The following is a 57,671-nucleotide window of genomic DNA, read 5'->3' as shown; positions in this document are numbered from 1 at the left end:
TTAGCAGGGACAAGTGGCGACGGATTAATAGCACAGTCTCCTAAAGAAAAAATTACTAAAAAATTTAATGAATCTGGAGGAGAAGGAAAACCATGTTACGGTGAAGCTGCAGTATGCTGGGCAGAAGACGACGATGAAGCAAAACATACAGCTTACAAATACTGGCCAATAAAAGCAAATACAGTCCAGTTAAATGGAGATTTAGCAACACCATCCCATTTTGAACAGCTTGGAGGAATAATTAATGAAGATCTTCTCGCTGAACAGATGGTCTGCAGCAGCGATCCTCAAGACCACATAGATGAGATTAAAAGCTATGTTGATGCAGGTTTTGATCATGTCTGTATTCAGCATGTAGGTACAGACCAGCCAGGTTTTATAGAATTCTGCGAGAGGGAAATTTTACCAGAATTTAGAGACTAATCTATATTCATGATATATCCTGCAGTAACCTAATCCAATATACAACACGCTAATTCAACATTAAACAACTTTAATTATTAGCTATTAATTACATAGTATATTCAAAGTTGCAGAGGAGATTTTCATGGGCGCGATAACGGTTTGTATTCCAGATGAGTTAGAAATAGCATTTAGAAGAATTACAAGAATTAAATACGGCGATAAGCAGGGGCGCCTTTCAAGGGGAGCTACGGAAGCTCTCTACGAATGGTGCAGAAAGGAAGGTTTTGAGTATATTGAATCTGAAGATAAGGCATGTGAATAATTGAATTTAAAATATAGTCTGACTAATCTATTCCCTTACAAATACAATATTTACACAAAGACAATTTATCCTTCATAAAAATAGGCTTTCCAGTACAGTAATAAACACCCTCTTTTTCATATACTCTTTCACCATTTGAAAATACAATTCCTGGAGGATGTAACGGCTTTTTTGCGATAAAAGTCAAATATATAGATATTGCCTTGATAAATTCTTTAAAGTCTTCATCATCCGGCGCATACAAACTAAAATAATAATCAATCCTATTTTGAAGGTCTTTTAATTTTTCTTCATCAACTTCTTCATCTAATCCGTTAAGTGATGAGTTTAATATCTTATTGAAATTTTCTAAATTATATCTGGACATAGTTTGATTTAGAGAATCTTTTTTGCCGCTATCCTGCATTTTTGGTTTGTATTTTTCCATACAAGCTTTAAGCTTTATAAGTAACTGTGAAGTTTTCATTAGTATCACATTTATATTTTAGTTTCGTATCATTTCCAGTTATTTAATATAGACACTTTTTTATTAGTTAGATTTTATAATATTAATACAATCTACTCAAAAGGGTGTCCTTATGCCGTATCTAATCTGCGATAAATGCAATATTTACTATGAAATTGAGGATAAAAACGAGATGAAGAATTTTCATACATGTGAATGCGGTAATGAACTCCAGTATTTTAATACAATTGAAAAATACATGAAAAGATCAAGGAATATAACTAATTCAAATACAACAAGTAATTTTTACACAAATAGCAAAAAAGACATTTTAACATTTGAGGCAGAAATATTTAGAGATCATGAAGAAGTAAAAAAAGAAGAACGTTCCAAAAGGGAACTTAATTACAGAATTAAACATGCTATCGCAGAAAGAAATGAAAAACTGTCAAATAGTTACAAAATTAAAGATTATAAACCACAAATTGTTAATGAATTAAAAGATATAAATGAAAAAAAGAAGTTACTAAACGAAATAGAATTATTAGAAGATTCTAAAGGAGAAAACGTAACTATAAAAAGAAATTTAGAAAAACAAATATATTTTGATGGTTTAACTATCCTAATCTTGGGCTTTATCGGAACTATCTTTATATGGTACGCGTTCTATCTATTTTTAATGGCAGTTTCAACCATGATTTTTGCTTCAGTGCTTTTAATAGTTTCTACAAAAAAATATTACAGTAGAACCCGTTTAAGAGGAATGTACATGTTAAATGGGATAAATCTAGCTATTTTTTGTATTATATCCCTAATTTTCATAATTTTATCCATTATTAATGGCAGCCACTCTTTATTTAGTTCATCAACAAATGAAATCACTTTTATGGTAATTATCTATGGTAGTTCCAGTTATTTCATGTTCTGTAGGGCGGCGTTGCCAGATTATCCTGAAAAATTAGAAGATATGCCCCTTGACAGTACGATGCACCACATAGATAAAAATAACCCCATTTATGGTAAACGAAAAGTAGAATAAAATATTAATATTAATAAATCAGAATCATATTCAATAATCCCTTATTTAAAGGTGTCATTATGCCGTATCTAATCTGCGATAAATGCAATCTCTACTACGAAATTGAAGACAAAAACGAGATGATAGATTTCCATACCTGTGAGTGTGGTAATGAACTTCAATATTTCAATACAATCGAAGAATACATGTACAGAGAGCAGAATTCATATATTACAGACGACAATACAGAAGAATCTGATGGAAATGGAATATTTTACTCAGTCAATAAAAAAAATCTTGTAACTCTCCAGATGGAAATGTTAAAAGAAAATAAAGAGCGTAAAGAAAGGGAACATTTAAAAAGAGATCTTAATTACAAAATAAACCATGCTATGGAAGCTGCCAGAGAGAAAGGTTCAAATAATTCAAAAAATGAGTATGAACCCATGATTGTTAAGGAGTATGGAAATAATCCATTTAAAAAACAAAAAGAAAAATTAATGCGTACAATGGAATTATTAAAAAAATGGAAAGGCGAATAGCGCCATTAGATTATACACTATTTTTAATTACGACTACATCAATCCCTGTTCTTTTTTGGTAAACATGTAAGCAGACACAAAGATCATTAGCAGTGCAAATGCAGATATCACCAGTATACTAATCTCTAGTGGAAGTGCAGATTGATTTAAAATAACACTTCTAAGTGCATCGACTCCATATGTAAGCGGATCTAAGTATACTGCAAATTGGAGCCATGTAGGAAGTCCAGTTACAGGGAAAAGTGCTCCGCTTAAAAGAAATATTGGTAGCACAATGAAACTCATTATCAGGTTGAATCCTTCCATGCTGTCGGTTAATGTAGCAATTAATAATCCTAAACCTGCAAATCCCAGTGATATAAGGATTATCAGCACAACACTACTTATGAATGCAAAGACTGTCATTTGAACTCCAACTACAAATGACAGCAGCAGCAAAATAACTCCCTGGATCAAAGCAGCTGTGCCTATACCCATTGATTTACCCAGCACAATAGATGGGCGGGATATTGGGGCCACCATTATTTCTTTTAAAAACCCATACTGCCTGTCCATGATTACAGATAATCCTGAAAATATAGTGGTAAACAAAATTGTCTGCCCAATGATACCTGGATAAATAAAAGCCTGATATCCTCCCAGAATTCCTCCAAAACGTATCGCAGAGCCTAAACCAGTTCCAAATATCAAAAGCCATAAGAGAGGAGTTACTACTGAAGTCAAAATTCTTGAGCGGTATCTGACATATCTTTTGGTTTCCCTAAGCCAGATGGTATATATTCCCTCCAGTTCAGACATTATCTTCCCTCCCCAACTATTTTAGAACCAGTATATTTAATAAAAACATCTTCCAGATTAGGGTGTTCCACCTCTATCGAATTTATGTGGATGCCTTGGGAACTTGCAAACTCTACCACCTCAGGCACTAAATTTTCACCTCGCTCTACCATCATTTTCACTTCGCCGCCTGTAAAGAAAATATCTCTGGTAAATTTGAGCTCTTTAGCCTTTTCCACAAATTTTTCAGGATCATTTACTTTAAGAGTTATAGTATCTGCCTTTAACTCCCTTTTAAGGTTACTTGGAGAATCTGCAGTGATTATTTCACCTTTATTTATGATGGCTACCTCATCACACAGCTGATCTGCCTCTTCCATATAGTGAGTGGTTAAAAGCACTGTAATATCCTGAGTTTGAGTCATGTTGTAAATATACTCCCAGATATTTTCCCGGGTTTGAGGATCCAACCCCAAGGTAGGTTCATCTAAAAAAAGCACTTTAGGGTGATGGATAAGTCCTCGGCCAATTTCAAGTCTCCTTTTCATTCCTCCAGAGTATGTTTTTATGTATTCATCGACTTTTTTTCCCAGAGCTATGAGCTCTAAAATTTCGTCAATACGTTCTTCTCTAACATCTCTAGGCACCCCATAAAGAGAAGCGTGCATTTCAAGATGTTCTCTACCAGTCAAGATATCATCAAGAGCCCTTGATTGGAATACTATCCCTATAGATTCTCTAACTTCTTTAGCCTGTTTTACTATGTCATAACCATTTACAGTTGCAGTTCCTGATGTGGGACGCAGTATTGTACATAACATAGATATAAGTGTAGTTTTTCCAGCACCGTTAGGTCCTAACACACCATATACTGTATTTCTAGGAACTTCCAGATTAATGGAATCCACAGCAATGAAATCATCATATCGTTTAGTGATATCTGTAGTTTCTATAACATTTCCCATAATATACCCCAGCAGTTTGTCCTGTTTGACTGTAAAAATGCGCCAAAAGTATGATTACATTAAACAGATTATAAACATTATTATAATTTGTTTTTGAAAAGATATATATTTTTAAGTCGTATTTCAGTGAACTACTTAAATAAAAGGAAATAACTGCATTATTGAAGTGTAAAAATCAAAATATGGAAATATTATCATCAGATCAACTTATTCTTTTTTGAAAAATTACCGGCAGAAATTTAGAAACCGTATCTTAACTTAGTAAATATATTTAAAATAATAAAACTATGTAATAATATTTAATAATTTCATAATACATATATACTACAGATGAATAATGACTCTAAAATAATATTAACTATTTTCCTGGCTGCAGGACTGCTAATTTTTATTAAAGGTTTAAATGAAAATTTAGGGATTCTAGACATAATTACAATCTTTGTGACATTTATATTCTTTTTAACAGGTTTTGCATTTTTAACCGCTTCAGTACTAACTCTAATAAGCCGGATCTCAACTATTTTATTTAAAAAATAGAAAATGTTAAATAAATAAAATGTAAAAATGCGTTTATTTTTACATTAAACGCTTTAATTAACATTTAATTTAATTTTAACCACATAAATAACTAATTAATTCATTTTTCTCATTTTCCGAGTTAATATCTGTAAAAAAACTGCATAAATTATATATATTTTTTATTATAAAAATATAATACAATCACACTGCAAATGAGTGAATTCATTGAAAATGACGCAAATTAAACTGCATTATAGCCGAACTGGTTAAATTCGCTCTAAATTATTGGACGCCATATATTGAAAAATAGGTCAGATGATAATATGATATTTGAAATAATCAAAAGTGAAGGAATAGCACATAAATCCTATTTTATAGGATCAAAAGGAGAAGCTGCAGTTATAGATCCCAGGAGAGACTGTGATTCATATGTAGACTATTCAAAAAAACATGATATGGAAATAACTCACATATTTGAAACTCACTGTAATGAAGATTATGTAATTGGTTCACGTGAGCTTTCAAAAAGAGTAAATGCCGGAATATACCATGGTAAAAATCTAAATTTTGCCTATGGAAATCCTGTAAGTGAAGGGGAAAAGTTTAATATAGGTTCTGTTGAATTAGAAATTCTTGAAACACCAGGACACACAGATGAGAGCATATCAATAGTGCTCACAGATAAAGAAGTATCTGATGATGTATATATGATTTTTACTGGTGATGCCCTTTTTGCAGGTGAAGTGGGAAGAACTGACCTTTACGGTGATGACAAAGTGTATGAAATGGCAGGAAAACTTTATGACAGCATCCATCAAAAGATCCTTCCTTTAGGCAACCATGTTCTCGTTTATCCCGCGCATGGATCTGGTTCTGTATGCGGGGCAGATATCCGTGAAAGTGAATTTACAACAATAGGGTATGAAAAGAAAACCAATCATGCCATCCAGATGAATAAAGAAGAGTTTATTAAGTTTAAATTAAATGAAAAAATGGTTAAGGCGCCTTATTTTGATAAAATGGTTGAATATAATAAAAATGGAGCCCCTATCCTCTGCAGAATTCCATATCCCCATCCCTTAAGCCTAAATAAATTTAAAAAACACATGAAAGATACCCAGGTTGTGGATGTTAGAATGGCTGCAAGTTATGCAGGCGGGCATATTCAGGGTACATTAAATATTTGGAAATACGGCCTGACCTATTTTGCAGGATGGATGCTTAATTATGAAGATCCAATTACCATAATCGACGAGAATAATGAGTACATGGATCAAATTTTGAGATACCTCATAAGGCTCGGATACGATAACATATTTGGATACTTAGCTGGTGGATTTACCAGCTGGTATACAAAAGGAGAAGAAATAGAAACAGTTGACATCTGGTCTGTACATGAATTAAAAGAGCGCCAAAATGATGATTCAATATTTATTCTTGATGTGAGAGAATTTGGAGAATGGGAAGAAGGATACATTGAGGGTGCCTATCATATCTACGTCGGGGACCTGCAGTACTGCCTTAATGAAGTTCCCAAAGACAAATATGTTGTTGTATACTGCGATACTGGAAATAGAGCCAGCATAGCCGCTAGTATATTGAAAAATAATGGATATAAAAAAGTTGTTAATGTTCTGGGCAGTATACGTGCATGGAAAGCAGCAGGATATCCCCTGGTTAAATGAGGTTACAATATGAGTTCTATTTTAGATCTTGAAGAAAGAGCAAATAGATTAAAAAAAGAAGATGAAGACTCGTTTAGGCTGTTTAATAATATTTTTCACGTATCAAGCGCAGCAGGGAACTTGAAGATACCACCATCATTTAAGGAAAAAGTTCATACATATTTTGGAAATAAAGACGAATCTGGAAAGATTATAGAGTCCAAAAATGAAGTCATTGAGCGAATACAAACCCAAGAAGTGATTAAGACCTACAACAAATGGACAGGTGAAGGATCTCTATTCAATTCTCTAAGGGCAAGCAGGCCCGGGATGAAACCTCAAGAGAGAAGTCAAGAACAGGAGAAAGTTCAAGAATACATTGAAAAATCCAGAGAAAACTGCGACTTTTGCCAGGCTGAAAAATACACTCCAGAAGATGTATTTGGAAGAATTCATGGCAAATACTGCATTACTGGAGCAAATATTGCCAAATATGACGCATGGAGCAGCATGGTATTTTTTAAAAAGCATAACCCCCTTGATTTCACACAGGAAGAACTATCTGATTATATAGAAACGGGGTTTGAATGGTTTAAAAAAGTCAATAATCACGATAAACAGTTCACATCTCCACTTTTTATCTGGAACTGTCTTCCAAAAGCAGGTGCTTCGCAGGTACATGGTCATGCACAGGTTTTAATCACAAAAAACGTTCATTATGCTAAAACACAATTTTTAAGGAAAAATTTTAGAAGCTACATGCAGTTAACCGGCAGGAATCTTTTTAAAGATATATACAATGTTCATAACGCACTAGGACTTGCCTTAAATAAAGATGTAACTGGTTTTGCAAGTTTAACTCCCCTTAAAGAAAAAGAGTTCATAATTATCTCAAAAAACAATCCATCAACAAGTGCTGATGTAAAAGAAGCCATCTATAGAGTACTTAGATGCTATATCGATCAATTAGGAGTAAACAGTTTTAATTTAGCTATTTCTTGCCCATCATTCGGCGAGACATTTCTCCCTTACATTATAAGAATTGTAGATAGGGGCAGTATTTTTAAACCAACTTCAGATATTGGTGCTATGGAACTATATGGGAGCAGTGTAATTTCAGATGATCCATACAACATTATTAAAGCAGTAAATGCGTTTAATCATGGTTAAAATTTGCCAAATTTAATATATTACGCCATTAATCAGATTTACACATATTAAAAATATTTAAAATTCTTATTTTTATTGGCATTTAATTTATCAGCCGTAAAACGCATACTTTCATAAAATTTTTTAATAATAGAAGTTATAATTATAATACGGTGTTTTCCATGAGCATGATAAAAATTCCACCTATGAATAAAGAAGAATATGATGAGTTAATTAAACAAAATTTTATTGGTCGAATTGCATTTAAAGGAGAAAATTATCCATATATTACTCCATTTATGTATATATTTGACGACGGATTCCTTTATTTCCTGTCAACAAGGTATGGTAAAAAAATTGGAGAAATTAAGCGGGACCCACATGTAGCTGTGGAGATAGAAAAATATTCCGAAGATATGTCAGACTATAAATTTGCAAATCTTCAAGGACGTATAATTGAAGTAGAGGATGAAAAGGATAAAAAAAAGATTAAAGAAATGTTTGTTAAAATGATCAAAGATAGAAACCTCTCAAATAAAGTTAGGGCGGTTATAGGCCACTCTCCAGATGAACCTATTCAGTTGATCCTGGAGGAAGATAGAACTATGGTATGGAAATTAGTAGGCCTGAAACAAATTGTTGCTCTTAAAAATCCTTAAATATCTCCCATATTACTTCTTTTTAAGTCTTTCATGAACTTTTTCACTTGTAAGTTCCCTGATCGCGTCAGCTGCTATCCATTTAGCACTTTTTGAATCAATAGTACTAATTTCTTCTGCAATTTCAACCGTTCTTTTGTTTAAATTAAGATTTCGTTTCCCAATCTGCCTTAATGCCCAGTTAACAGCTTTTTTAACGAAATTTCGGTTGTCTACCGATTCTCTTATAATTAAAGGGAAGAATTTCTCAAATTTTTCATCATCTGCCTTTTTATCATGCACTGCTAGAACGGCAATCATTGCAAATGCAGCCCTTTTAACAAATTCTTCTTCTCTGGTGCTCCATTCAAACACTTTTTTGTAGGCAAAAGGAGTTTTACGGAATAAATTTATACAGCACTGGTCGCACACATCCCATGAGTCAAACCCAGCCACCCAATTTTCCATTTGAGACTCTGTAACCATTTTTGGGTCTTCAATTAAACCTGCAAGTATTTTTGTTTCGCCGTATCCCGCATTCCACAATTTTTCTGCAAGAACATGATCCTTACCTGCAGCTTTAGCTATTCGACGTAATTCTGGCATTCTTACACCATAAGTCTTGGTATGGTTTATTCCAAATCTAGCTCTCCCTTCTACCTCTTCAGGATTAGATAATGATTCCAATTCACTTATAATTTCTTCAAACTGCATAAATTACACCTGCTACCCATAATAACTCTTCAATACCTTCAGAACATTTAAAGTGATCCATTTACTTTCTTCTCCTTTCCGTTCTATGCTTGTCTGGAAGCGCCCGTTGAAAGTGTTTTCCAGTGTCCATCTGCCTTCACCATTTTGTTTAGAAATCATCATATCCATAGCTTCCTGCATCCTTTTATCTTTATAGCCTAATTTAGTAAGCAGTCCTAAAACTTCCAGGGCATCTATGTTCCACATCAATGGAAAACCAAATTCCAACCATTTAAACCTACCTTCAGCTGGAGGTTGGCTCCTTTTATGAATTCTGTGATTAAGCATATGTTCAGCACATTTAGATATGCAGTTTTCCATTTCAGGCGTTCTCTTATTTTCAGGAATTTCACTGAATGCTTTAAGGGACTTTACAATGATACTGTGGCAAGTACGCTCTCCCCAACACTTTTTCCATATTTTATAATGCTCTCCTTCAGGGAGTTCTACAGGTTCATCATCAAACCTCTGATGTGCTATGAGCCATTCAAGTGCTTTTTGAACTCTTTCGTCATCTAGATAATCCAATCGGATAAGACTCCAAACCATGTTAGCAGTAAGACATGGTAAAATCTTTTCAGCATCACCAACACTATTATCATCACTTATATATGAAAAAGCGCCGCTTTCAGGATCCTGTGAATTTTTAAGCATGAATTCACAGGTATTTTTAATTCTTTCATCTGCACTATCTGCACCAAGTTCAGCAAGGATTATCAACTGCCACGAAGTTCCTTTATATTTGCCCCTTAAATAGAAATTATCAGGAATGCCCCAGTAACCCCCATCTTCCTGCTTGGCTAAAATTTTAGGCACAGTCCCAGTTTTCATGATGTCTGCTTTGGCTTCCCTAACTTCAGGATCCATTTCTGGCCTTTCAAATATGTTTCGAAGGGTGAAATATCTAACTGAAGGGTTATTTTCCTCTAAAAGCCATTCTGTTGGATCTGTGTTTAAAAAAGATTTCCAGATGGTCATTTTTACACAACCTTATTTCAAATTGAACAATCTTTCTGCATTCACGCCCAATATAAGCTCTTTATCATTATCAGATATATTTAAACCATTTATTCTTTCAATATCCTTTTTTGGATTTATCCAGGGATAATCTGATCCAAATAATATTTTATCAGATCCAATAGTCCTTATTAAGTCTACAGCCGTCTCGTCATCCAAAGTAGTTGGACTGTTTATATATGAAATTGCAATTGCAGTGTCAAACATAACTTGGGGGAATTTATCTGCTATTTCAACAGCTGTATCCCATGATCCACCACCCATATGTGCTAAAATAAGTTTAAGATCACGGAATTCTTCTAAAACATGGATCCATCTTTCTGGCTCTCCAAATTTAGATTTACCATCAACATTGAAGCCGGAATGGGCCGTAATAGGCAAATCATGCTTCATCATCCACTCGTAAACCGGCCGCATTCTCTCATCATCAGGGGCAAATTCCTGTGCCACTGGATGAAATTTCAGACCTTTCATTCCCCATTTATATTTATGCTCAAGTTCCTCAATCATTGTACGGCCTTTCATAGTGGGGCTTACAGATATGAACGGAATTAACATGGGATATTTGGCAGGTTTATTTCTTCCAGGACGGGTTATTGCAACTGTCCAGAAATTATTATTTTTGAGCTGATTATCTGGTGCAAAGCTTACCACCACCCCCATATTTATACCTGCACTTTTCATGTCCTTTACATAATCGTCAGGAGTACCATAACTGTAGTAAGGCACTCCAATCATTTCTACAACCATTTTTCCAACTTCTTCTGTTGGGTGCAGGTGTACATGCGAATCTATTATCATTCTCAATCTCCTACATTATTCATTCTTTGATTCATGTATAATCCTAATCCAATGGTTATGGCAGGAATAATAATGTACAGAGGTGCAACATACATCGTATAGTTAATCAAGGTTAATTGTGAAATCCCTAACAATATTAAGATTATATCCAGAGCAATACTAATTATCAACCAGCTTATTCCAATTAAAACACTTTCTTTAAGGAAATTTTCGGTTATAACTTTTAAATATAAATAAGAAAAAACCATTACAGTTACAGCTATGGCCACGGCAGATATAATCTCAAAAATATTTATGGCAGCTAAAAAAGAACCTAAAATAACTGTAATTAAAGAGGGTATTAACCACACTAAAAGCCCATAATTGATTATTTTTGCATTTTTATTCATAGTATCTTCTTCCCATTACAGCAGCTACATATCCAGTTCCAATTGTCACAACCGGTATGATTAAGTATTTAACACCTATAGTCATCATGTAATCATTGAAATTCATATGCATGGGACTTGCAGGCAGGAACATCACTAAATCTATTACTATTGCAATTATGAACCACACAATACCTGTTATTATACCTTCCACCGCAAAATTTGTCTTGATATCTCTAAAGTAGAAATAAGAAAATATCATTGCAGCAACAGCTATTAATACACTCATAATGGATTCAAAGAGAGAATACATAGGTGTTTTGAGAGGATAAATAAAAAACGATACTGCAAATGGAATTAACCATACTAAAAACCCAAACAAAACTATTTTTAAATTTTTATTCATTTAATCCCCTTCTTTTATTTAACAGGTTGTCTTATGATAGTTTTAAGCCTTTCTGGTTTTGTTCTACGCATGTCACTTATGTATATCTCATGATGTTTCTCACCAGTGCTGGTACCATCAAATTCGTAGCCTTTCTCTTCAATGAATGCATGAAGCTTCTCCACTGTTGGACCTTCTTCAGAAAATGGGCCAATATGCATTATCTGAGCTGACAATCCCTCATGCAGGCTTTCAAATCTTATTTTAGATAAAGCCACAGGATTCTTCTTTTCTTCAACTTCTCTAATTGCATCCTTTATCATCCTTTTACTTATAAAATCAGGCTGCCTTATCATTGCTGTCCATTTCCAGCTACTTTTATCCTCAATACTAAAATTTTCCATGTTTTGGACCCACCATAGTCCTTCAAGGGGCATTACAACATAATCTTTTGATTTTTCTTTTTTAGAAATGAATTTTACCTTATAAGATACTGGAAACAGTGCTTCCATTGCATCTTTATATTCCTCTGAGGTATTTGGGTCTCCTTCACCATCTATCATTAAAAATTTCATTTCAGGAACATCTACCAGGGAAGGTTCCTTTATTGATGGAGCGTAAAGCTCCTTATTTTCCTTTTTTAAGTCTATTTTTGTCATCTTTCTCACATTCCAATATATTTTCCCGCAGCTGTAACAGTAACCCTTATGAATACAAATGGTGCCCCCACACTCAGAACAATTCCATCTAAGATCTTCATTCTCTAAGAATTCTTCAATACCCTTATTTTTAATATATTCTAAATTTTCAATCATGCTCATGTTGTATTTAGTTCTGTACCTTTTATCCAGCTGTTTTAAACGTTTGCAGGGAAAATCACTGCATCCAAAACAAAAATTCTTCCCATTTGCCGAAATATATTCACAGTTTCTAATTTTACATTTAGCGATGCTAACTGGTTTTTCTGCATTAAACAACCTGCAGCCAGGGCATTTATTTTTTTCTCTTAAATATGCCATGCAAACACTGCAGTTCATTCCACAGGGAGCTATAAGAAACTTATTATTCATTTTCAATCCCACATTACATAAAAAATAAATAAATTATTTTTTCATTACCGGAAAGCACATCTCGGTTAAAAGTTCACTTTCAGGCGTTTCATTAGGATCTGAAATATAAGTTTCCATAGGAGGGCCAATAATTTCATATCCATTTTTGTATGCATATTCAGCCAACGCTCCAATTGCAGTCCCACATCCACTGTAAGGACCTTTATAAACAGTTGAAAGAACAAGTTGTTCAGGCATCATTTTAATTTTTACCCGACCTTCTTCATCTGCTTCTCCCGCAAACGGCATTCCAACTTCATACATTAGTTCTTCAACTGGCACTTCCTGAGGACTGTTAAAGTATACCCCAAAGGGAGGTCCCATTATAGACAGACCTTTTGCCATTATGAATCCCACAATTTCCCCCATGAGAACGGGGACTTCCCCATATGACCCTTTATATGTTACGTACGCAATCTGTCTTTTTCCAAGTTTCTTTTCCACTATTTCCATTTTTTCACCCAAAGATTTTCTTCCTTTTTAATAGTTTCAATAAGTTGTTCTACCCATTTAATCTCAGTTTTAAGGATCTCTAAAGGTCTGCTGAATAGGGCAATTACATAGTAAGGGGCTTTTAATTCTTTTTGCATTTTAACCGAGCTTTCTAAAAATCTAATCCGCCCGTCTGCTGATTTTACGTAGTTTTCAAGGCATTCAATGACTTCCCGTGGTTCAAGATAATTAAGGTATGCTATGCCCAGATCAAAGGGTGAAATTAACTTTTTATTCCATGAAAGGAGATCCTTAAGCTGTTCTTGCATGGTCTCTCGCCCCAGATCAGTTATGGTGAAAACCTTACGAGATGGTTTACCTTCTACCTTTTTCAGTTTCGATGTTACTAGTTCTTTCTTTTCCAGCTTTTTTAAGACATAATAAATTGATGAGAACCCTATTTGAGTCCAGTTACGCATTCCCCATGACTCTATAGTTTTCTCAAGCTGGTAGCCGTACTGTGGTTTTTCATAAAGTAGTCCAAGTATTGCTGTTTCAATATCTGATATTCTAGACATATAATATTCTAAATATAGAATATGGTATAAAAATGTTTGGTAAGGGTGATAAATAATCAAAAAACATTATTTAAGATCATAAATTGGGGATCCTTAACTCTAAAAATACAATTCCATTTGAAATCACGACAGAGCTATAAAAACAACACCTAAAACCATTATTACGGACCCCGCCAGGCGTCCTTTTATCCCTTTTTCCTTAAATATTAAATATCCGAATAAAACACTCATTATGGCACTTGTTCTTTTAATTGCAATAACATATGGAACAAGAAGGGTCGTAATAGCTATATACTGAGCTACTAAAGATAAAGCGCTGAAAGCTCCAACTGCAAATAAAAGCTTAATATCCATCCCCTTCAATTTCGTATGATTACGGAATTCATGTATTAATACAGGAGAAAGGGTAACTGACGTAAATAAATGCACTGATGCCGCCCAAAATAAAGGTGAAGAATTTGAAACGCCTATTTTATCTATACTTGAAGTTATGCTTAATAAAAACGCAGCTATCAACATCAGCTTTGGACCTTCCTCTTTTACCATTGCTTTGAAATGATCCAGATAATCTGAAGTTCTTCTTTGTGTAGTTATCAGTTTCCTTTTAGTATTTAGTATATAAGAGCCGATAACAATAAAAATGACGCCTATTACGCCAAGAAAAGTTGGATATTGACCAAGAATTAAAGGAGCCATTATTAATAAAAATAAAGGGGTAAAAGATGTTAATGGAATTACTAAAGATAAATCAGAGTGTTTTATGGATTTTAATTGTAGGATAGTTGCTGTGACATTCAAAATACCATCTGAAATCAATGCAAGCCAGTACTGATTTCCAAGTGATGGAATACTTATAAAAAAATAAGGGAAAAGTAAAAAGGGCAGTGCAAAAAATCCAAATGCCCATGTAACAAGATATTCATCCATATCTTTTAGTCCCATTTTACCGGATACGTTCCTAAGGGCTTCAAAAAATGCAGATAATATCGCATATATGTAAGAAACTATCATAAAAAAATAAAAAAATTAGTTGAATAATTTGCTTATCTTGCTTCTCCTTTTGCGCAGTAGTATCCTCCAGGCTCTCCCTCACCTAACTTGTATTCTTTCCATACTTCACATTTACCGCACTGACACATCTGACTTGGATCAAGTCCCTCACAGGTAGCTTTTCCTGTTGAACAGTAAACACCAGGTACATCATCTTTGCCCGGAGTTCCTCCACTTTGAGACTTTAATTTGTTTAGTTTATCCTGTACACATTCACTTTTGGCTTGAACTGGACATCCGGGGCATAGACACTTTTGAATGTTATCCATGTTAAAATCAATAGTTACCATATTTTCACCTCAGCAAATATTTTTTTCAGTGGTATTAATATTTTTAATATGGTTAATATATTTTAGAGACATTTTGAATTTAGAAAATGATGCCCTTGATGCATCAACAAAGCAGAATCCAATCAAAAAATCAAATAACTCCCATAAATACAAAATAACGAGGTATAAAGTTCACTATTCGTTTTTTAAAACAAAATTAAATCATTTAAAAATTACAGTATGTACTATTAGCTACCTACAGCGCCATCAGAAATTTTTATTTAATACAAATTATATAAAATATAGTATGACTAACCAAAAATATTTAAATTTTGGATTAAAGTCGTTAATTATACTAATTGTTTTATTTTTGTCTATTTGTGCAGTAAGTGCACATCAACCCCGTTTAGAAGCGGGAACAAACAGCTCTATGGATAACCCTATTGTAATTCAGAATCCGGAAATATCTCAGGCTTTTTATGGAAATTTGAATGGGCAACCAGATTACTACAAAATAACTTCAGATAAGCCTTTTAAACTGTATGTGAATATTCTTGTGCCGCAAAGCCCAGGTATAAGTGGTGATTTTGTCTCAGTACAGATAACTGATTCCTCTGGAAGAACCATAGCATTACTTGATGGGAAAAAATCAGACTGGATGCCCATGTTTGAAGAATTTGGAGGTGATTACTACCTACAAGGTCCTGAATTCACCCAAAATGTCAGTGCAGGAACATATTACATCAAAGTATTCAATGCAGGCAATACCGGCAAATATTCAATGGCAGTAGGAGATATAGAATCTTTTCCAGCAGATGAATCTCTAAAAGCAGTTATAACAATACCACTTCTTAAAGAGCAGATATTCGGTAAACCCGTTACTACATTGTTCTTCGAGTTTTTAGGCATCATATTGGCTCTCGGATCTATAATGGTCCTGTTTGCAATGCTAATAATGTCCAGGGAATCAGAAGAAATTACACAGCTAACAATAAAAGTAAACAGTGCAATTAGGCCTGTTTTATGGTTAGGAATAATTATAACTGCTGTTGTATGGATTTATGTCATGCTTCAGGACCCGCTGAATATAGTAGGCATCATTAACAGTATTCTCCTGGTAATCTTAATTATTCTAAGCTGGTACATCGGTTCTAAAATAGCTAAAATGAAATTTGGCAAATTACCTTTAATCCGCACTGCAGTACTGGCCATACTATGGTTGATATTTGTTTACTGGGCAATAGCAGTGATTTAACAAAAGAGGTTGAAGGAAATGGACAAGTTCAAAGAAAAAATGAATGAAATAGATCAAATGTCAGAGGAAAATAAAACTATCACACTGAACCAGATGAAATCAGATTGTATATGCCCAATCTGTCCAACTTACAATGAATGTGCAAAAGAAGTTGATGAATTACTATTCTGCGTAACTGGAAAGAGCGAAAGCTGTATAACTAAAGAAAGAGGGTGCATGTGTCCAACATGCCCATTTGCGCAGGAATATGGAATTGGAGTCAAATACAATTTTTACTGCACGAGAGGTACAGAACTTGAGCAGCGTTAAATGATGAATTAATTTTTAGCCAATTTACATTAAATTAATTCATCATGAACTAATTATTTTTCAGAATTTTTCCAACTGCACCACCAATAATTCCCCCTATTGGTCCCGGGATAGTAAATATAAGCATTAAAGGACTCAAAAGGGCCATGGATAATCCCAATATAACAGCAAAAATTACACTATTAACCAGGCCACGTTTACCAGAACCAGACATATAACCTGTTATTGCACCTCCCATGAAAACAGACCCCATTACTGAAAGAGTAAGTAATATAGAGGCTTCTTCAGACAGTTCAGTGGTACCGTCCGATGGTGGGGTAGTTAAAAGGGCCGCAACTAAAATTCCAGAAACAAGCAAACCTGCAAATACAGCTTTCCAGTTAATTATCTTTTTACTGTTTTCACCATGTTCATATTTTTTAGTTTTAATATTTGCTTGCAATTGAGGATTTTCTTTCGTGTCTTTATGTTTACTAATGATTATTTCCATTATAATTGCAACCAAAATGCCTGAAATTAATGATTTTAAGATATCTTCACTTACTAAAAATGTTATTATAAACACAATTAGAAAGATTCCAGCTGATATAATGTTTTTGTGTTTATTATCCAATTCAGCACTTCCTCTTTAATTCATTAAAATGAGTCTAATCAGCATACTTATTAATTTACTGATCAATCACCCATAAAATCTCGTCACATAAAGATTTTAAAATATTTATAGTTATAAACGTATATACAAAATTAATTAGAGTAATATCTTCAAATTATAATTTAAAAGGTTACAAAAATGGACGTAGTAGCAGGCACATTACTTGTTTTTGGAGCAGGCATTTTGGAATTATGGGCAGCCATACCTCTTGGACTAGCCATCAACCTTAATCCAGTTATAATTGGAGTTGCATCCGCATTAGGGGCAATTGTAGCTGCATTTCTAGTTACAGCTGTTGGAGATAACATCAGAGAAAAGGTTATAAAATGGCGTTATGGTGAAAATAAAGATTTAAAAGGCAGCAGATATTATAAAATATGGAATAAATACGGCGTAGTTGGATTGGGACTTATATCTCCATTACTTTTCGGTGCTCCAGTTGGATCAGCACTCGGAGTCGCTTTAGGATCCCGTAAGAAACCATTATTAATCTGGATGAGTATCGGCATTGTCATATGGAGCACAGGACTTACATCAGCAGGTTATCTAGGACTTATGAGTTTTGGAGTCATTAAATAAGGATCTAGTTAAATTATATATCCTGTTTCATAACAACCCAAAATTTTTCAAATTAAATTATTTTAACTACAAAAGTAATATTAAATGTTAAAAAATATTAAATTAATATTTTTTTAAATATTTAGACTTTTTAGTTGAATTTAAATAGTTATCAATTCTAATAACCAGTAACCCGCCGATCGAAACATTTAATAGTATAATTAAGCTAATCTTTTTTTAAAGATAATCTACTTATTAGAATTAAAATAAGGATAACATAATAAAATAAAGTTTGATATTAATTTTAAATGATATTAATAAACATATCATCAGTTCAATATATTTTAGAGGGTGTTATAGTTGGAGAAGATAAAAATAGCGATAATGGGACTTGGTAATTGTGCAAGTTCTTTAATACAGGGAATTCATTATTATAAAAACAAGGATCCAGAAGATGCCATTGGTTTAATGCATCCCGTAATTGGGAATTACACTGCATCAGATATAGAAGTAGTAGCTGCTTTTGATATAGATCAAAGAAAAGTAGGTAAAGATGTAAGCGAAGCTATTTTTGCAAAACCAAACTGTACCCATGTTTTCTGCCCAGAAATTCCTGAAATGGGAGTTAAAGTATCGATGGGTAAAGTTTTAGACGGTGTTGCCCCACACATGAGCAATTATGACGATGATTATACCTTTGTGGTATCAGGTGAAGAACAATCTGATATTGTAGAAGTTTTAAAAGAAAGCGGAGCTGAAATGCTCGTAAATTATCTCCCAGTAGGCTCTGAAGAAGCCGTAAGGTTTTATGCACAGTGTGCCCTTGATGCAGGAGTTGCATTTATAAACTGTATGCCTGTTTTTATTGTAAGTGACCCCGAATGGTCTAAAAAATTCGAAGAAAAGGGAATTCCTGCAATAGGGGACGATATTAAAGCCCAAATAGGTGCTACAATTACACACAGGACATTAGCTAATCTATTCCGCGAAAGAGGAGTAAAAGTAGAACGTACATACCAGTTAAACACTGGCGGAAATACCGATTTCCTGAACATGTTAAACAGGGATCGTCTTGATTCAAAAAAGGAATCAAAGACAGAAGCTGTGCAGTCTGTACTTGCAGAAAGACTTCCAGATTCTGATATTCATATTGGTCCAAGTGATTATGTACCATTCCAAAAGGATAATAAGCTTTGCTTCCTCAGAATGGAAGGTAAAACATTTGGGGATGTACCTATGAACATAGAATTAAGGCTCAGTGTTGAAGACTCACCAAACTCTGCAGGATGTGTCATAGATGCAATCCGCTGCTGTAAATTAGCTCTTCAAAGAGGTATTGGAGGTCAATTAACATCAATCTCAGCTTACACCATGAAACATCCGCCAGAACAGTTCATAGACGAACAAGCATACAACATGGTGAATGAATTCATTGAAGGTAAAAGAGAAAGGTGAACTATTTTCTAATTATTTTTTATTTTAAAAAATTAAATAAAAAATGTATAAATTACTATTTTAAAGTCCAAACTCTCCAGTATCAACCCATTCATTTTTAAGAAGAGTCCACCAGTCAATGGCAATTCCTTTTAGCACATATTCATATGGCAGCCAGCCGTAACCTTTTTCACCCCAACTGGTGCCCCATGAATTCCGTATAAGAAGAGCTCCAGTAGTGGAATTGGTGCAGTTGCTATTTTTAATTTTCATTTTATCATCGTATCCCACTGCCACGATAGCATGTCCACCTTCAATTTGTTCTCCACCGCAAGGGAATGGTATTTTTCCAGCGTTATCTATTGTCTGTTCTATTGAGCTGTATACTGTAAATCCAAACATAGAAGGTAATCCTGCAGCCAGATTTGTCTTGATTCTATCTAAAAGATCATTTGTAAGGGTAGATGGAGGATCCAGTTTTACATATTGAATAGACTGGTAATTTTCAGCACATGCATAACAGAATGTGTCTGGTTCCTTGTCAAAATCAGGGTTTTTGTCTGTATAAGGCCAATACCTTTCTGGAGGAACTCCAAAAAGCACCAGCGCACCCATAGTTGATCTAAGGTCAGCCCCACTGTCCCCCTTCAAGCCCATCAATCTTCGGGTGGTTTTGTAAAGGAAAAGTCTAGATGCATCCATATGTTTACCAAATGCTTTACGCTCAAAATATTCAACAAGTCCAACGCCTGCATTGGCAGTACACGACCCTAAATTTTTCTGGTCTTCTACCTGAGAACACCATGCTCTTAAATCTGCAGTAGCCGGAAGCTTTTTTACAGATTCAACAATACCTATCTTTTCCAGCATAGGTTTTATATTGTCATGTTCAAAGGTATAATCCCTTAAATCAGGGATATCCGGGCGCCAGCCCATTCGTTTTTCAAAAATTTTATCCATATTTAGTCCTCTTTAATTAAGTCCATTTAATTAAAGTTTTGTAAGTACTTACAGATATATAAAGTTACATTTAATCAAAAATTAAGAACATCTAAATAATAATGATACTGAATATCTAAAAATTATAGAAATAAAGTAAAAAAATATGTTGTAAAATGTTTTAAGGATTCAACCATATTGGAAACAGATGATCACAGTTCCTAGCTATTATCTATTCCTTTAATCCGTACCCTCGTATCATAGTAAGGAGTTCCATCCCCAATCTCACTCATTATAGGCTGAGTTAAAACATTCACGCATTTATTATATTTTAACCATCCGCCTTTATATGTAAGGATATAGTCCTTTCTAACTTCATCATCTTCTTTCACTTTAACAACAAGGCTTCCAATAGGAGATTCAATCAGTGCTTTATCCCCATCAGCTAAATTATTTTCCTTCAAGATATCTGGATGAACATGGACTTCTAAAAATCCATCTACCAGCTCACTTTCAGGAACTACAGACCCTATGAATTCTTCTGCCATTGTTGAAAGAAGTTTTAATGGGAACTCTTCTATACTTATATCCTTGACAGAAAGTTCTTCTATAAATTCAAAGCGTCCAGATTCTGTTTTAAATTTCATGTCAGCAAACGGTATTTCAGTTTTTTTGATCATCCTTTGAGGGGCATTTTGAAGGTCTTCAAAGGTTATACCTTGACCTAATATCGGTGCTGCCAGTTTTTTGAGCCAGTCCTTAGCACTTCCTGACATTTCATCAAAAATCCCTAATCTCCGCGCGAGAAGTTGGAATATCTCAAATTCAGATTTTGCCTCTCCTTGTGGAGGCACTACTGGATTTATTGGAGATACCCAGTTGTGGCCATAACTTCCAATTAGATCCTCTTCCTCCAAATAAGTAGTAGTAGGCAGAAATAGATCTGCACTTTCTGAGGTATCATTTAGAAAGTGATCCATCATTATAACAAAATTTGCACTATCAAAACCTTCTTTAACCTTTAATGAATCTGGATTTAAATTAACTGGGTTTCCAGAGGCTAAAAATATAAGTTTTATAGGAGGGTTGTCTGTATCAAGTATAGCTTCACCGATTTTAGGCATTGGAAGCTTCCTCTGATTTTTTCCACGTTCATTTAGTTCTACAGAGGAAAAATCAAAGTACTCAAACTCCTCAAATCCCTGGCTTACACCCCCTCCAGAGACCCCAATGTTTCCAGTTACAGCAGCAAGAGCATCAATCATGCGGAAAGCAAGATGCCCCTGTACATATCGGTGAAGCCCCCATCCGGTAATGATGCTTGAAGGTTTACCCTGCGCATATTCAAGTGCTAATTCTCTTATTTTGTCTAGATCAACATCACATTTATCAGATAAATATCCAAATGAATATTTGCCAAGTATTTTTTTATACGAATCAAAATTTTTGGTATAATTTTCTATAAAACCATAGTCCACATTATCAGTTTCTAAGACGATTTTAGCAAGTGACATTGCAAGATATAAATCTGAACCTGGTGCAGGCTGTATAAATTCGTCTGCCTGTTTTGCAGTTTTTGTTTTTACCGGATCTATAACTACTATTTTTATTCCATTTCTTTTTGCTTTTCTTAAAATTCTCCACAGATGCACGTCTGTTGCCGCAGGGTTCCTTCCCCAGACGATTATTAAATTACTGTTGATGTGATCAAGTGGATCGTGGGATATCTTGGTACCAAAGTCAAGTTCCATTGCAGAATGGCCAATTCCACCACATACTGTGCCGTAAGTAGTTGTTACTCCCCCAAGTAGATTAAAAAATCGCCTGTTCATAGCTTGTAGAGCTGTACGGGCACCGAACCCTTGATAATACAGGATTGCCGAACTTCCATATTCTTTAATAACTTCAGATGTCTTTGAAGCTGCAATATCAAGCGCTTCATTCCAGCTTATTTTTTTCCACACATTATTTTCTTTTAAAAGAGGATGGAGAACCCTGTTAGAGCTGTAAAAATAAGTTTTTAAATAATGGGAAGTGTTTTTACATAAAAACCCTGCAGTTACATCATGTTCCTTATTTCCACGTAATTTAGTAACTTTACTGTCTTCTGCACTTGCTAGTATGCTGCATGCACCAGTACAATCCCTCGTACATGCTGTAACAACTGTTTTCAAGAAGTATCACCCTATGAATATTAAATTTTAATAAAATTAACTGGTATTATCGTTATATTATCTAAATATACTAAAAAATTTTCCTAACCCTCAAACACTAATGGTGTTTGGGGCACTCAAACATTTCATGTTTGGTGCATCGAAAATCTTCGATTTTCAAAAGCCCTTGAAATCTATGATTTCGGGGCCGAGGAAACTCTCAAACCCGAATGGTTTGGAGCACAAATCGAAGATTTGTTAGTTACATTTCCTACGGCGCCAAAAATTCTTGAATTTTTAGAAAATGCGTTGCATTTTCTAACCTTTGGAAATCTTCGATTTCCAATGTTTGCAAATTGAAAATTTGCAACCGTAAAAAATCGGAGATTTTTTACATGCTCAAACGCTTTGCGTTTGACAGTCCCGAAAATCTTTGATTTTCGAGGATTTTGAGCGATAAAAAAGTAAATAATTTATTTATCCTTTTTGTATCCATATCCTGATTATTCTTCCAGTTCAATAGCTCCATTAGGACAAACATCAGTACATGTTTCGCATAAACTGCATTCTCCAGGGTTCACAATTACTATTTTGTTCCCTTCAAGTTTGAGAATTTCCATTGAGCAGACATCTGCACATTCCCCACAGTCTATACCATCACATTTTCCAAAGTCAATTTTTACATTAACCATTTGTATCTCCCCGTTTTAAAAAGTTCCATCTATTTCTTCTATTTCTATAGCCCCATAAGGACAAATATCTAAACAATTACCGCATAATTTACAATATTCTGGTGATTTTATTGACACACAACCCTCTTTAAGTGTAAAAACATTAGTAGGACATATACACACACATGCCCCACATCCTGATCCTTCACATCTCCCATAATCCAGTGATATGTTAACCGTTATCAACATTAATCCCACCTACTATATTTAGATCAGGTAAATTACCATATCTCTGGCATAAAGAACCAATTAACTCAATAGATGTTTTGAACACTCACTAACAGCATCTTTAACTTCACAATCAAGCTGTATTGGTTTTATTCCTAATTTTCTAAGTTCAATCGTAGGTTCATTTCCAATTTTATTGCAGAGAACTGCTTTGCAATCATTTATAAGATCTATTGATGCTACCCAACGTTCCTGATGATTATTTAAAGGCATAGCTGTTTTTTCTCTTATTTCATGGAATTTACCTTCTCCATCTTCAATTTTATATATTAAAAATTTATCTGCATCCCCAAAATGCAGATCTACTAGCTTACCATCTGTTGATGCTACTGCTATCTTCACTTAAATCTCCTCCCTGGCAAATTCTTCCACCACTTCTTCTGGCTCTTCTATTTCATATCCAGCTTCATCATAGTAGAAATCAAGTATTGTATTTGTTAATTTGTCAACGAAGTCAATACCTCCATTATACCCCAGTACAGATATTCTCTGTGCTCCTAATCTATCAAATACTGGAAAACCTACTCTAAATAGAGGGATGTTTTCTTCCTGGGCTATACTAGCCCCATAAGCATTTCCAATTAAAATATCTGCTCCAGATTCTTTAATTTCTCTGTGCATATCATAAAGGTCGCCACCTGCTAAGATAGTAGGCGAAACTCCTTTTTCCTCCGAAATATTATTAATGTCTTCAATAAACCTTTTACTTTTGGTACCAGTACATACAACAGTTGGGATCATACCCATTTCGCAGGTGAAGCGTGTCAATCCAGATACAAAGTCAGGATCTCCAAATATAGCCACTTTTCGGTGATAGTTGTATGAATGGGCATCTACCATTGCGTCTATAAGTCTACCTCTGTCTTTTTCTATTGATTCGGGAATTTCTAAATCCCCAATTTCAGATACATATTTTACAAAACTGTCTGTATTTTCAAGGCCTATAGGAATAGGTCCAGATATAGATTTAACCCCAAATTTATTCTCAAGGAATACCCCTGCAGAATCCACATGTTTGGATAATGAGATTGTACCTAATGAATTGGCCGTATCTTCAATTTCCTCGATGGTGGTTCCTCCATTATATAAAGATAGAGCATCTTCAGTAAGTGGTGCGTCAAGGTTTTCTGAGGTGTCTGTTAAAATGATGCTTTCGCAGTCCATCTCTTTTAAGATATTTTTAACCTCTTTTACATCTGCAGGTGATATGTTACCTGTAATTATGTTGATTTTTCCATTTTTGACTGTTGGAGTAGCTAAATGCTCAACAAGTGCTTTTACAGTACGGTTGTACCCCTCAACATGGGATTCAACATAACTTGGAGTTGAAATAGGGATAATTACAGGCAGTTCTTTGTCCAGATTTGCATCTTCAAATTTCTCTATAATTCCCACCATATCGTCCCCAATGGTTTCTGTTAAACAGCTTGATGTAACTGCTATCATGCTTGGAGACTGTTTTTCGGTGATATTTTTTAAAGCTTTCATTAAATTGAATTCGCCACCATAGATTACAGTTTTTTCACTCATGGAAGTTGATGCAACTTCTATAGGTTCTCTAAAGTGCCGGGTGAGTTGAAACCTTATATATGTACTGCAGCCCTGGGAGCCGTGAATAAGAGGCATGGAGTCTTTAACCCCTAAAAGGGCTTGTATGGCCCCCATTGGCTGGCACATTTTGGAGGGATTTACTACAGCAAATTTTTTATCGTGATGCATTTTAGTCACCTCTCAAACTTTTGGAGGTTAGTTCAAACACTGGACTTGAAACTGAAGCGTCCACTTCTTTTGCAAAGCTTACAAATCCCCTAAATCCTGCAAATGCAGTTATTCTGTCATGGTTAAAGTCACAAAATGGGATTCCGAGCTTTAATGAGATGTATTTCTCTTTAGCACCAGATATTAGTAGATTTGGCCTGTGTTCTTTAAGAAGTCTGGTTAATTCTGCTGAATTTGCATCATCTACAATTATGGTACCATCTCTCACAGCTTCCTTGATCATTTCATAATCTTCTCTAATTCCATTTTTTGTTCCAGACATCATTACATCCATACCTAATTCTTCAAAAGGCCTTACAAGAGACCATGCTTTGTTACCTCCAACATAGAGAGCAACAGTTTTTCCAGTTAATCTTTTCTTATATTCTTCAATTTTATGTGATACCTCTTTGAGTCCTGATTCGATTATTCTTTCGGTCCGCTCTATCATTTCTTCATCTCCAAAGAAATCAGCGACATCCCTTAAAGAGGCTACAGTTTGTTCAAGACCAAAGAAATTAACTTTTATAAAAGGTATTCCATATTTTTTTTCCATTTTTTTGGCAACGTAATTTGAAGATTTCTGGCACTGCACTATATTGAGCTTAGCCCGGTGTGCCTGAGCTATTTCATCCACATGGGAATCTCCTGTTAATGTACTGATTATATTGACGCCCATTTCTTCAAGTAAGGGTTTAATTCCCCAGAGATCCCCTGCAACATTGAATTCACCCACTATATTGATATCAAAGGGAGTAGTTTCTTCAGGTTCTTTTGTTCCAATTACATAGTCCAGTAATGCATCACCACCTATCCAATGCCCTTTAGTCTTATTGTGGTTCTGAAAACCTTCAGATTGAACTGGTATAACTCTACATCCAGTTATTCCTTCCGCTTTTTTGCACACTGCTTTAATATCATCTCCAATTATACCTGCAACACATGTAGCATATACAAATACTGCTCCAGGCTTGTATAATTTATTAAGCTCTATTATGGTTTCATATAACTTTTTTTCTCCGCCGAAGATGATATCTTTTTCCTGTAAGTTTGTAGAACATCCTTTTTTGTATATATCTTCCCTTGAAGTTTTACTTCCTCTTATATCCCATGTACATGCAGCACATCCTATCGGACCGTGTACCAGGTGAATTGAATCTGTAATTGGCATTAAAACAATTCTTGCTCCACCGTAAACACATGTTCTCTGGGTAACTGTACCTGGAAGACTAGCCTTATCACATACAGGAATAGATAATCCTTCTCCTTTTACACACACGTGTTTTTTACGAGACTCAAATGTTTCAGTAACAGGTTCCATTATAAATACCCCTAAATTCTAAATATTTCTCCTTAATTAGTTAAATAATCTAAAAAAAATACAATAGGCCCAATCGAGCCCATCTATCTATTAATCTACTGCTGGAGTTTCCAGTGTTCTGGTTCATAGTATTTTTCAAGTACTGTGTTAGTTATCAGATCCATAAGCTGAATACCACCATTGTACCCAACTATAGGGCGCCTGTGGTATCCTACACGGTCATAAACCGGGTATCCGACTCTTACCAGAGGAATATCATTTTCTTTAGCCATAAGCCTTGCATCTGATCCTCCTATCATCAGATCCACAGGATTGTCCTTGAGATACACTTCCATTGACCTTAAATCCTGATCAATCATGGTATCTATCTCAGCTCCAGTTTCTTTGGCTACTTTTTCTATGTCTTTAACAAATTCCTGACTTTTAGATCCAGTAAGAACCAGTTTCGGTTCCATACCAAGTTCCCCAACGAACCTTGCTATTCCAGAGGTGATTTCAGGATCTCCATAGATAGCTACCGTTTTATCAAAGAGATATCTTGAAGCTACATCCGCCATGGAATCTATCAGTAAACCTCTTTCATCCAAGATCGAATCAGGAATATCTTGACCAGTGAGTTTTTTCAAGTTCCTAAGGAATTGATCAGTATTTCGAACACCTATAGGAATTGGACCCAGTTCTGCAGGAACATTATATTTTTTCTCCAGAGATAAAGCACCTGAACCCGCATACTTAGTAAGAGATATGGTACCTACACTGTTTGCTGAATCAACGATTTCATCTACAGTTGTTCCTCCTTTTGGATAATACGGCTTGTATTCAGTTGTAGATGGCCGGAGTGGCGCATCAAATGGATCGGAAATATCCGCAAGGACTATGCTTTCAATATCCATGAGTCTGAGCATGTGTTTTATTTCACGTATATCTCCAGGGTTTACCATTCCAGGAATTATATTTATCTTTTCATTGGGCTGCGAAGGTTCAGCTACGTAATCAGCCAAAGCTTTAATTGTATTATCGTAGCCTTTAAGGTGTGTTTCAACGAAACTTGGAGTACTTATTGGTATAATTTTTATTTTTTCAACTGCTTCTTCACCAATTTTTTCTTTAAGTTCTCCTTTTGCTGTTTTTATAAACCCAATTACATCATCACCGATTATCTCACTGGAACATGTGGTAATTACGCCAATGAAATCAGGTTTAAGCCTTATTGCAACGTTCTGGATACCCTCAACAAGATTTTTTCTTCCACCAAAAACTGCCGCATCCTCGTGAAGGGATGTTACAGCAATTTCAGAAGGCTCCCTGAAATGACGAGAAAGGCAGTATCTAACGAACGCTGAGCATCCTTGAGAACCGTGAACTAAAGGAACCGCCCTGCTAATCCCAGTGACAGCCCACATTGCTCCCAGCGGCTGACAGGTTTTTAGAGGATTAATTGTAGCTACTCTGTCTTTTTCTATAAGATTCATGCTCATTATTTTGCCTCCTCTTCAACGTTTGGTACATCTGGTTCTTCAGTCTCTTCAAATTCAAGCATATTCCATACAGGATTGTAAATAGCAGTGTACATATCTCTTGCAAGGTTCACAAATCCTTCAAATCCGATGTATGGTCCGTTTTCATATGAGTGAATCAATAGACATGGTATTCCCAATTTATGGACAAAGTACTTCTCTTTTACACCGCCCATAATCAGATCTATATCATAATCTTCGATTAGTTCTTCCAGTTCAAGTGCATTAGGATCATCTATTACGAGTTTTCCTTCGTCTAACCTGCTTTTCATCTTTTCAAATCCATCTTCGTGTTCAAACATAGATGAAACACCAGTGACGTCCATATCTAACTCTTCCTGTAATGGAACAGAAAGGTGATAACTTTTAGGTCCGCCAGAAAAGATAAACGCTTTTTTTCCAGCTAATTTCTTTCTATAAAATTCTAATTCAGGACCTACTTCAGCCATTTTTTTAGCAATTAATTCATCCGCTTTATCTTCCAGACCAAAGAATCTTGCTACAGTTTTTAAGTTTTCTGCACAGTATTTGGTACTGAAAAAGTCAGTTTTCATGTAAGGAATACCATATTTGTCTTCTATCATTTTTGCTATGTAAGTAGAAGATCTCTGACACCTTACCACGCTTAATTTTGCCCTGTGCATCCACCCGATTTCATCATGACAGCAGTCACCTGTGAAAGTGCTCAAGACATTTATTCCTATTTCTTTAAAGTAATCTTTAAGCAACCAGAGGTCTCCATCAATATTGTACTCACCGATGAGGTTTATATCATAGGGAGTAGTTGCTGGCGGCTCTGTTGTACCTACCAATTTACTAAATAAGACATTGTTTCCAATGGTGTGCCCTTTAGATTGGGTTGGCCCAGCAAACCCTGGTGCATTAAATGCTATGATCGGTTTCCCTAATTCTTCTTCCATTTCTTTAGCTACAGCATCTAAATCATCGCCTATAAGTCCAGTAGTACATGTTGCATACAGGTAAATTGCACTAACGAATGGGAATTCTTTATTAGTGTCAAGTATAGCTTGACGTAGCTTTTTCATTCCACCAAATACTACATCTGATTCCTGTAAATCTGTTCCAATGATGTATTTGATATTAAAATCTTTTATAGGGAATTGACTGCCGTCTGGCATATCTGTGGTTGTTGGGTACCTTTTTGTCCCATAACCGTAAGCTGTACATCCCACAGGAGAGTGTACAATATGAGCTACATCCTTTATAGCTCCAGTTATAACACCTTTAGCTCCGGCAAATGCACATCCCCTCTCTGTCATAGAACCCGGAATGGTCTTTGAATTACATTTAGGAAGGCAGTCCTCAGGATCCCCACAGTGTTTTACATATGTGTGTTCTTTCCTCTCAGGGATAGGTTTAGACACCTCAAAAAGTTTGAAAGGCATTTTTAATCTCCTTATAAATTTAATTATAAATAAAAGAGTGCAATTTTATTAATTTACAAAATTGCGTCTTCTCCTGTTTCTTTTGTTCTAACTCTAACTGCCTCTTCTATTGGGCAAACAAATATTTTACCGTCTCCAATCTGACCAGTTTTGTTTACTTTCATTATAGATTCAACCACCAAAGAAGCATCTTCATCAGGGACAACCAGGGATATCATTCTTTTAGGAACGTAACGCATGCTTCCTTCTTCTTTACAAAGATTTTTATCCTGTACATCAAAGGTCACTTCCCCAAGGATTGCTTTCTGCCTTCCTCTCCCAAAAACTGCATTTGCAGTCATGGCAGGAAAACCTAAAGCATCGAGCACCTCTTTTGTCCGGTTAATTTTGTTAGGTCGAATAATTGCTACTATTTCTTTCATAGAGACCCTCATAATCCTTTACTTCGAGTTCTTACAGTATAAGCTTCTTCTACAGGGCTTATGAATATTTTTCCATCCCCAAAGTTTCCAGTAAATGCAGTTTCATTGATGATCTCAACTACATCATCAATTTTTTCAGTTGGAGTTACCAGCAGAAGCATTACCTTTGGAAGTTCGTCATAGTAAATATTATCCAGGCGAATTCCCTTCTGTTTACCTCTCCCAATAACATCCATTTTAGTTAAAGCAACATGTCCTGCATCAGATAATGCATCTACGACTTCTTCAACCTTATCTGGCCTCAGTATAGCCCTTATCATTTTCATTTTTATTCTCTCCATTGCACTGCTTAATCCATTAAACCATAGCTTACAACCATTTCTTCCAGTTCATCCATGGTCATTGGATCTGGAATTACGAAATTATCGTTTTCTATAATTTTACGGGCTAATTCCGAGTATTCATGAGCTTGATTACATTCTGCATTAAAGTCCACTACTGTTTTTTTGTTAAATTCTGCTTTTTGCACGATGTTGTCCCTTGGAACAAAATGGATCATCTGAGTTCCTATACGTTTACAAAACTCTTCCAGAAGTTCTTTTTCTCCATCCACGTTCCTACTGTTACAGATTATTCCTCCAAGTCTTACACCGCTCTGTTCAGCGTATTTTACCATACCTTTACACAGGTTGTTTGCTGCGTAAAGCGCCATCATCTCTCCAGATGCTACAACATAAATTTCTTCAGCTTTACCGTCTCGTATAGGCATTGCAAATCCACCACAAACAACATCACCAAGAACATCAAAGAAAACGAAGTCATTGTCATCGTAGACTTTCAAATGTTCCATGATTGTAATTGCAGTGATTACACCACGACCAGCACAACCAACACCAGGTTCAGGACCTCCAGATTCGACACATTTTATGTCTTTAAAACCTGTTGACATAACATTGTCGAGATCCATACACGCTTCTTCTCCTTCTTCCCTAAGGGTGTCCATCATGGTGGTCTGCATTTTTCCCCTAAGAATCATTCTTGTACTATCTGCTTTAGGGTCGCAACCATGAATCATAACCCTCTGGTTGTGGAAATGAGCCATAGCTGATGCTGTATTTTGAGTAGTTGTGGATTTTCCAATTCCACCTTTTCCATAAATTGCGATTTTTCTTACCATAATAGACCTCATTCTTTTGTTTTTAAATGAATTTGAATTTTTTTGATTTTTTTCCTCATGCCGGAATAAGGAAACATACTTCCGACAACAACACTTATGTTTTTATCCCATATAAATGTTTCGAAGGATCCGTTTTTGTACCAATTAGAGGCCTATCGAAACGTATTTTATTGCGATTCAATTAAAATCTTAAAAAATAAAATTCATCAAATTCATGTTATTTTTATGTCCTGAAATTATCTGCAATTGAGTAATTTTTAAAACCTTGACTATTTAGCACATTTACTATAGATATAATATACAGTTTTTGCAAAACATACATTAGTTAATTAACACTATCATAGTGCAAGCGCTTTTGCTTCAGACCTATAGTTCCGTTATTAAGTTATTTATTCAACGTGGTACAATGAATTTAAAGAGAATATACAATATATCATTTATTATTCCAGCAATAGCAGTATTTTTTATAGCTTTAATTCCAACGTTGAAATACGGGTGGCCTTTAAGCTTTGATATAATATATCATGTACAATATGCACAAATTTACATCCAGTACGGTTTTGTATTGAAAGATCCTCTTTTAAATGCACCTTCAGGGCTAAATATAGGTTATCCCCCATTATTTCACTTTTTAATTGCAGGTTTAGGAACACTTTTAAAATTAGATTACTTTCAGATTGCAAAATTCATGCAGCCTATCTTAGCTATGTTCATTGTTTTATCAGTGTCATATGTTGCAACAAAGTTTTACGGTAAAATTGCAGGTATCGCAACAGGTTTTTTGATATTATCCAGCTATCTAATTACTAGAATTATCCTGCCCCTTCCAGAAAATCTTGCATTAATATTTATACCACTTGCGGTCTATTTATACTATAAATCAATTGACAAAAGGATAATAAAATACAGCCTAATATCCGGATTCTTATTTCTTTTAGTTATATCAACACATTCTGCTGCATCATTATGCTTGTTTTTAGTTATTACTTCCTTTACAATATTAGATTTGCTTTTAAAGAAGGATATAACTACTTTAAAAAATTATGGAGCTTTTCTCGTATTTTTAGTTGCATTAATAATTTGCAGTATAATTATTCTCTTTTTATTTAAACCAGACATCTTTTACAACATCATACACCACGGGCTTTCCATAATTGGATATACAGCTACATTGAGTTATAATCAACCTATGAGCGTAATATCTTACCTTGGAAATATTGGTTCATTAATTTTAATATTTGCAGCCATAGGAACACTTTTCGCGCTGAAACAAATGGAAAAGAAACATTTATTTATTTTTATATGGATTTTAACTATGTTTTTATTAAGTAACGCTTATTGGTTTGGTATAAATGTTATATCATACAGAGTTTTAATCTATTTACTCATACCTCTCTCAATACTGGGCGGATTCGGATTAAGTCAGGTTTATTATAAATTTAAGGAGTATAAATTATTTTCATCCAGATCATTTAGATCAGTATTTTTAATAAGTATTTTCGCATTATCTACTTTTTTAGGGATTCTAACTGTAGATAATCCAAAAATAGCAAAATTTGGAACTACAAATGAATTTGGATATCTCCAAATTGCCCCTCCAACTGATTCAGAAGTAGATATAGCAAAATGGTTCAATGAGAACGGAAATAAAAGTAGATCTATTCTTATATCCAATATCTATTCCGGATATTTCATAGCTACCGAATCATCGATGCCCATTCATTATGGGTTTGGAAAATTCAATAAAAGCACTTCTAAATCTGTTTTTGAAAAAGAAAATATAGGTTACATTGTATACGACAAAAGATTGACTTTCACATCCAAAAATAAAACTATATATGCAAAACCAGTTAATTCTCAATTTGGTTATCTTTATTATTACAGCGGGAACATATCTGCACATATTAACGAAATAATTCCAAATTATGCCAAAGTGGTATACGAAAACAATGATTTCATAATTTGTAAAGTTGAATATTGACATATAAAATTTTAGATTAGGTAAAGTAGTAAAATTGAATAAGTTTAAATATGTTTAAATATTAGATAACCAAATCATTTTAAATATTATTTACTACCATAAATTAGCTTAATTAATGATCTACTTTTTAAAAAATTTTACATACCCATCATAACTTAAAGAAATAGGGTATATATGACAGTTTAGACTAACTATATAAAGACTGATTATAATGATATATTCAAACTTACCGTGAGGGTCACTATGAAAAAGATAGAAATCATAGAAACAGCATTCAGAGATGCACATCAATCTCTCTTGGCGACAAGAATGAGAACTAGAGATATGTTGCCAATTGCTGAAGAAATGGACAAAGTAGGATTTTTTTCAATGGAAGCATGGGGTGGAGCAACATTTGATACATGCATACGCTATTTAAATGAAGACCCATGGGAAAGGCTTATAGAGCTTAAAGAACACCTTAAAAAAACTCCTATTCAAATGTTACTTCGTGGTCAAAATTTGGTAGGGTACAAACATTACCCTGACGATGTAGTACGAAAATTTGTTGAGAAATCCTATGAAAATGGAGTAGATGTTTTCAGAATATTCGATGCATTAAATGATATAAGAAACATGGAATACTCCATTAAAGTTGCAAAAGAACAGAATGCACACGTACAGGGAGTAATCTCATATACAGTAAGTCCTTTTCATACTGTGGAAAAATATGTAGAATTTGCAAAAGAATTAGAAGCATTAGAATGTGATTCAGTAGCCATAAAAGATATGGCTGGTTTAATAACACCACATGATACTTATGAATTAATAACTGCCCTTAAAGAAGAAACAAATCTAAAAATAAACTTGCACTGTCACTGCACAAGCGGTATGACACCTATGAGTTACTATGCTGCCTGTCAAGCAGGGGTAGATATTTTAGATACTGCTATTTCACCTCTTTCATGGGGTACATCCCAGCCGCCAACTGAAAGTATGGTAGCAGCCCTTCAAGGTACTCCTTATGATACAGGACTTGACCTAAAACTTCTTACAAATATCAAAAAGTATTTTGAAGAAATACGTAAAAAGTACAGCAGTATTTTAGACCCTATTGCTGAAAAAGTAGATACCGAAGTTTTAATTTATCAGATACCTGGTGGAATGCTGTCAAATTTTGTATCACAGCTTAAGGTCCAAAATGCACTTGATAGATACGAGGATGTGCTTGAAGAGGTACCTCGAGTTAGAAAAGACCTTGGATATCCTCCTCTTGTAACCCCAACAAGTCAGATAGTTGGAATTCAAGCAGTTATGAATGTATTAGGTGGAGAAAGGTATAAATCTGTCACTAAAGAGGTTAAAGATTATCTGAAAGGATTATATGGAAAACCTCCGGCACCTGTTGATGAAAATATCATGAAAAAAATCATTGGTGATGAAAAACCAATAACCGTAAGACCTGCGGACTTACTTAAACCTCAGCTTGAAAAATGCAAAGAAAAAGGAGAAGAATTAGGAATTATTAAAAAAGAAGAGGATATTTTAACATATGCTCTTTATCCTGCTGTTGCTCCAAAATTCTTACGTGGTGATTGTGAAGAAGAACCACTTGCACCACCTGTAGAAGCTGATTCCTGCGAAGCACCAACTGGAATCCCTACAGAATATGCTGTAGATGTAGATGGTGAAATCTTTAATGTTAAAGTGAAACCAGTAGGTTACATGGAAATAGAATCAGAAGGCTCCCAAGGACCTACAGGCCCTGTTGAAGGAGGAATAACTTCTACAATGCAGGGAATGATACTTAAACTCAAAGTTGATAAAGGAGATAATGTGAATGAAGGAGATGTGGTCGCTGTCTTAGAAGCTATGAAAATGGAAAATGATATCCATGCCACAAGCTCCGGAACTGTAAAAGAAATCTTCATTAAAGAAGGGGACACTGTAAACGCAGGAGATACCTTAATGGTAATAAAGTAAATCCCTATTCTTTTTTTATAATTCTTTTTTTGTAATTCAATAGCTCATTTTAAATCCACTAAAATTCTAATATTATACTAAAAAAGTATAATATTTAACTGTATCATTTAATTTTTAAAGGTGAATTATTTTGAAAAAAAGCGATAAAGTAAAGGCTCATTTTGAAGAAGAATCCTCCGAATTTGATGAAGTTATCCTTAAATTAATTCCACATTATAAAGACATGATAAATGCATTAATCAGTTCCATTCCCTTTGAACAGGATGCTTCTGTAAAAGTTCTTGACCTCGGCTGTGGTACTGGGACTGTAACCCAAACATTGAAGGAACAATTTAAAAATGCCAAAGTAACCTGTCTCGATTTAGCTGCAAATATGATAGAAATGGCTAAATTAAAATTACAGGATTACAATGGCATAGAATATACTGTAGGTGATTTTTATGAATATAATTTCACTGAAAAATATGATGTAATTGTTTCTTCACTGGCACTGCATCACCTTGCAACAGATGAAGATAAGAAAAGATTTTACAAAAAAATATACGAAGCTCTGACCCATGGAGGAGTATTTTTAAATGCGGATGCCGTTTTAGCATCAAATAAACAGTTACAGGAAGTATATACTGCTAAATGGAAAGAATTCATGAACTTAAGCATCAGCATGAAAGAAATAGAAGAAAAATGGGTACCTGCTGCCGAAACAGAAGATCATCCTGTAAAAATAACTGATCATCTTGACTGGCTTCGTAAGATTGGTTTTAAAGATGTAGATATAATCTGGAAATATTACCATCTTGCAGTTTATTGCGGATTCAAACAGTAATTATTAAATTCATCAAATATCATGTTTGAGTTTAAACGAAAACATCAATTAATCTATTAAAATTATTGAATATAATTAAGATACAAATTACAGTCTTAAAAAATAGCAGCTTCAAAGGAAATTGGTATAATGGTAGTTATTTTAGATCCTCAAAATTCAGGAATATCTGGAAACATGGTGCTAGGCGCACTTATAGATCTAGGGGTGGATGCAGAAGAAGTAGCAGAAGTTATGGAAAACTATGCGTCTCATTTTGGGGATATCAAAATCAAAATAGATAAGACCAAAAAATCAGGCATTTCTGCAACATATGCAGATATTAAATGTGAAGATAAAAATTCAATTGGTTATGCAGAGCTCATTGAGATTCTAGATAAAGTGAAATACAAAATTAGCCCTGAAGTTTTGAAATTTGCAAAAAAAGTATTCAAAACAGTTGCAGAAGCGGAATCTACAGTTCATGGTACAAGTTTAGATAAAATACACTTCCATGAAGTTGGAGCTGCAGACGCTGTAGCTGACATCATCGGTTCTGCTTATTGTTTCTATAAACTAGGGCTTGATTCAAAAAAAATTTATGGAATGCCTGTTGCACTTGGTGGGGGGAGAATTAACAGCATGCACGGAAAATTAAGCGTTCCTGCACCTGCAACTCTTGAAATACTCAAAAATGTTCCATCATTTGGAGGGCCTGTTAATTATGAGCTTACAACTCCCACAGGAGCAGCTCTTTATGTAAACATGGTGGATGAGATCTGTGATTTTTACCCTCTGGTTACAAACAGCAGGATCGGGTACGGGGCAGGAAAAAGAGACCTTGAAATACCAAATGTTTTAAGGGTTGTAAAAGGAGAATCTATTGTTCCAACTGATAAGGTGTCCATTCTTGAGACTAACCTTGATACTGTAACGGGAGAAGTTCTTGGCCATACCTTCGATAAACTTATGGATGCTGGAGCTTTAGATATCAGTGTTATTCCAGTATTAATGAAGAAAAATAGACCGGGGAACCTTTTAAGAGTAATAACAAAGCCAAAAGATAGCGGTGCAGTATCTGAAGCTATTATAAGAGAAACAGGGACACTTGGAGTTAGAGTACTACCCTATGTCCATAGAAATATTGTGAAAAGAGAAATTGTACCCCTAAAATTAGATATTGGTGGGCTAGAACACGATATACAGATCAAGATTGGAATGATTGGGGAAGAGGTAATAAATTACAGCCCGGAATATGAGGATGCTAAAAAAATAGCATATAAAACAGACGTACCTCTAAAAGATGTTATGAAAAGAGCTAACAATGCATTTAAGGAATTGTTGGATAAGTATTAATTATAAAATTCGGTGTGATATAATGAAAAACAAACCAAAAGCAATATCTGTCCTTTCAGGAGGGCTTGATTCAACTGTTGCAACAGCATATTACAGTGATAAATATGAAATCCATGCCATAACATTCAATTACGGCCAGAGAAGTGCAGAAATGGAAATTAAATCTGCAGGAGCCGTATGTGAAAAATTGGGAATTGAACACAACGTTCTGGATCTTCCATGGCTTAAAAAGCTTGGAAAGTCAGCTTTAACTTCTGACACGGAGGTCCCCGAACTTAAAATGGATGAACTCGACAGCAAGGAAATTTGCGATGAAACAGCTCGAAAAGTATGGGTTCCTGGGCGAAATGTAGTTTTTACAGCCATAGCCACATCTTTTGCAGAAGCTCTAAATGCAGAAAAGATCATTGTAGGATGGGACTTAGAAGAAGCGGTTACATTTCCAGATAACTCAAAAGAGTTCTTAGATGCATTTAATAATGTCCTGGAAATCGGCACACTTGAAGGTGTAAAAATTGAAGCTCCAGTTATAAACATGAGTAAAACTGAAATAGTTAAGCTGGGTATGGAAATAGATGCACCTATGGATTTAAGTTATTCATGTTATATGGGTGAAGAGAAACCCTGTGGTACTTGTGAATCATGTATGAGGCGCATAAGAGCTTTTAAAGATGTAAAAATGATTTAAACTCATATACATCTATGAAGTTATGTTTAAACTATCCAATTAAGAATCATGACCACCCATTACTAAAAAGGACGTCTATTACAATTCCATTCTACATATAAATTACTGAACATATTACAATCATGCCTGCTATTATGTTACAAAAACTGTGAATTTTAACAGGTTTTTAAATATAGTCAAAATAATCAAAGATTTTCTGGATTAAAATTGTTAAATTATCCCCATTTTAACCATAATTTTCAATAAATGGAATACATCTAAATTTTAATATATTCTCCCTTTTTAGATAGTATATATATTTAATTTTAATTTTTAAATCAAGTTTCATATTTATTATATCCCCATTTATTTTCCATTTCCACCATATGCATTTTATATTCCATTAAACCTTTTTTATCCCCCCAATTATGAAAGTTTTAGAAAAGTATTAATATTTCAATCATACATATTAATCTATATTGGTACATTATTAATACATCCCATTATAAAGAGAAACTAAATAAAATGTTTAAAAAAGATGCATTAAATCTTAAAAAAATAATTATAATTCCTCATTCAAACATACCTGTTAAACATTCATTAAAGAAAAGTATTCGTTCTAATAGACAGATATAAACATAAAAATGTTAATAAATCATTAATTAAAGAATTGCAAACTACATGGAGTTTAATTAAAAAAATAAATAAATGCTTTTCATCCTATTTAAACAGAGTATAAAGCTGATATCTGAAAAACCAGCAGCTAACATCTAGAATAGTACATATTTAACACGTGAATTTAATTTATGGTGGTAAATTGATAGGTAAAACAGTTGAAATTTTACTTGTAGAAGATAATCCTGCAGATGCCCGTCTTGTAATGGAGGTTTTTAAGGATTTTAAAATAAATAACAAATTATATCATGTAAAAGACGGTGTAGAAGCTATGGAATATCTGCAGCATAGTGGTGAATATGCAGATACTTCAAAACCAGACTTAATATTGCTTGATTTGAATTTACCTCGAAAAGATGGGCGTGAAGTTTTAAAAGAAATAAAAGAAGATGAAGAACTCAAATGTATCCCAGTAGTCATTTTAACCACTTCAAGTGCTGAAGACGATGTTTTAAAAACTTATTGCAACCATGCCAACTGTTACATCATAAAACCAGTGGATTTTGACCAGTTTATAAAAGTTATACAATCAATAGAAAGTTTCTGGCTTACAATGGTAAAGTTACCAAGCTAAGCCCCAACTTATAAATTAGCTGATTTTAAAAACACTCAGGTTTGCATGTTCACAAAACCGTTGGTTTTGTACAGAAAAATAGAAAATTGGAGCTGGAATTAGATTTATATCCCAGCTATCCATAGGCCCTCAATTTTAAATGAATCAAATTTATCTTTATCGATTATATATAACTTATTTCCAATGAGCAGTTCAATAGTCTCATCTTCATAATCCTGCGCTTTTACTTTAGGAATATTTGAATCATTATTTACTTTTTTTGTTGTATTTTTGGGAACAATAGTTTTTCCAGTGAAATATCCATTTTTAACTTCTTTTCCGTTGATTACCCCATTATATGGGATTAAATAAAATCCACGATAGTCATGGGATTTTCCATGAACTAAACAGAAATCCATGTCTGTTACTGTGCTGTACCACATACCCTCAGGTGAAGTCCATGAAGAGGGGCCTTCTTCAAATGCAAGAGTCCCATAGGTACGTGATGATGGGTCATAATTGTAGAAAACCCTAGTATGGTAATTGTAATTTGCTCCCAAACTACAACTACATTTACCTGTTGCCATAACATACTTCGATGTTATTTTAACATTATAAGCACCAATTCCATGAGCTGAAACAGCTGCAGGACTCATAATAAGAAGCGCTGCAATCGAAAACAGCGCCAATAGCGTACGCGCTTTAATTTGTCGCTTAATATAATCACACTCCATATGTTTTTTTGGTTCAGTTAATTGGTTGGTGCCACTAGGGTTAGGTACCCCTGAACCAGTTGGAGCATAATTAACACCTCCGTATAAACTTAGTAATAATTTGTATTACTGCATATAAGTATTTTATGAAATTCATCCCAAAATAGATGTGATTATTTACTTAATATGATTTTTTGAAATAGAAATAGGGGAATTGAATTTTTAATACGTTTTAATATATAAATTTTACCCTTTTTTTGAAATTTATAAAATAAAAATAGTTTTTAATGGAATAAAATATCTAATATTTTAACTAAAAATTAAAAAAGTGTTGTATTGTTCAAAATTTTAAAATTAATATATTTTAACATTAATTACTGATTTAAAATGCTCTAAAAGGCGGCTATTTTAAAATAAAGTCAATTAATGCCAATTTAAACATATAAATAGATCAGACACATAATACATTATTATAAATTTATTTTAAGAAAAATAAGGTAAAATTAAGTATGAGGACATTACTAAAACTTATTTTAGAAAAGAGAAAAACATAAAATAAATTAATAACTGATATTTACATCAAGTTATTCATTTTTACCGTCGCTTATAATTATCCTGCGTATTGGAACTTCTAAAATAGTGTATTTTTCGCCCATAAGAGCATCGCGGACCATTTTTACTATTTCATCCACTTTTTCTTCATCCACAACACTGCAGATAAGCAGCGCATTCTTTGCATGATCTTTGATCATCTTTATTGCAGACTCTGGATCCTCCTTTATAGAAAATCCCTTCCAATCCTGGGGGGACATACCTTTATATTCTAAAATATAAAATCCCGTTATTCCAGCATCAGTTAAAGCATTCATAGCTTTTCCCAAATTTTTTATCTCAACAAAGACCCTCAGATGAACTTTCATGCCATCACCTTCTCTATATATTCATATGTTCTGCCCACCTATTAAATATTGGTGACTGTGAATATAATATCAACTTCAAGATTCAAGCTGGAAACCACAAAATTTTAGAAATCAGAATTTAAATTGACCAGCTTCAGCAATAACCTTATGGTGATTTAATGGATAAAATATGTATCAAAGATGCCCAAATTAATATAGAAAGCGACGCTCTTATAATCCAAAGAGAAAAGGGGTTTTTATCTTTAAGTAATGTTAACAATAATTTTTCAACTATCAAAACTATAATAAACCATTCGCCTTATACTGATATTCCAAATAAAGAAGGATATATCCACAAATTCCTTGAAAATAAAAATGTGCTGAATCCCGCGTCAGTAATCTTAACAGGTGCCAGCATTAGCGAGTCAATCGTTGAAACATCCAAGTATGTAACAGCCATAGTTTCAGTCCATGCATTTAACATATTGGGAGCAGGAGAAGTAGTTAATACTAATTATGATGATAAAAGATCCATAAGCACGATATTAATTATAAACAATGATCTAAGTTATAAATCACTTTTAAATGCATATTCATGTGCAGAAAGGGCTAAAGTAGTAGCATTATGGGACTTAGATGTCCGAAGCTCTTCAGGAGACATATCTACAGGAAATCTTAATGATTCACTAATTGTAGCATGTACTGGAAAAAATGATAAAGAAATTGACAACGCAGAACTTCAAACTTTAGTTAGGAAATGCGTCAGAAAAGCCACAAAAAGAGCCATTTTAAATTCAGGATATAAAAAAGAAGTTTTAGATTATATAGAAGGAATAGGCATCAAAATAGAAGACCTTGTTGATGCTGGAATGGAACTATGTGTAGGCGTAGAAAAAAGCGAAGAGCTATACGAAAAATTACACAAGCAGATATTAAAGTCTCTAGAAGATTTGAATGTTGTATCGTTCATAATTGCAGGAATAAGGCTTGAAGAAGATTACGCAAAACACAGAGTAACAGGAATAAATGTAGATGATGATCCAGCATACCTATATTCCGATGAAGTCTTTGGAATGTCTGTAGCAAATCAAATTGCTGGGACCAAAGCAATATTTAATTTTAAACGGTATGATGAGGAAAAACCAGGCATAATTGGCAAACTTGGCCCAGTACTTGATGATATATTTGCAGGGCTTATTGCAGGGTGCATGTCCAAGATATTTGAAGAATGATCGGGGAATGATCATGAGCGACAAAAGAGTACTGAATGTAGAATACGAAAGATCACACCATGCATCAAATTCATCTAAACTTAGAGGGATAGCCGGACTTATTTCATTTTCAACAGTTATCCCCCTAAATATTCATACTACCATTGAGGAAATGGCAGCTTTCACATGGTTCTGGCCTGTAATTGGCGGCTTGATTGGAATATTTGTAGGAGCAGTTGGATTTATATCTTTGAACCTGCTTCACCTATCCCCACTTATCACAGCAGCCATAGTTTACAGTTTTGCAATATGGTTTACTGGATTCCACCACCTGGACGGGCTCATGGATATGGGTGATGGGCTCATGGTACACGGAGACCACCAAAAAAAGATTCAAGTTATGAGGGACATGATGGTTGGGACTGGAGGTATCTCCCTATTTTTTATAGTTGCCATAATTACATTTTCAGCAATTAATGCTATTCCTGCAGGTTTAATATTTCTGGTACTATTAATCTCGGAAATAGCTGCAAAAACGAGCCTTATAACATGTGCAACATTTTCAAAACCGTTTCCAGATGGAACTGGAAGGTTATTTATAGAATCAATGAACATAAAATTATTAGTACTGTCATTTATTTTAACGTCAATAATTGGATTTTTAGCCATAAATATCACAGGAATCCTTGGAATAATTGGGGGGATAATTGCTGGCGCCGCAGTTGCTGCTGTGGCTTCAAAACAGTTTAAATATGCAACAGGAGATATTTTAGGGGCTTCCAATGAAATAGGGCGTTTAGTATCCATTATAGTAATGACTACTGTTTTAATATACATATAAGAGCTGATAGAGTGAAAATCAATGTTTTAAGACTTGACCACAGACAAAAAAGAGACGCAAGAATAACAACCCACGTTTGCCTGACAGCAAGAGCTTTTGGAGCAGATGGAGTAATCTTAAATGGAGATGAAGATACAAAGCTCATGGAAAACGTCAGAGATGTTGCTAAACGTTGGGGTGGTCAATTCGAAGTAGATTATAAAAAAAATTATGAAAACCTCATAGATGAATGGAAAAATAAAGGTGGAGAAGTAGTTCACCTTACAATGTACGGATCTCAAGTTCAGGAAGTTGTAGACGATATTCAAAATTCGCCAAAGGACAAGCTTGTAGTGGTTGGAGGTTCAAGAGTCCCCACTAAAGTTTACAAAGAAGCTGATTGGAATGTTTCTGTAACTTCACAGCCTCATTCAGAAGTATCATCCCTTGCAGTCTTTTTACACATGTTATTTGAAGGAAAAGAGTTTGATAAAGAATTTGAAGGTGGTAAAATGAAAATTATACCAACTGCAGAGGGTAAAAGGGTTATAATAAGTGATAATGAAGAAGAAAAAATAGAATGATTTCAGTGCAGGTGTATCCCATGTTAAAGATAGTTGATCATGCTGTTGTACAAAAAAGTCTTACGAGAATAAGGGACAAAAATATAGACCGCGTCCATTTCAGGCATGGAATTATTGAAATTGGGAGGTTAATGGGATACGAGTATGCAAATACTTTAGAAAAAAAACCTGTAACTGTAAATACCCCTCTTGGAGTTGCAGAAGGAATCAAAATTAAGGACATTGACAACATAGTAGTTGTAAGTGTTTTAAGGGCTGCAATTCCCTTGGTTGAAGGAATATCCCATGTATTTAAAGAGGCAGAATATGGGGTTATCGGCGCCTGGAGGAGTGAAGAACCTCCATTTAATGCAAAGATAGAATATATTAAGCTGCCGGATTTAGAAAATAAGATTGTAATTGTTGCAGACCCCATGCTTGCAACAGGCCACACATTGAATGCTATTTTAAATGAAATTAAAAAGAGGGGCACGCCTAAAAAAATTGTAATTTTCAGTGTTATCTCAGCAGAGCCGGGAATAGCAAAAATATTCAAAAACCATCCTGAAATTGAAATATACACCTGTTCAGTTGATGAAAAGCTCAACCAGGATGGCTATATTGTTCCAGGTCTTGGAGATGTTGGAGATCTGTGTTTTGGGAAGCCGTGTTTATAATGTATTTTAGTTTGGAATCACTACTTCATAACCCTCATAGTTTATATAAACAATAGAAGTAGGATTGACAGGATCATCTACATGGAAGTATCCGCCATTTGCATAAATCATAGTACTAACTCTAGAAATAGGATTGCCCGGGAAGTCAAGGTCTATTAACTCATTACTATCTGGATCTTCAAATGTAATTTAACCGCACACCCATAAACGATAGAAGTTATTAAAGCGTTGGTGAAATACCTGCAGTTTGCAATCATATTCATCTACCTTTAAGTTTAGATTTAGGAAGTTAAAGCACCACAATCCCAATCAAAAACTGCGAAATACCAAATAACACAAAAGCCAATGCAAACATGAACAAAAACCCTTTCTTGGTTCTCAACTCAATAGGGACAATCTTATTAAGCTTATCTGGGAACAAATACAGTGTCTGCAGTAGTAAACCTAAAACAATAATGAAAACTGCAGCATCTAAAGGTGGCGTTCCACTGGTGAAGTGTAATTGTATTCCTGAAAACCCACGGCCAACAGTATATAAACCTACAGCCGATGCAAGAATCCAGTAAGAAATAGGCATAAAACCAAAACCCTTAACAGTCTCAGTAACTACCCTTCCCTCTCCAGAAGAAAGTTCCTTACCATCAGGTAAAACCACTTTATCAGGTAAAACTGCTTTACCTTTAGGAATTAATATACTATCGTCACTAAACGTTTTAATTCTAAAAAACATTCCTAAAATAGGATAAACCAGTGCAACAGCACCACCTAACCCAAACCAAATATTGCCCGATGTTAAACCTAATGCCAACATTAAAAAGAAAAATGCAGGCGCCGAAAGAGTAAAAAGAATTATATAACCCTGATAAGAATACGGAAATGGTGATTGAAAAGGTTTCAATCCATATTTACTGTCCAGTTGATCCCAATAATATACATAAAAAATCCATGCAATTAAAAAAAAACAGAGGGCAAAAAAGAAGGGCAAATAATGTAATTTCATAAGATTAGCGAAAATATAAGAAAGTAAATATAAAATAGGTATACCTAAAACCACATTAAGTAGAATATGAATTTTCCTTTCTTCCCCATCTAACTTCCAAGGTTCATTTGTAAAAAATATCGAAAAATAATTTTTAACTGCCATCTAATCTCTCCAATAAAATAAAATAATTTATGTTGTTGCAAAGTAATCTGCAATGTTATTATATGCTACGGAACCATAATCATCAATTTCAGGACTATAACTGTTCACAATCACTGAAGCACGACTAGACAGTACAGTGTATCTTAGAGCATTTTTAGCAGCTTCTTCTCTTGTGTCTCCAAATGCTGTTCTTATTACTCTTTTGTTAGTTCCATATTTAATATATTCTACAGTACTCATATAACCCCCGGTGAAAGTACCGCCACCCCATTTAGGCATATTTGTAATCACATAACTCTCAGAATTTCCTGCAACTGTTGTAACACTCTTTTTAGCCCCAGCTTTTGTGACATAACTGATACCAAGCCTACCAGCAACACCACCTTCAGCTCCAATAAATGGTACCAAAGAAGGCCCAACATTCAAACCAAAGTTAATCCATCTAGATGTAGTCCATCCTTCATCCAGATCAGCAGCGTAATAAGAACCTGCCACACCCAATCCGATAACAGCAAGAGCTAACCAACCAGGAGGGCCACTGCAAACAAGCATTGCCACCCCTACAGATATTGCTGCACTGCTTGCAAGTCCAAGCACTGTATCTTCCATGTCATTTTGACCCCAGTCCGCGGCTACTGCTTCCCCTGTTTCTATGGCCCTATTTATAGCTGGTCCATTATTAAGTATTATATTACCTAAATTATTACCCCATTCTGCCTGCTGATTTTTGTAACAGTAACTTCCGCAGCTGGTTTCATTCCCAGTTAAAAGGTCCATAACAAGACCAGTTTCCGGGTCAATTAACAATATCTTTCCATTACTACCAACAGCCTTAATAACAATATAACCATTACTTTCAAATATTTCTAACGGCTCACCGCTAAGCATCAGGTCACCCAACCCAATTGTTACACTACTCCACACATTTGGACCAATTATTGTCCCATTCTGGTCAGGATTTGGGAATAATGACGCCATAACCCAGTACTCAATCGGTGAAAAGGACGACGAACATGCAAAACGGAACGCCCTCACATTATCAGGATCACCAACTACATCCATACCCATCCTGTGACTCATTTCCCCAGTAAGAAGCGTATTATAAGCATCATCCAACGTAGAAACTGCAATAGGTGTGGTACGAATCCAGGTAACATTAAATTTGGAAGCTGCTGCATCTGCCACCATATCATGACACTTAATCACCAGCAAAGCATTTAAAAATGTCCCATAAGCAGTTTTCATAGGCCCTTCAGGGTAAAGAAGAGTACCATTTGCATCAGTCCTATCCTTTTGATCCAACCAGTACTGCAATATTTCATCGGTTACTCTTGTTGCGGCTATAGCAAAGCTTCTAACACCCTCATAACCTGCAGGTTCTACTGTATAATGAGTTATATTGTTTTGATCTAGTTCTGTTTGGTAAGTGTACAAACCATCTGCATATATAATATCACTAACTCTTACAATCGGATTACCCGGGAAATAAAGGTCTAATGTCTCATTACTATCCTGATCATTAATTGTGATGGTTTTAGCTGCATCTCCAGGATAAAAGATGTGCATTACCATCTTATCTTTAAAGTCTTGGCGGTTTCTAATGAAATCTATCTCACTATCTGTAAAATTATTCACCTGTTTAGCCAATGCCAACATACCCTCTTCCAATTCATTTCCAGTAAGATTTTCAAGCTGAGGATTACGGGCAATAATATTATCTAATTCAAATATTGCACAAGGCGTATTTGAAAACAGCCAGTTTAAAAAATTAATATTATCAAAAACATTCTGAGAGAAATTATTTTTATACTGAAGATAATTTACATTCGAAACTGTTTTATTCAAAACCACATTTCCATTAACAACCAGATCCACTTCTTCATGGAACATGCCCATATTCTTCCACAACACGCTAACCCACCTTACAGACTCGTTCAAAGGAATCTCATAAGTCAAATATAACGTCTGGTTGGTAGATACATCTATAGCCGTGCCTGCAATGGTTATAACTGCTTTAGCAATCCGATCGACTGGAGCAGGCGTACTTTGATTATCTACAGTGGCTGTTACATTGGCCATACCCGATTCGAGGTTTGGATTTAACATTAAAATGGCTGATGTCTTACCATTCCTTGTGTAGCCCTTACTGGTTATAGTACTACCACTATCTGAATCGAAATTAACTGGTATGCCATCAGGTGTGTAGAGCACAGTTGAAACGTCTTCGTTGTTACTGTTGTGATTTAAATCTGCAGTAATGGCTGCTTCGTAAACCTTGCCATCAGAAACCTTATAAGATGTAGGGGTGACTGTGAGAACTAAACGCGGATTGTAAAGTACGTTCCCATTTATTACATAAATAGCACTGGGTTTAACTGATGACACCCTTGGATTATTGGTTCCCCACCAGTTGTTGGTAGCATTCACAGTGCCGCCCCTGCTTAAAAGCCCGTATTCCCCATTTCCAACTATTCTATTGAAATGAAGGTCTCCTGAAGAGTAATATAAATAGATACCCTGATAAATGTTATTTTTCACATCATTTCCAGTGATCACAATGCTGTTGGAATAACATGCAAGGATACCTCCATCATTGTTTGCTAAATTATTTTTAGATATAGCTGTACTATTTGCATGATACATATAAATACCCCTCAATACACTGTCAGTTACACTGTTTTCTGACAGAAGAGTATTTTTTGAGTATTCAAGGTCAATTCCACCTTCATTTCCATGTAAAATGTTTCCAGTGATCATGCAGTTAGTGGTGGAGTTCATGAAGATCCCATATCCAAAGTCACCAGTACTGTTTAACCCATTTCCAGTAATGATATTATTTAATATACAACAGTTATGGGTCCCATTTAAATAAATAGCCGACGAAGATGTTGCACCTGTAATTGTAAATCCATAAATCACAGAATCACAGCAATTATCAACGGTAAAAATAGGTTGTGAAGAATTCAAAGCCTGAATGGTGACATTTCCACCATCATTAACTTTTAGCTGCACTGTTTTATTAACAACCACATTTTCAGTGTAAGTATAACCCAAACCACAGTTATCATTAACAATAATTGTATCATTAGAAGATGCATTATTTATAACTGATTGGATACTATCTCCAGGATTAACCGTTAAATTAGCCGCAGACACAGTTCCAGTTATCGAAATTAAGATTAAAAAAAAACTTAACAGTATAATAAATAATAATTCATTCTTCATACTAACACCACATGTGTGTTAGTAATAACTAATATTTAATCATTTCTATTATAATTTTAATAATAATTTTAGGCCATATTTAAGTTAATTATTAATAACATAACACGAAAACTTTAAAATTAACTATTTTTACTGTTAAAAATGATTAAATATCAAAAAATAAATTCATTTGGCAGGAAAACCATCCTAACACGATTACACAACCTAAGATCATCGTTTTAAGAGTTATGATGTTAAAACCGTCACAACACCAATCAAAAACTGCGAAATACCAAATAACACAAAAGCTAATACAAACATGAACAAAAACCCTTTCTTGGTTCTCAACTCAATAAGTACAATTCTATTAAGCTTATCCGGAAACAGATAAACCGTTTGTAATAGAAAACCCAAAACGATAGTAACAATAATAAATTCTAGAGAAGGAACACCCTTACTGAAATACGTGCTTATGTTTGAAAATCCATAACCTATTGTAAAAATCCCTAAACCCACTGCCAAAATCCAGTAAGAAAGAGGCATAAATCCAAATCCCCTAACTGTTTCTACAACTTCTTTCTTTCCAGAAGAAAACTCTTTACCGTCAGGCAAAACTACATTATCATGTAAAATTGATTTCCCCCTTAAAATTAGTGTACTATCATCACTAAACGTTTTAATTCTAAAAAACATGCCTAAAATTGGGTAGACCATGATCAATCCTAAACCAAGACCACCAAATATATTAGCAGTTGCAAATCCATAAGCGATCCCCATAAAAAAGAATGCTGGTGAAAATAGAGTTAAAAGTATAACTGCAAGCTGATATCTCCCGAATCCATATCCAAAACCATACTTTTTACCTAAATCATCCCAATAACCAAGATAGATGCATCCCGCAGCAATTAATGAAATTAGAGCCATGAAAAACGGCAAAAAATTCAATCCCATAAGAATACCAAACCAAAAATAAGTTAATACAAAAAAAATAGGTAAAAAATAAACCAATAAAGGAATAATAGCCCATTTTCTTTCTTCTTTACTAAGTTTAGCCGGGCTGGATAAAAACAACATATCAATACCTTTTCTAGAAAAAATTAACCTAAATGATTTTCCTAAAAAATACTTTAATTCCATTTTAAAACTCCAATAATCAATGTTTTAAATACTCCGAAATGTTGTTATATACATTATAAGAAGTTTCGTCAATATTTTCACCATTTCTATCTATGACATATGCAACACGATCAGGCAGATAAGTATATTTTAAGGCATTTTTAGCTGCTTCATCTCCTGTGTCTCCAAATGCTGTTCTTATTACTCTTTTATTAGTTCCATATTTAATATATTCTACAGTACTCATATAACCCCCAGTGAAAGTACCACCACCCCATTTTGGCATATTTGTAATCACATAACTCTCAGAATTTCCTGTAACTGTTGTTACCATCTTTTCAGCTCCACTTGACGTTGAATATTTAATACCAAGTCTAGAACCCCCTGCAATCATAAGCATATTCTTAGTTCCGCTTGATGTTAAATAATTGATACCCAACCTACCAGCAACACCACCTTCCCATCCAATAAAAGGTATCAAAGAAGGTCCTACATTCAAACCAAAGTTAATCCATCTGGACGTGGTCCATCCTTCATCGAGATCAGCAGCGAAATTAGGATTTAGAAGATAAAACTTCTTCTTTCTCATCTTTAGCAAGTTCAAAATCAGGGTTCAACTCTAAGGATTTATCAAAACAATTGATAGCTTCTTGAAGGTTATTTAACTTCCTGGCGATTATTCCTTTATAATACCAAGCCTTAAAATTCGGCGCCTCAAGTTCCAAAGCAGTGTCAAAACATTCTAAAGCGTTATCATACTCTTCAAGATCTATTAAAACTGCCCCTTTATTGGTCCATGCCACAGTAGAATCTGGAAACACCTTCAAAGCCTTATCATAGTGTTCTACAGCTTTTTCATATTCTCCCCTTTCTTTAAGTGCATACCCTGCATTATTTAAGGCATCAAAATTATCTGGATCCAATTCTAAAGCCCTATTAAACGATTCTAAAGCTTCACCATGCCGTTTAAGCGCCCCTAAAACAAATCCTTTAAAAAGCCATACATTAGCAATATCAGGACTTAACAATAAAACCTCCTCAAAACATTCCAAAGCCGCTTCCTGCCTGTCAAAATTCATAAAAACACAACCTTTATTAAAAAGAGCATCCACATTTTCAGGATCCATCTCCAAAACCTGGTTAAAATACTTCAAAGCTTCTTCATGATCTCCATTATTTCCAGCATTTTTTCCCTTATCAAGCAAAGATTTCTTCTTTAAACCACCAAATAATCCCATTATAATACACCCCCAAACATTCCATCTTTCAGAATCATAACATTACACTAAAAAATTGATTTATGCCCTTACGAAGTTAAAGCTCTCACAATCAAGATCAAAAACTGCGAAATACCAAACAACACAAAAACCATTACAAACATGAATAAAAACCCATTTTTAGTCCTTAATTCAATAGGGACAATTTTATTAAGCTTATCCGGAAACAAGTACACTGTTTGTATGAGTAAACCAATGGCAATCGAAGCAATAATAAATTCCAGAGAAGGAGTACTATTAATAAGATAAGAATTTATACCTGAAAATCCTTTTCCTATGGTGTAAACTCCCAATGCCTCAGCCATAATAAAATAAGAAATAGGCAAAAAACCAAACCCATAAACTGTTTCTGTAACTTCTTTTCCAGATAATTTAATATCAGGTAAAGCCTCCTTGGGTACCACCAAAGGCCTTTCACGATCAGGTAAAACTACCTTCTTCTTACCAATTACCCTACTATCATCACTAAAAGTTTTAATCCTCAAAAACATTCCCACAATAGGATAAACAACAGCAACAGCACCGCCCAAACCAAAAAATATATTTCCAGACATTACACCTAACATTAACATTCCAAAGAAAAATGCAGGTGACACACAGAGTAACCAAATTACAACACCTTGATATAATAGCGTTAGCTGTGATGATCTAACTGGCGTAATTCCATATTTTTCATCTAGTCTATCCCAAAAATAAAAGACCACTGCAATTCCAATTATCATAAGATAAAAAATTGGGAAAAATAAAATAAAATTACCCCCAATTAAAACTCCAATAATATAACTAAAAATAAAGCTTATAATCAAACCAAAAGGTATAAAAAGAAGAATCTGAGTTTTGCGTTCAGATTCATTTATCTCATAGGGCATCATAAACAAAATCTTCAGCATACGTTTATATTTGTAATTCATTAAATCACCCAATTAAGCTGTTGCAAGATAATCCGAAACACTGTTATATTTTTTATAACCAAAAGCTCCATCTATATCCCCACTATTCCGATCTACCAAATATGCAGCACGATCAAATCCATAATCCGTAATCGCATTCCTAACATTTTCTTTTTCTGTCCATCCAAATGTTAGCCTAGCTACTCCTTCTGGAGAACCATAATTGACATAACGTGCACTGGTAATAGATCCTCCCCCCAAATTATTTCCACTATCTTTAATAGTTTGAATAACGTATCCATCATAATTTTTAGGAATATTAAAAAGCTCTTTTGAAGTTCCTTTAGACGTTGCAGTTTTAACAATTAATTTACCACCTATACTATTAGACGTTAAAGTTTTTAAACCTATCTTACCAAAATTACTTTCCAACCCGAAAAAAGGTATAAACGCAGGTACTACGTTTAAACCAAATTTTATAAGATTTGAAGGGCTCTTCTCTTCATCCAAATCCGCTGCAAAATAAGAACATGCTAATCCTGTAAATATCAAGCCGGCCCCAATAGCCCATCCTACAGGGCCAGCAGCTATTAAAAGCGGAGCCGCTGAAACTGCAATAGATATTGCTGTGCTGCCTGCAAATCCTAATACTTCATCTTTCCATTCATCGCTGCCTTGACCAAAATCTGTCGCTGCTTCACCAGTTTCCATAACTCCATTAATAACATCTTCATTATCAAGTATTGCATTACCATAACCATTGGCCCATTCTGTTTGCTGGTCGCCGTAGCATCTGGTGCCACTGATAGTATCATTTAGTTTTATATCTCCAAAATCCATTACAAGACCCGTTTCAGGGTCAATTATCAATAGTCTCTGGTTATCACCAACTGCCCTTATGATAGTATAACCATTACTCTCAAATATTTCCAACGGTTCACCACTAAGCATCATATAACCCAAACCCAGAGTTACACTACCCATAAGACCATCAGTAGAGTTAGATGAAGGGAATAAAGCACTTCCAACCCAGTACTCCACAAGCGAAAATGAAGACGAACACGCATAACGGAACGCCCTCACATTATCCAGATCACCAATAACATCCATACCCATCCTGTGATCCATTTCACCAGTTATATAAGTTGCAAATGCATCATCACAAACAGAAACCACAACCGGAGTAGTACGACTCCAAGTCACATTATTTATTAAATAAAATTCATATTAAATGTTTAAATCCAAAAAACAGTGATTAAACTAAATTTTTAATCGAAATAATCATATTATAATAAAATTAACTGAAATTAAGCCATAACATTGTCAGTTAATTCTTATAAATATTAATTAAAAAGTAATACTTTTATTATTACTAGAACTCCTAAATTAGAATACAAATCTTAAAAATAGATATGGACTTTTGTTAATTGCTAGTCTTAATTTAAAAAAATAATATTAACTTTATATACACTAAAATTTAATAAATAGACTCCCCATGCGCAATCGCGACAATACCCGGAAGCCCATCCACCACAAGCTCATGGATTGCCTCCATTCCTTCTTCTTCAAATGCAGCCACTTGTTTTGAGACCACTTTACTTGTAAGGAGGGCTGCAGCAGGAGGGGTTACAACAAAAATAGACCCCCATTTATCAAGCGCTTTAATTGTATCTTCGCTTAACCCACCTTTTCCAATGTGGATTTTCACCCCTGCCTCTGAAAGAAATGGAATGCTTTCCTCAATTTCTTCTTTGTTGCTTGTAGTGGGAGATATTCCTGCATCACTTACTGCAGTGTGCATTACAGCAGAACCATCGATATCAATTAGTTTTTCGCCGTTTTTAATTGATTTAATCAATTTTGGGAGTGCGGCATCCCTACCGGTGTAGATTTTGCCGTGTATTTCGATCCGGTCTCCCACCTTCAGATCTTCAATTACGTCACAAGTTACTGGTGTTTTAATTATTTTTGTGGTCATTTATTTACCCTGCGGTGTTTTATTAGTTAATTTTAAAGATGTTTTCCTTTCATTATTTTGAGGTATGTTCTCTAAAGTATACTTCGCATGAATCTTAGATAGGTCATCTGTAAATTCTTTGACATGTTCTATCTTAACATGAGGCATTACTACAATTCTTATAGCCCGCGGGTAAGATGATACTGAAACTGCCCATCCCTTTTCTTTAAGCTCATCTACAATAGTATCGATCTCTATTTCATTTGAATCAAATGCAACAAGGTTCAATTGAGGCTCAACCATTAAGTTAAAGCCCGATTCTTTGATTCCTTTCGCTAAGTATTCTGTAACTTCCATACATTTTTTAGCAATGGAACAGTACCCTTCTTTTCCAAAGTATTTGAGCAGTGCCCATGTTGCAGCGGTAGATGCACCTGTTCTGGTACCTACAATTGTAAACTGTTCCTTATCTGTAAGGTAAGGTGTTTCAGTGCTTATGCTTTCAAGATAACTCCTATCTCTAAAGATAATTCCGCCAGTTGGAATTGGCGCAAGACCCATTTTATGAGGGTCTATAGTAATAGAAGAAACCCCTTCAAGTGAAAAATCAAATTTAGGAAGATCACGGCCGCTAAGACCTAAAAATGGGATTGTGAATCCTCCAAATGCTGCATCAACGTGCAGGTAAATATTTTCTTCCCGGCACAGTTTGGAAAGCTCTTCTATAGGATCAATCACACCAAGTTCAGTTGTTCCAGCAATACCAACTACCGCCACAGTTTTATCTGATATAAGCTCTTTTACAGAATTTACATCTACCCTATAGTTTTCATCGAGTTCTGCTTCCCTGAGCTTCAGGCACAGCATATCTGCTGCTTTTTTAAAGGAAAAATGAGCAGATTTAGGAACAATTATCTCTGGATCTTTAATGTTGCTTGAATTTCTTGCCGCCCTCATTGCCATTATGTTTGCTTCAGTGCCGCCAGTTATGATATGCCCGCAAACGTCTTCTTTACCAAGAAGGTTTCCGAGCATCTGGATTACTTCTTTCTCCATCTTCCGGGTACCTTTAAATAATCCGGAATCACCTAGATTAGACTCTAGAAACATTTTATATGCTTCAAGGCCGACTTCATGAGGACATGTGCACATTGAACCCAGAATTCTTCCTGATCGGTAGGTCATGTCCTCCCCTTTAAATTCTTTGAGTTTTTCAGATATTTCCTGTTTTGTGATTCCTTTTTTATCCATTTTAACTCCCTGAAAAATAATTGTTATATAAACTTTAAAATCTGTCAAATCAAAAATTTGGCAGATTTTAAGGTTCGAAAATTCTATGAATTTTCTCAACTTCAAATTATTTGATTTGACATCTTTGAAAGTTCAAAAAAACATATAGTTTTTCAAACATTAAATTTTACCTTGTAATAATTTAAAGTTGAGAAAATATTACAAAATACCAATAGTATTTTCTAAAATTCTATTGAATTTTGGGTTAAAAAAAATCTTCGATTTTTAAGCAAAAATTTTGAAAAATTCAAACCAATTATAAAAAAAATAAGTAAAAAATGAGTGTTTATTCACTCATCATTTTTCTTGCAGCTTTTAAGACAAGTTTCTTTTCTACTCTTGCTACTGTTTCCCTTACAGTTGCAACTGCGTCTGTATTTGCAGATACACTTTCAATTCCAGCCTCTACAAGTTTTTCAACTATTTTAGGCATACTTCCAGCCTGTCCGCAGATACTTGTTTTAACTCCTGCCTCGTTACAGATTTTTATAACTCGAACTAAGAGTTTTAAAACTGCAGGATGCCCTTCAGAGTAAAGTTTTGCAACGTTTTCATTGTTTCTGTCAATAGCAAGTGTGTACTGAGTAAGGTCGTTTGTTCCAAAGCTTACAAAGTCAAGCCCTTCAGCAATGAAATCTTCAATTATAAGAGCTGCCCCAGGTGTTTCAACCATGATACCGAACTCAATATTCTTTTGAGGTTTCAGTCCAACTTCTTCAGCTATTTGTTTAGCTCTTCTGAGTTCATCAGGATGTTGAACTAGAGGTATCATTATTCCAATGTTGGTGTAGCCTTGTTCATGAAGTTTCTTAATTGCTTTGAATTCAGCCCTTAATATTTCAGGCTCGTCCAGTTCTCTTCTTATACCTCTCCATCCGAGCATAGGGTTATGTTCGTATGGTTCGCCTTCTCCACCTTCCAGAGAAATGAATTCATCTGTAGGTGCGTCGAGAGTCCTGTACCAAACTGGTTTTGGATAGAATTCGTCTGCAACTTTTAAAACGTTTTCTACAAGAATTTTTATGAGTTCATCCTCTTTTCCATCATTTATGAACTTTTTAGGGTGTACTCCTGAGGTTAACATCATGTGTTCAGTTCTGAGAAGCCCTACTCCGTCTGCGCCGGTAGCAGCTGCTTTTTTAGCTGCTTCAGGCATGCTGACATTGACTTTAACTTCTGTAACAGTTAAAATAGGTGCCTGTGCCATCATGGCAGGTTGTTCTTCAGCAGCTTCTTTTTTCCCTGCTTCCTCAAATTTGCCCTTGTAAACTATTCCTTTATTTCCATCGAGTGTTACCATCTCGTTTTCTTTAAGGATTTTTGTTGCATCTCCTGTTCCAACGACACAGGATATTCCAAGTTCCCTTGAAACAATTGCTGCATGGCAGGTCACTCCACCTTCATCAGTTATGATTCCGTTTGCCCTTTTCATGGCAGGGACCATATCAGGTGTTGTCATGACTGTAACCAGTATGTCACCGTTTCCTACTTTATCCAGTTCATCTGTGTCTTTTACTATTTTAACGGTACCTGAAGCCATTCCGGGACTTGCACCTAATCCTTTGGTGATTATTGTCCTTTCTTCTCCAGCACCTTCTTTTGCTTCGGTTCCATTGTTCATTCCGAGTGTAGTTATAGGTCTGGACTGGAGCATGAAAACTCTTCCGTTTTCCATTGCCCATTCAGTGTCCTGTGGGAAATCATAGTGTTCCTGAATCCTTGCACCAAGCTTGGTAAGTGCTGCAATTTCTTCATCACTTAGAACCCTTTTGTTTTTAAGATCTTCTGGAACGTCCAGTTGTACTGTCTTTCCAGCATCAGGATCTTTTGTAAACATGGTGTTCTTTTCACTTATATTACAGTTAAAGACCTTGCCGGTTTTCTTATCTACCCAGTAAGTATCCGGTGTAACGGTGCCAGATACTACAGCTTCGCCTAATCCCCATGCAGCTTCAAGTAATATCTGTTCTTCACCAGTTGATGGGTGAACTGTAAACATTACTCCTGCTTTTTCGGCATTAACCATTTCCTGAACAACTACAGCAATATAAACTTTGGAATGATCAAAATTATTTTCTTCCCTGTAAAAAATAGCTCGGGATTCGAATAAAGATGCCCAACATTTTTGTACATAAATCAAGACATCTTCTGGGCCCCTAATATTTAAGAATGTATCTTGCTGTCCAGCAAATGAAGCTTCAGGAAGATCTTCTGCTGTTGCAGAAGACCTTATTGCAACAAATGCATTTTCTTTACCAATTCTCTGGCATAATGCATTATAAGCTTCAATTATAGTTGTTCGTATGTCATCAGGTACATACGCTTTCATTATTATTTCTTTTATCCTTGCTGAAGCTCCTTGAAGTTCTTTTGTATCATTTACATCTATAGCATCAAGAATGCTCATTATTTCATCAAAGATACCTGTTTCTTTTATAAATTTATCGTAGGTTTCAGAGGTTATAACAAATCCTGGAGGTACATTAATTCCGGCATTTGTTAATTCTCCCAGGTTTGCACCTTTTCCACCTGCAACATCCACATCCTCTTTACCTAGTTCTTCAAAAAATTCGACAAGCTTCATGCTAAACACTCTTCTATTTAATTAGTTCTTCGCCCTTATCAACAACAATTCTACATGGAACAGGGAATTTCATTGCAGCTCTTTTTAATGCCATTTTTGCATCTTTGAAGTATCTTTTGTTTGTGTGTATTGTTATAATCTTTTGGCCGGCATCCACGATAGCAACGGAGCTTACTGGTTTTCCGAATGCTTTTCTCATACCGTCCTGAACCCTGTCAGCACCTGCACCGGTTGCCATTGGGTTTTCACGCACTATGTGGTGTGGGT

The 57,671-nt window shown here is 34.8% G+C and carries 60 protein-coding genes (2 of these 60 cut by a window edge); 21 read left to right on the top strand and 39 right to left on the bottom strand.

Annotated features, from left to right (window positions below):
- Positions 1-423, top strand: partial view of a TIGR03557 family F420-dependent LLM class oxidoreductase gene (locus ASJ80_RS16565; RefSeq protein WP_069582348.1) — the end only. It extends 543 nt beyond the left edge of the window; 423 of the gene's 966 nt are visible here — the last part of the coding sequence; its start codon lies beyond the left edge, outside the window; its stop codon occupies positions 421-423.
- Between the two features lie 124 nt (positions 424-547).
- A complete protein-coding gene (locus ASJ80_RS16560; RefSeq protein ID WP_048082123.1) occupies positions 548-727 on the top strand; it encodes a hypothetical protein in 180 nt (59 codons plus the stop codon).
- 22 nt (positions 728-749) lie between these two features.
- On the opposite strand, the gene ASJ80_RS16555 is transcribed toward ASJ80_RS16560, so the two are convergent.
- Complete coding sequence (locus ASJ80_RS16555; RefSeq protein WP_069582353.1) at positions 750-1,193, bottom strand: DUF2115 family protein; 444 nt, start codon at positions 1,191-1,193, stop codon at positions 750-752.
- Between the two features lie 112 nt (positions 1,194-1,305).
- On the opposite strand from ASJ80_RS16555, the gene ASJ80_RS16550 reads away from it, so the two are divergent.
- Positions 1,306-2,211 (top strand): hypothetical protein, encoded by a 906-nt coding sequence (locus ASJ80_RS16550; RefSeq protein WP_069582356.1) that lies wholly within the window; start codon positions 1,306-1,308, stop codon positions 2,209-2,211.
- 59 nt (positions 2,212-2,270) lie between these two features.
- Positions 2,271-2,732: a hypothetical protein gene (locus ASJ80_RS16545; RefSeq protein ID WP_069582358.1), complete on the top strand. Its 462-nt coding sequence runs from the start codon at positions 2,271-2,273 to the stop codon at positions 2,730-2,732.
- A gap of 33 nt (positions 2,733-2,765) precedes the next feature.
- On the opposite strand, the gene ASJ80_RS16540 is transcribed toward ASJ80_RS16545, so the two are convergent.
- Positions 2,766-3,530 (bottom strand): ABC transporter permease, encoded by a 765-nt coding sequence (locus ASJ80_RS16540; protein WP_069582359.1) that lies wholly within the window; start codon positions 3,528-3,530, stop codon positions 2,766-2,768.
- Positions 3,530-4,474 carry an ATP-binding cassette domain-containing protein gene (locus tag ASJ80_RS16535; protein WP_069582362.1) on the bottom strand — a complete coding sequence of 315 codons (945 nt, stop codon included), beginning with the start codon at positions 4,472-4,474 and terminating at the stop codon, positions 3,530-3,532. The genes ASJ80_RS16540 and ASJ80_RS16535 overlap by 1 nt, the downstream gene beginning before the upstream one ends.
- Positions 4,475-5,316: 842 nt before the next feature.
- Here ASJ80_RS16535 and ASJ80_RS16530 point away from each other — a divergent pair.
- The 3 genes from ASJ80_RS16530 (at position 5,317) to ASJ80_RS16520 (ending at position 8,465) form a co-directional block, all read left to right on the top strand.
- Positions 5,317-6,678 (top strand): MBL fold metallo-hydrolase, encoded by a 1,362-nt coding sequence (locus ASJ80_RS16530; protein ID WP_069582367.1) that lies wholly within the window; start codon positions 5,317-5,319, stop codon positions 6,676-6,678.
- Positions 6,679-6,687: 9 nt separating this feature from the next.
- Complete coding sequence (locus tag ASJ80_RS16525) at positions 6,688-7,827, top strand: hypothetical protein (RefSeq protein ID WP_069582372.1); 1,140 nt, start codon at positions 6,688-6,690, stop codon at positions 7,825-7,827.
- A gap of 161 nt (positions 7,828-7,988) precedes the next feature.
- Positions 7,989-8,465 (top strand): pyridoxamine 5'-phosphate oxidase family protein, encoded by a 477-nt coding sequence (locus ASJ80_RS16520; RefSeq protein WP_069582374.1) that lies wholly within the window; start codon positions 7,989-7,991, stop codon positions 8,463-8,465.
- A 12-nt stretch (positions 8,466-8,477) separates the two neighbouring features.
- Here ASJ80_RS16520 and ASJ80_RS16515 read toward each other — a convergent pair whose 3' ends face one another.
- The 10 genes from ASJ80_RS16515 to ASJ80_RS16465 form a co-directional block, all read right to left on the bottom strand.
- Positions 8,478-9,158, bottom strand: a complete 681-nt coding sequence (locus ASJ80_RS16515) for a DNA alkylation repair protein (protein WP_069582376.1) — start codon at positions 9,156-9,158, stop codon at positions 8,478-8,480.
- Between the two features lie 12 nt (positions 9,159-9,170).
- Positions 9,171-10,175 carry a prenyltransferase/squalene oxidase repeat-containing protein gene (locus ASJ80_RS16510; RefSeq protein ID WP_069582378.1) on the bottom strand — a complete coding sequence of 335 codons (1,005 nt, stop codon included), beginning with the start codon at positions 10,173-10,175 and terminating at the stop codon, positions 9,171-9,173.
- 12 nt (positions 10,176-10,187) lie between these two features.
- Positions 10,188-11,015, bottom strand: coding sequence for an amidohydrolase family protein (locus tag ASJ80_RS16505; protein WP_069582380.1), 828 nt, complete (start codon positions 11,013-11,015; stop codon positions 10,188-10,190).
- A gap of 2 nt (positions 11,016-11,017) precedes the next feature.
- Entirely contained in the window at positions 11,018-11,404 is a 387-nt protein-coding gene (locus ASJ80_RS16500) for a hypothetical protein (RefSeq protein WP_069582383.1), read from the bottom strand.
- Positions 11,397-11,789 (bottom strand): hypothetical protein, encoded by a 393-nt coding sequence (locus ASJ80_RS16495; protein WP_069582386.1) that lies wholly within the window; start codon positions 11,787-11,789, stop codon positions 11,397-11,399. The genes ASJ80_RS16500 and ASJ80_RS16495 overlap by 8 nt, the downstream gene beginning before the upstream one ends.
- Positions 11,790-11,803: 14 nt before the next feature.
- Positions 11,804-12,838: a GyrI-like domain-containing protein gene (locus ASJ80_RS17575; RefSeq protein ID WP_245837606.1), complete on the bottom strand. Its 1,035-nt coding sequence runs from the start codon at positions 12,836-12,838 to the stop codon at positions 11,804-11,806.
- Positions 12,839-12,871: 33 nt separating this feature from the next.
- A complete protein-coding gene (locus tag ASJ80_RS16480; protein WP_069582390.1) occupies positions 12,872-13,330 on the bottom strand; it encodes a GyrI-like domain-containing protein in 459 nt (152 codons plus the stop codon).
- A complete protein-coding gene (locus ASJ80_RS16475; RefSeq protein WP_069582392.1) occupies positions 13,321-13,887 on the bottom strand; it encodes a PadR family transcriptional regulator in 567 nt (188 codons plus the stop codon). The genes ASJ80_RS16480 and ASJ80_RS16475 overlap by 10 nt, the downstream gene beginning before the upstream one ends.
- A gap of 123 nt (positions 13,888-14,010) precedes the next feature.
- On the bottom strand, positions 14,011-14,898 hold the full coding sequence (locus ASJ80_RS16470) for an EamA family transporter (RefSeq protein WP_069582396.1): 888 nt from the start codon (positions 14,896-14,898) through the stop codon (positions 14,011-14,013).
- Between the two features lie 32 nt (positions 14,899-14,930).
- On the bottom strand, positions 14,931-15,227 hold the full coding sequence (locus ASJ80_RS16465; protein WP_069582400.1) for a DUF2769 domain-containing protein: 297 nt from the start codon (positions 15,225-15,227) through the stop codon (positions 14,931-14,933).
- Positions 15,228-15,576: 349 nt separating this feature from the next.
- On the opposite strand from ASJ80_RS16465, the gene ASJ80_RS16460 reads away from it, so the two are divergent.
- Together ASJ80_RS16460 and ASJ80_RS16455 are read left to right on the top strand one after the other, a co-directional pair.
- Positions 15,577-16,461, top strand: a complete 885-nt coding sequence (locus ASJ80_RS16460) for a hypothetical protein (RefSeq protein ID WP_245837605.1) — start codon at positions 15,577-15,579, stop codon at positions 16,459-16,461.
- Positions 16,462-16,479: 18 nt separating this feature from the next.
- Positions 16,480-16,770, top strand: coding sequence for a DUF2769 domain-containing protein (locus ASJ80_RS16455; protein WP_069582402.1), 291 nt, complete (start codon positions 16,480-16,482; stop codon positions 16,768-16,770).
- Between the two features lie 49 nt (positions 16,771-16,819).
- Here the strand turns inward: ASJ80_RS16455 and ASJ80_RS16450 are convergent, their stop codons facing one another.
- Entirely contained in the window at positions 16,820-17,383 is a 564-nt protein-coding gene (locus ASJ80_RS16450) for a hypothetical protein (RefSeq protein WP_069582404.1), read from the bottom strand.
- Positions 17,384-17,560: 177 nt separating this feature from the next.
- Between ASJ80_RS16450 and ASJ80_RS16445 the strand changes: the two genes are divergently transcribed.
- Together ASJ80_RS16445 and ASJ80_RS16440 are read left to right on the top strand one after the other, a co-directional pair.
- Positions 17,561-18,001 carry a small multi-drug export protein gene (locus ASJ80_RS16445; RefSeq protein ID WP_069582407.1) on the top strand — a complete coding sequence of 147 codons (441 nt, stop codon included), beginning with the start codon at positions 17,561-17,563 and terminating at the stop codon, positions 17,999-18,001.
- A 339-nt stretch (positions 18,002-18,340) separates the two neighbouring features.
- A complete protein-coding gene (locus ASJ80_RS16440) occupies positions 18,341-19,435 on the top strand; it encodes an inositol-3-phosphate synthase (RefSeq protein WP_069582409.1) in 1,095 nt (364 codons plus the stop codon).
- A 60-nt stretch (positions 19,436-19,495) separates the two neighbouring features.
- Here the strand turns inward: ASJ80_RS16440 and ASJ80_RS16435 are convergent, their stop codons facing one another.
- From ASJ80_RS16435 to nifH, 12 genes are all read right to left on the bottom strand, one after another.
- On the bottom strand, positions 19,496-20,374 hold the full coding sequence (locus ASJ80_RS16435) for a C1 family peptidase (RefSeq protein WP_069582411.1): 879 nt from the start codon (positions 20,372-20,374) through the stop codon (positions 19,496-19,498).
- A gap of 200 nt (positions 20,375-20,574) precedes the next feature.
- The gene (locus ASJ80_RS16430) at positions 20,575-22,527 is read right to left on the bottom strand and encodes a molybdopterin-dependent oxidoreductase (RefSeq protein WP_069582414.1); all 1,953 of its coding nucleotides are present in this window, start codon (positions 22,525-22,527) and stop codon (positions 20,575-20,577) included.
- Positions 22,528-23,009: 482 nt separating this feature from the next.
- Entirely contained in the window at positions 23,010-23,198 is a 189-nt protein-coding gene (locus ASJ80_RS16425) for a 4Fe-4S binding protein (RefSeq protein WP_069582418.1), read from the bottom strand.
- 15 nt (positions 23,199-23,213) lie between these two features.
- Complete coding sequence (locus tag ASJ80_RS16420) at positions 23,214-23,426, bottom strand: 4Fe-4S binding protein (RefSeq protein WP_245837604.1); 213 nt, start codon at positions 23,424-23,426, stop codon at positions 23,214-23,216.
- Positions 23,427-23,486: 60 nt separating this feature from the next.
- Positions 23,487-23,807 (bottom strand): NifB/NifX family molybdenum-iron cluster-binding protein, encoded by a 321-nt coding sequence (locus ASJ80_RS16415; RefSeq protein ID WP_069582422.1) that lies wholly within the window; start codon positions 23,805-23,807, stop codon positions 23,487-23,489.
- Complete coding sequence (gene nifN / locus ASJ80_RS16410; protein WP_069582425.1) at positions 23,808-25,184, bottom strand: nitrogenase iron-molybdenum cofactor biosynthesis protein NifN; 1,377 nt, start codon at positions 25,182-25,184, stop codon at positions 23,808-23,810.
- Between the two features lies 1 nt (position 25,185).
- A complete protein-coding gene (gene nifE, locus ASJ80_RS16405; RefSeq protein WP_069582427.1) occupies positions 25,186-26,544 on the bottom strand; it encodes a nitrogenase iron-molybdenum cofactor biosynthesis protein NifE in 1,359 nt (452 codons plus the stop codon).
- Positions 26,545-26,639: 95 nt separating this feature from the next.
- Positions 26,640-28,022: a nitrogenase component 1 gene (locus tag ASJ80_RS16400; RefSeq protein WP_069582429.1), complete on the bottom strand. Its 1,383-nt coding sequence runs from the start codon at positions 28,020-28,022 to the stop codon at positions 26,640-26,642.
- Positions 28,022-29,467: a nitrogenase subunit alpha gene (locus tag ASJ80_RS16395; RefSeq protein ID WP_069582431.1), complete on the bottom strand. Its 1,446-nt coding sequence runs from the start codon at positions 29,465-29,467 to the stop codon at positions 28,022-28,024. The genes ASJ80_RS16400 and ASJ80_RS16395 overlap by 1 nt, the downstream gene beginning before the upstream one ends.
- A gap of 53 nt (positions 29,468-29,520) precedes the next feature.
- Positions 29,521-29,889 carry a P-II family nitrogen regulator gene (locus ASJ80_RS16390; protein WP_069582433.1) on the bottom strand — a complete coding sequence of 123 codons (369 nt, stop codon included), beginning with the start codon at positions 29,887-29,889 and terminating at the stop codon, positions 29,521-29,523.
- Positions 29,890-29,897: 8 nt separating this feature from the next.
- Positions 29,898-30,215 carry a P-II family nitrogen regulator gene (locus ASJ80_RS16385; protein WP_069582435.1) on the bottom strand — a complete coding sequence of 106 codons (318 nt, stop codon included), beginning with the start codon at positions 30,213-30,215 and terminating at the stop codon, positions 29,898-29,900.
- 23 nt (positions 30,216-30,238) lie between these two features.
- Positions 30,239-31,066: a nitrogenase iron protein gene (nifH, locus tag ASJ80_RS16380; protein WP_069582437.1), complete on the bottom strand. Its 828-nt coding sequence runs from the start codon at positions 31,064-31,066 to the stop codon at positions 30,239-30,241.
- A gap of 406 nt (positions 31,067-31,472) precedes the next feature.
- Here nifH and ASJ80_RS16375 point away from each other — a divergent pair, with 406 nt between their 5' ends.
- The 6 genes from ASJ80_RS16375 to ASJ80_RS16350 all read left to right on the top strand — a co-directional run bounded on the left by ASJ80_RS16375 (position 31,473) and on the right by ASJ80_RS16350 (position 39,080).
- Positions 31,473-33,047, top strand: a complete 1,575-nt coding sequence (locus ASJ80_RS16375; RefSeq protein WP_069582440.1) for a hypothetical protein — start codon at positions 31,473-31,475, stop codon at positions 33,045-33,047.
- 243 nt (positions 33,048-33,290) lie between these two features.
- Positions 33,291-35,009, top strand: a complete 1,719-nt coding sequence (gene oadA / locus ASJ80_RS16370) for a sodium-extruding oxaloacetate decarboxylase subunit alpha (protein ID WP_069582442.1) — start codon at positions 33,291-33,293, stop codon at positions 35,007-35,009.
- Between the two features lie 130 nt (positions 35,010-35,139).
- Positions 35,140-35,832 (top strand): class I SAM-dependent methyltransferase, encoded by a 693-nt coding sequence (locus tag ASJ80_RS16365; RefSeq protein WP_069582444.1) that lies wholly within the window; start codon positions 35,140-35,142, stop codon positions 35,830-35,832.
- A gap of 129 nt (positions 35,833-35,961) precedes the next feature.
- Complete coding sequence (gene larC, locus ASJ80_RS16360; protein WP_069582446.1) at positions 35,962-37,164, top strand: nickel pincer cofactor biosynthesis protein LarC; 1,203 nt, start codon at positions 35,962-35,964, stop codon at positions 37,162-37,164.
- 22 nt (positions 37,165-37,186) lie between these two features.
- A complete protein-coding gene (gene queC, locus ASJ80_RS16355) occupies positions 37,187-37,852 on the top strand; it encodes a 7-cyano-7-deazaguanine synthase QueC (RefSeq protein WP_069582448.1) in 666 nt (221 codons plus the stop codon).
- Between the two features lie 796 nt (positions 37,853-38,648).
- Entirely contained in the window at positions 38,649-39,080 is a 432-nt protein-coding gene (locus ASJ80_RS16350) for a response regulator (RefSeq protein WP_083240839.1), read from the top strand.
- Between the two features lie 104 nt (positions 39,081-39,184).
- Here ASJ80_RS16350 and ASJ80_RS16345 read toward each other — a convergent pair whose 3' ends face one another.
- Together ASJ80_RS16345 and ASJ80_RS16340 are read right to left on the bottom strand one after the other, a co-directional pair.
- Positions 39,185-39,793 (bottom strand): hypothetical protein, encoded by a 609-nt coding sequence (locus tag ASJ80_RS16345; protein ID WP_143747738.1) that lies wholly within the window; start codon positions 39,791-39,793, stop codon positions 39,185-39,187.
- 563 nt (positions 39,794-40,356) lie between these two features.
- Positions 40,357-40,692: an MJ1244 family protein gene (locus ASJ80_RS16340; RefSeq protein WP_069582452.1), complete on the bottom strand. Its 336-nt coding sequence runs from the start codon at positions 40,690-40,692 to the stop codon at positions 40,357-40,359.
- A 158-nt stretch (positions 40,693-40,850) separates the two neighbouring features.
- Between ASJ80_RS16340 and ASJ80_RS16335 the strand changes: the two genes are divergently transcribed.
- Genes ASJ80_RS16335 through upp form a run of 4 tightly spaced genes read left to right on the top strand, consistent with a single transcriptional unit; the run spans position 40,851 to position 43,942 of the window.
- A complete protein-coding gene (locus ASJ80_RS16335; RefSeq protein ID WP_083240840.1) occupies positions 40,851-41,903 on the top strand; it encodes a phosphatidylglycerophosphatase A in 1,053 nt (350 codons plus the stop codon).
- A gap of 13 nt (positions 41,904-41,916) precedes the next feature.
- Positions 41,917-42,723, top strand: coding sequence for an adenosylcobinamide-GDP ribazoletransferase (gene cobS, locus ASJ80_RS16330; RefSeq protein ID WP_069582454.1), 807 nt, complete (start codon positions 41,917-41,919; stop codon positions 42,721-42,723).
- Between the two features lie 11 nt (positions 42,724-42,734).
- Entirely contained in the window at positions 42,735-43,286 is a 552-nt protein-coding gene (locus ASJ80_RS16325) for a tRNA (cytidine(56)-2'-O)-methyltransferase (RefSeq protein WP_069582456.1), read from the top strand.
- A 20-nt stretch (positions 43,287-43,306) separates the two neighbouring features.
- Complete coding sequence (gene upp, locus ASJ80_RS16320) at positions 43,307-43,942, top strand: uracil phosphoribosyltransferase (RefSeq protein ID WP_083240841.1); 636 nt, start codon at positions 43,307-43,309, stop codon at positions 43,940-43,942.
- Between the two features lie 289 nt (positions 43,943-44,231).
- Here upp and ASJ80_RS16315 read toward each other — a convergent pair whose 3' ends face one another.
- The 11 genes from ASJ80_RS16315 to rplJ form a co-directional block, all read right to left on the bottom strand.
- Positions 44,232-45,086, bottom strand: coding sequence for a hypothetical protein (locus tag ASJ80_RS16315; RefSeq protein WP_069582460.1), 855 nt, complete (start codon positions 45,084-45,086; stop codon positions 44,232-44,234).
- 27 nt (positions 45,087-45,113) lie between these two features.
- Positions 45,114-48,311 (bottom strand): NosD domain-containing protein, encoded by a 3,198-nt coding sequence (locus ASJ80_RS16310; protein WP_069582462.1) that lies wholly within the window; start codon positions 48,309-48,311, stop codon positions 45,114-45,116.
- 225 nt (positions 48,312-48,536) lie between these two features.
- Positions 48,537-49,427 (bottom strand): hypothetical protein, encoded by an 891-nt coding sequence (locus tag ASJ80_RS16305; RefSeq protein ID WP_069582464.1) that lies wholly within the window; start codon positions 49,425-49,427, stop codon positions 48,537-48,539.
- A 16-nt stretch (positions 49,428-49,443) separates the two neighbouring features.
- The gene (locus ASJ80_RS16300) at positions 49,444-49,995 is read right to left on the bottom strand and encodes a hypothetical protein (protein ID WP_069582467.1); all 552 of its coding nucleotides are present in this window, start codon (positions 49,993-49,995) and stop codon (positions 49,444-49,446) included.
- The gene (locus tag ASJ80_RS16295; RefSeq protein WP_069582469.1) at positions 49,961-50,644 is read right to left on the bottom strand and encodes a tetratricopeptide repeat protein; all 684 of its coding nucleotides are present in this window, start codon (positions 50,642-50,644) and stop codon (positions 49,961-49,963) included. The genes ASJ80_RS16300 and ASJ80_RS16295 overlap by 35 nt, the downstream gene beginning before the upstream one ends.
- A 68-nt stretch (positions 50,645-50,712) precedes the next feature.
- Entirely contained in the window at positions 50,713-51,594 is an 882-nt protein-coding gene (locus ASJ80_RS16290; RefSeq protein WP_069582471.1) for a hypothetical protein, read from the bottom strand.
- Between the two features lie 12 nt (positions 51,595-51,606).
- Positions 51,607-52,776 (bottom strand): hypothetical protein, encoded by a 1,170-nt coding sequence (locus tag ASJ80_RS16285; RefSeq protein WP_176720173.1) that lies wholly within the window; start codon positions 52,774-52,776, stop codon positions 51,607-51,609.
- 274 nt (positions 52,777-53,050) lie between these two features.
- Positions 53,051-53,551, bottom strand: a complete 501-nt coding sequence (locus ASJ80_RS16280; protein WP_069582475.1) for a fumarate hydratase C-terminal domain-containing protein — start codon at positions 53,549-53,551, stop codon at positions 53,051-53,053.
- The gene (gene mfnA / locus ASJ80_RS16275; RefSeq protein WP_083240842.1) at positions 53,552-54,781 is read right to left on the bottom strand and encodes a tyrosine decarboxylase MfnA; all 1,230 of its coding nucleotides are present in this window, start codon (positions 54,779-54,781) and stop codon (positions 53,552-53,554) included.
- 325 nt (positions 54,782-55,106) lie between these two features.
- Positions 55,107-57,404, bottom strand: a complete 2,298-nt coding sequence (gene ppsA, locus ASJ80_RS16270; RefSeq protein ID WP_069582476.1) for a phosphoenolpyruvate synthase — start codon at positions 57,402-57,404, stop codon at positions 55,107-55,109.
- Positions 57,405-57,417: 13 nt separating this feature from the next.
- On the bottom strand, positions 57,418-57,671 hold the 3' portion of the coding sequence (rplJ, locus tag ASJ80_RS16265) for a 50S ribosomal protein L16 (RefSeq protein WP_048081877.1). The gene runs 229 nt beyond the window's last position; the window shows 254 of its 483 coding nt (coding positions 230-483); the start codon falls outside the window, past its right edge; its stop codon occupies positions 57,418-57,420.

This window comes from Methanobacterium bryantii, assembly GCF_002287175.1.
GTDB classification, from domain to species: Archaea; Methanobacteriota; Methanobacteria; order Methanobacteriales; family Methanobacteriaceae; genus Methanobacterium_D; species Methanobacterium_D bryantii.
This window is presented reverse-complemented; position numbering and strand designations above follow the sequence as displayed.

Excerpts from the sequence above, each read along its gene's own strand:
- ppsA (WP_069582476.1), bottom strand. The coding sequence starts at position 57,404 with ATGAAGCTTGTCGAATTTTTTGAAGAACTAGGTAAAGAGGATGTGGAT.
- nifH (WP_069582437.1), bottom strand. The coding sequence starts at position 31,066 with ATGGTAAGAAAAATCGCAATTTATGGAAAAGGTGGAATTGGAAAATCC.
- ASJ80_RS16375 (WP_069582440.1), top strand. The coding sequence starts at position 31,473 with ATGAATTTAAAGAGAATATACAATATATCATTTATTATTCCAGCAATA.
- nifE (WP_069582427.1), bottom strand. The coding sequence starts at position 26,544 with ATGGAACCTGTTACTGAAACATTTGAGTCTCGTAAAAAACACGTGTGT.
- ASJ80_RS16315 (WP_069582460.1), bottom strand. The coding sequence starts at position 45,086 with ATGGCAGTTAAAAATTATTTTTCGATATTTTTTACAAATGAACCTTGG.
- ASJ80_RS16385 (WP_069582435.1), bottom strand. The coding sequence starts at position 30,215 with ATGAAAATGATAAGGGCTATACTGAGGCCAGATAAGGTTGAAGAAGTC.
- ASJ80_RS16395 (WP_069582431.1), bottom strand. The coding sequence starts at position 29,467 with ATGCCTTTCAAACTTTTTGAGGTGTCTAAACCTATCCCTGAGAGGAAA.
- ASJ80_RS16470 (WP_069582396.1), bottom strand. The coding sequence starts at position 14,898 with ATGATAGTTTCTTACATATATGCGATATTATCTGCATTTTTTGAAGCC.
- ASJ80_RS16425 (WP_069582418.1), bottom strand. The coding sequence starts at position 23,198 with ATGGTTAATGTAAAAATTGACTTTGGAAAATGTGATGGTATAGACTGT.
- ASJ80_RS16400 (WP_069582429.1), bottom strand. The coding sequence starts at position 28,022 with ATGAGCATGAATCTTATAGAAAAAGACAGAGTAGCTACAATTAATCCT.
- ASJ80_RS16500 (WP_069582383.1), bottom strand. The coding sequence starts at position 11,404 with ATGAATAAAAATGCAAAAATAATCAATTATGGGCTTTTAGTGTGGTTA.
- ASJ80_RS16305 (WP_069582464.1), bottom strand. The coding sequence starts at position 49,427 with ATGGAATTAAAGTATTTTTTAGGAAAATCATTTAGGTTAATTTTTTCT.
- ASJ80_RS16530 (WP_069582367.1), top strand. The coding sequence starts at position 5,317 with ATGATATTTGAAATAATCAAAAGTGAAGGAATAGCACATAAATCCTAT.
- ASJ80_RS16475 (WP_069582392.1), bottom strand. The coding sequence starts at position 13,887 with ATGTCTAGAATATCAGATATTGAAACAGCAATACTTGGACTACTTTAT.
- ASJ80_RS16290 (WP_069582471.1), bottom strand. The coding sequence starts at position 51,594 with ATGAATTACAAATATAAACGTATGCTGAAGATTTTGTTTATGATGCCC.
- ASJ80_RS16335 (WP_083240840.1), top strand. The coding sequence starts at position 40,851 with ATGGATAAAATATGTATCAAAGATGCCCAAATTAATATAGAAAGCGAC.
- ASJ80_RS16345 (WP_143747738.1), bottom strand. The coding sequence starts at position 39,793 with ATGGAGTGTGATTATATTAAGCGACAAATTAAAGCGCGTACGCTATTG.
- ASJ80_RS16555 (WP_069582353.1), bottom strand. The coding sequence starts at position 1,193 with ATGAAAACTTCACAGTTACTTATAAAGCTTAAAGCTTGTATGGAAAAA.
- ASJ80_RS16435 (WP_069582411.1), bottom strand. The coding sequence starts at position 20,374 with ATGGATAAAATTTTTGAAAAACGAATGGGCTGGCGCCCGGATATCCCT.
- ASJ80_RS16505 (WP_069582380.1), bottom strand. The coding sequence starts at position 11,015 with ATGATAATAGATTCGCATGTACACCTGCACCCAACAGAAGAAGTTGGA.
- ASJ80_RS16480 (WP_069582390.1), bottom strand. The coding sequence starts at position 13,330 with ATGGAAATAGTGGAAAAGAAACTTGGAAAAAGACAGATTGCGTACGTA.
- ASJ80_RS16300 (WP_069582467.1), bottom strand. The coding sequence starts at position 49,995 with ATGAGAAAGAAGAAGTTTTATCTTCTAAATCCTAATTTCGCTGCTGAT.
- ASJ80_RS16510 (WP_069582378.1), bottom strand. The coding sequence starts at position 10,175 with ATGACCATCTGGAAATCTTTTTTAAACACAGATCCAACAGAATGGCTT.
- upp (WP_083240841.1), top strand. The coding sequence starts at position 43,307 with ATGTTAAAGATAGTTGATCATGCTGTTGTACAAAAAAGTCTTACGAGA.
- ASJ80_RS16515 (WP_069582376.1), bottom strand. The coding sequence starts at position 9,158 with ATGCAGTTTGAAGAAATTATAAGTGAATTGGAATCATTATCTAATCCT.
- ASJ80_RS16495 (WP_069582386.1), bottom strand. The coding sequence starts at position 11,789 with ATGAATAAAAATTTAAAAATAGTTTTGTTTGGGTTTTTAGTATGGTTA.
- ASJ80_RS16520 (WP_069582374.1), top strand. The coding sequence starts at position 7,989 with ATGAGCATGATAAAAATTCCACCTATGAATAAAGAAGAATATGATGAG.
- queC (WP_069582448.1), top strand. The coding sequence starts at position 37,187 with ATGAAAAACAAACCAAAAGCAATATCTGTCCTTTCAGGAGGGCTTGAT.
- oadA (WP_069582442.1), top strand. The coding sequence starts at position 33,291 with ATGAAAAAGATAGAAATCATAGAAACAGCATTCAGAGATGCACATCAA.
- ASJ80_RS17575 (WP_245837606.1), bottom strand. The coding sequence starts at position 12,838 with ATGAATAATAAGTTTCTTATAGCTCCCTGTGGAATGAACTGCAGTGTT.
- ASJ80_RS16340 (WP_069582452.1), bottom strand. The coding sequence starts at position 40,692 with ATGAAAGTTCATCTGAGGGTCTTTGTTGAGATAAAAAATTTGGGAAAA.
- ASJ80_RS16540 (WP_069582359.1), bottom strand. The coding sequence starts at position 3,530 with ATGTCTGAACTGGAGGGAATATATACCATCTGGCTTAGGGAAACCAAA.
- ASJ80_RS16420 (WP_245837604.1), bottom strand. The coding sequence starts at position 23,426 with ATGTTGATAACGGTTAACATATCACTGGATTATGGGAGATGTGAAGGA.
- nifN (WP_069582425.1), bottom strand. The coding sequence starts at position 25,184 with ATGCATCACGATAAAAAATTTGCTGTAGTAAATCCCTCCAAAATGTGC.
- ASJ80_RS16280 (WP_069582475.1), bottom strand. The coding sequence starts at position 53,551 with ATGACCACAAAAATAATTAAAACACCAGTAACTTGTGACGTAATTGAA.
- ASJ80_RS16545 (WP_069582358.1), top strand. The coding sequence starts at position 2,271 with ATGCCGTATCTAATCTGCGATAAATGCAATCTCTACTACGAAATTGAA.
- ASJ80_RS16535 (WP_069582362.1), bottom strand. The coding sequence starts at position 4,474 with ATGGGAAATGTTATAGAAACTACAGATATCACTAAACGATATGATGAT.
- cobS (WP_069582454.1), top strand. The coding sequence starts at position 41,917 with ATGAGCGACAAAAGAGTACTGAATGTAGAATACGAAAGATCACACCAT.
- ASJ80_RS16550 (WP_069582356.1), top strand. The coding sequence starts at position 1,306 with ATGCCGTATCTAATCTGCGATAAATGCAATATTTACTATGAAATTGAG.
- ASJ80_RS16455 (WP_069582402.1), top strand. The coding sequence starts at position 16,480 with ATGGACAAGTTCAAAGAAAAAATGAATGAAATAGATCAAATGTCAGAG.
- ASJ80_RS16465 (WP_069582400.1), bottom strand. The coding sequence starts at position 15,227 with ATGGTAACTATTGATTTTAACATGGATAACATTCAAAAGTGTCTATGC.
- ASJ80_RS16295 (WP_069582469.1), bottom strand. The coding sequence starts at position 50,644 with ATGGGATTATTTGGTGGTTTAAAGAAGAAATCTTTGCTTGATAAGGGA.
- ASJ80_RS16390 (WP_069582433.1), bottom strand. The coding sequence starts at position 29,889 with ATGAAAGAAATAGTAGCAATTATTCGACCTAACAAAATTAACCGGACA.
- ASJ80_RS16445 (WP_069582407.1), top strand. The coding sequence starts at position 17,561 with ATGGACGTAGTAGCAGGCACATTACTTGTTTTTGGAGCAGGCATTTTG.
- ASJ80_RS16560 (WP_048082123.1), top strand. The coding sequence starts at position 548 with ATGGGCGCGATAACGGTTTGTATTCCAGATGAGTTAGAAATAGCATTT.
- mfnA (WP_083240842.1), bottom strand. The coding sequence starts at position 54,781 with ATGGATAAAAAAGGAATCACAAAACAGGAAATATCTGAAAAACTCAAA.
- ASJ80_RS16310 (WP_069582462.1), bottom strand. The coding sequence starts at position 48,311 with ATGAAGAATGAATTATTATTTATTATACTGTTAAGTTTTTTTTTAATC.
- larC (WP_069582446.1), top strand. The coding sequence starts at position 35,962 with ATGGTAGTTATTTTAGATCCTCAAAATTCAGGAATATCTGGAAACATG.
- ASJ80_RS16525 (WP_069582372.1), top strand. The coding sequence starts at position 6,688 with ATGAGTTCTATTTTAGATCTTGAAGAAAGAGCAAATAGATTAAAAAAA.